The organism is Lactobacillus gasseri ATCC 33323 = JCM 1131 (assembly GCF_000014425.1).
Lineage (GTDB): Bacteria > Bacillota > Bacilli > Lactobacillales > Lactobacillaceae > Lactobacillus > Lactobacillus gasseri.
Genome location: NC_008530.1, coordinates 1,607,709 through 1,665,379 on the forward strand (window position 1 = coordinate 1,607,709; position 57,671 = coordinate 1,665,379).

The window sequence follows — 57,671 nt, forward strand, 5'->3', positions numbered from 1 at the left end:
TTAAAAACAGTCATGTAAGCCGCGATAAGATTTTCGTAACTTCTAAATTACCTGGTCGTCATCACAAGTACCAAGAAGCTTTAGAACAAATCCAAGAGTCACTTTATTCTGCTAACCTTGACTACTACGATTTATATTTAATCCACTGGCCAAATCCAAAGGAAAATCATTATCTTGAAGCTTGGCAAGCTATGATTGACGCTCAACGATTTGGCTTAATTCGCTCAGTAGGAGTTTCTAATTTTGAGCCAGAACATATTGAATACTTATATCGTGAAACCGGCGTTATGCCTGCTGTTAACCAAGTCGAACTCCATCCTTACTGGTCAAGCAAAAAAGTTCGTGAGTATGATAATCAACACCATATTATTACTGAAGCCTGGAGTCCGCTTCAGCGTGGTGGTGAAGCCTTTCAAGAAAAAGAAATTATTGAATTAGCACAAAAATACCACAAGTCTCCTGCTCAAATAATCTTACGCTGGGAAACTCAAATCAATGTTGTGCCAATTCCAAAAGCTAGTTCCTACGAACACCAACTAAGCAATTTAGATATTTTTGACTTCAAGCTAGCTCCTGAAGAAGTTCAAAGCTTAATTAATTTAGACAAGGAATCTGCACGTCGTTTTGATCCAAATGAACATGAAGAATTCTAAAGAAAGTAGGTACAATCTTCATGCAAGCAATTTTAAATAAGCGAGTTTCAAAAATTGCCTTATTTTATGATCTCGTTTTTGTCTACATGATCTCTAAAACAACTGAGATACTTCACCATCTTGAGCATGGCCTTGTTTCTCCTACATCTTTTGCACTATTTGCATTGATTGTTATTATCTTTATTAATTCATGGATGGTTCAAACTGTCTTTACTAATCGCTATGGTATAGGTAGCTGGGCAGATATTGCTTTTTATTTCATTGACATGATGATTCTGCTTTACATGTCTAATTCATTTGACACAAACAATCTAACTGAAATGAAAATCTTATTTATTTCTGCTGGCTTACTTTCTCTTACTTTAGCAAGTCACTACTTAATTAATTATTTTCAAACCAAAAGTGAAATTGATCAAAATATTTCCCGGGCATTTTTTCTAATTTTGATTTTTAGATCAATTGCTTTAATCATTGGCGGACTATTAGATAATATTCCCGGCTTTGTTTTAGCAGTTATTGGAATTATTTTTAGTTGGTTAATGCCTATTTTAACCACAAAATATACTATTAAACATCCTATTATTTTTCCTCACTTACTTGAAAGATTAAATCTTTTAGTAATTATTATCTTTGGTGAAACAATTATTGGAATTGCCGATTATTTTCGGCCTAATACTTTTTCGCTTTATTCAATTCTAATCTTTTTAACGGTTGCTATCTTGTTTTTCACCTATGCATTGCAATTTGATAAATTTACTGATGAAGATCAAGATGACGTTACGGGAAATGCTTTAATTTATTTGCATTATTTAATAATCTTTGGAATCAGTCTAATTACTGTCAGCATTAAATTTATTCACGAAACAGATGCTAATTCTTGGTTTGCTGTCTTATGTTTATATTGCGGGATTAGTTTATTTTATTTAGGACTACTATTTGCAACACGCTATAATAAACCTCAATTCAAATTAAGAAAGTCTACTATTTTGGTTTTTCTAATTACGACTTTGATCGGAGCAATTTCTTGCCTTATTTGGTCTAGCTTTGAAGTAATTACAATTCTAACTTTTATAATCGTAGCAATTAATATCTGCTGGTTAGTCCATCTCAATCTTCCCCACATTAAAAAAGGAATCCTACTATAGGATTCCCTTTTTGGTATCTAAATTTTTAACTACGCGCCCAATTATCAAGTACATTTAGGAAAAAGCTTTCTGACCAAGTTCTAATATTTTGTCCTTGTTTTTTCAAGGCTCTTGCCTTATTTAATTCGGTGACATCTGTTCTGAAGAAATCGTGATCGCCAACTAAGACATAATCAGTATCTAGCCCCACTTCTTCTTGAATAAAGCCGCCTAGATTTTTTACCACGTTAGTTAATTCATACTCATCTAGATCTAAATCACCAGCAATTACCACTTTTTTATGAATAAAAGGACTGTGAAAGGCTTGTGTTTGCTTAACAATATCGGGCCACTCACTGGTTAAATCTAAGGTTTTAACTGCTTCTTGCGCTCTAAGCATATGTTCCTGCTTAAATAGTTTATGAAATTCATCAAAAACCTTTTTAGTATCTAAACAATCATCTAAGCCACGGTGCTCTTGATTCTCTGCAATATTCATTCGATGCATGCAATCCAGTAAGCGATTATGTCGCTCTTGTGGATAAAAGCTACGCGCCAAACGGTAAACATCTACATAGTCATTGTTTAAAACTGTTAAATGATACTTTTCAGCTAAATCATAAACAAAATTCAAATCAAAATTTACGTTATAGCCAACAATTGGATCACTGCCAATAAATTCACGATACTTTTTAATTGCTTCTTGAACTGGTAATCCTTTTTCTTCAATAGCTGCTTCATCAATTCCATTTAATTTAGTAATAAAAGTAGGTACCTTATTACTATCAGGAAACTTCACTAATTCTGAAAAAGTTGCTACTACTTCCCCATGACGCACTTTTAAACCGCCCATTTCGGTAATTCGATCACGATATGGACTAAGACCAGTAGTTTCAACATCAATTAAGGTGTAATTTTCTGGAAAACCAGGCTTTTCAATTCCCTTTTGGCGGATTTTATCTTGAGCAGCTGGAATTCGTAGCACACCTTGAATAACTGAAATGCTCATTTTTTAACCTTCATTTTTAGAAATTTTTTCAACCACTTCAGGAAGTGCCATCCCTAAACCGGCACTTCTTTTTTGAATATCATCAGGTAAATCATCCTGACTTAAATCAGCTGCAATATAATGCCAATCTTTAAACTGTTCTACTAATTTTATCATTGGATCAAGCAATTGTGGACTGGTTGGATCAACCCCTAATTCTAAAACCACAACTTTCTTAGTTTGATTTCTAGTTAAAAACCAGCGAAATCTAGTATTAGCATCTTCATCTGGAAAGAAATGCGCATTAAGTGGCATATGAATTTCCATTGGCGAATCACAATCTTCACAGCGCGGAATCTCACCTTGTCCATTAAGATATCTTTTTACAACAGACAAATCAGAGTAAGTACCATGGTTTAGTCCACTAGAACATTGCATTCTAGTCCAATCGCCAAAAACATCAAAAATTTTATCTTGTTCAAAACCCGCTTTTTCAAAAAAGTGACCAAAAGCACTAGTCGCAATAAAATAGTTCTTTCCATTTAAGAGTTCTTTTAATTGCTTCATTGCCTTACTTGGTTCATATTCAACCGAATATTAATTAATTAGTTGACTCCAAAACTGCCATTTTTCATCCCAGGAATCAAAATCTTTATCTAACGCATCAGCAATAGTTTTAACATGATATTTTTTACTTATTGCTTGATATTCAATTGGAAAAGCTACATCCTCAAACATATCAAGCCCTTCCATTTGTGCAAAACCATTACCAGCTGTAACAATTACTGCATCTGCTTCAGCTAGCCACTCTTGTATTTGTTTAAAATCTTTCATGTTATTTCTTCCTTTTTATTTTTCAGAATATCCAACCAACCGTAGTTGTCCCTTAATATATTCTCCTAAAAAGACATCATCAATACTATTATAACCAGCTTTGGCTACTTCTTGTTCAAGCCAAGCACTAGATTTATGAATTAAATCTAAAACGTCGTCATTAATTTGACCATCACTAATAATTGGAAAACGAATATTATCTTCATCGTTTTCGATTACCGTTAATTGCCCATTTTGTTCAAAAATGCAATTTTTAACCTTTTCAACTGAATAAATTCCTCGACTTCTCAGCCTAAACATCAATTCATTAGCTGAAATTCCTGCCTTCATACAGTTTCCAACTAAAACCTGACCATTCTTTATTACTTGAACAGGTTTTCCATCAATTAAATTGCGTACCCAATTACTACGTTCGCGTCCAAACTTCAAAATAAAAACTACCAGAGTCCAAACCACTAATACGAGTAAAAACTGGATAATTGTAATGCTGGAATTATAAATCAAACCACCAATAATTCCACCAAGAACATAGTTTTGTAACTGATCCAATGCTGTAGTTGGTGCCAAATTACTCTTACCAAAAACATTAATCTGAATAATAAGAGTTAAGATTCCTAAAGCAAACTTAATAAATAATTGTGTATAATCCATCTTTTACTACCTACTTTTGCACATATACATGGTGATCAATTACGTGAGCATGAGTCAAAGTATAGCTATTATTATCTTCATTTAAATTCAATTGATAATCTTCATTTTTTGAATCAATTCGGATAATCATTCCATCTTGCAAACTCGTCGAACTTACCATTACATCGCTTTCCTTAACATTCGCATCGTCTGCAACTGATTTAATAAAAGGAACAATTTGAGCAGCCTTTGACTTTTGCACATTATTTTGAATATATTTTTCATACTGAGTGCCAGCAAATAATATCAAAAATAAAAGTGCGATAATTCCTAAATCGCGATACCTCGTATTAAATCGATCTCGTAAATATAGCATAGTAAAAATAATCATCGCACTAGCTGCTACAATCATTAAGATATATAAGGCCGTCCGATCAGTGTTTTGGTGGCTTTGAATATAATTTATTGTGTAAAAATTCATTTAACTTAGTACTTTCTTTTTAATGGACGTTCATCACGCTTATTATTTAGCAAAACATGTTGTTGAGCAATTTCAATCAAAGTTCTAGAAAGTAATGCCATACTCTCAGTCGTTACATATTCATATGGACCGTGGAAGTTCGCACCACCATTAAATAAGTTAGGTGTAGGAATGCCTTTTTCTGAAATAAAATCTCCATCTGTTCCGCCACGAAATGGAATAATTTTGGGCTTTAATCCTAGAGCGTCATAGGCATGTAAAACTAAATTTACAACATAAGGATGTTTCTTAATTAAATCACCAGGGCTACGGTATTGATCATGTAGTTCTATAGTTACGCGATCTTTTCCATATTTTTTATTTAACTTATCCACTAGGTCTGTGACTAACTTTTTCTTTTGCTCAAAACCGTCAGTATCAAAGTCTCGGATGATTAACTTAATTTGTGCATGATCAACATTACCGTTATTGGATAAAACCATAAAGTAGCCATCAAAATCCTTACTGTTTTCTGGGACCTCATCAGCTGGTAAACCTTGGATAAATTCACTAGACATCAAAGCAGCATTAATCATTAAGCCATATGCTTCACCGGGATGAACAACTGTACCATGAAAATTAATTGTAGCAGCTGCCGCATTAAAAGTTTCAAAAGCAATGTCACCTGGATCTCCATTATCTAAGGTATAGGCAAACTCAACTGGAAAACGTTGAACATCAAAACGAGCTGCTCCTTTGCCGATTTCCTCATCAGGGCCAAAAGCAACCCAAATATCGCCATGTTTGACGCTAGCATTTTCTTTTAAATATTTGAGCATCCCTAATAAACCCGCAATTCCAGCCTTATCATCTGCTCCAAGCAAGGTTGTTCCATCAGCAGTAATTAAAGTTTCGCCTAAGTGTTTTTTCAAACTAGGAAATTCACTGGTGGATAAAACTCGCCCCTCTTTTAATAAAATATCTTTTCCATCATAGTCATGATGTACTTGTGGCTGAATATTTTCTGCATTGAAGTCAGCAGTATCTACATGAGCTACAAAACCAATCGGAGTAACTTTTTCATCTCTCACTGTGCCAGGTAGTTTTCCCACAAGATATGAATCTTTTTTAGAAAAAGAGATATTTTCTAAGCCCAAATTTCCTAATTCTTGTTCAATCATTTTTAACAATTCAATTTGTCCAGGCGTTGTTGGTACTTCTTTACTTTGGTCATCTGAGCGCGTATTTACCTTACAATATTCAATAAACTTATCTTGAATATACGCTTGATCAATTACAACCATTTTAACTACATTCCCTTCTCCTAAATATTTTAATTATATTTTAAGGAAAAATATGCTTATGTCAATTTTCTATAATTCAGAAGCTCCACTTTCGGCATCAATTTTTTGATTTTTACGATAAACTTCACCATTCGGATTATCTGGATCATCAATTAATTTCTGCCCAGTTTCTTTTAAATAATATTCCACAAGTGGATAAATATCTTGAATACTCTCATTAATTCCTGCAAATTGATGATTTTTATCAAAAATAGCACGATACCTATCCACCATGAATCGCGTTTGTGTATTAGTTTGATCAGAAAATTGCAATTCTTTTTCCTCACCTGTGCTTAACTTGTGGAATATTTCTTCTAATTGTTTCTTCTCTTGTTCTGTTTTACCCAAAGATGTGATATTTTTTCCAAGCTCCGGTGGATTATAGTTCATTTCTGGCAATTGTTTATAATATAAAAATTCTCCTAATTTATTAAAAGCAAGTAAGTTACTAGAAAAAGATGACAAATAATTGTTTAAGTCTGATACTCTCATTAAGCCTGCATTTAACTTTACATAGTCGTCATTATTTGCTGCCTTTGCCAATTTCTCTTTCCAATTTTCATTCATTTATTTATACCTCACAAACAAAAAAGCATGCCGAAACTCGACATGCTCATTTTAACTTATTTTGATTTCTATTAGTCTTTAATAGCTTTTAATCCTTCGCGCTTTCTTCCCATATTGAACCAAGGTGAAACAGTAAAGGCCAAAACGTCATTAACAACATAAATTAAGGAGTTAACAGCCATAGCTAAAGTCGCATCTCCTTGTGCATAAGTTACGCCCCATAGAATTAATTGAAAAATTCCGCTAGCAGTCCACCAGAAATATTGATTGTTATAACGTAAGAAACACATAATACCAGCAGTCAATGAAATAGCGAAACTAATGGCATCAATCCAGGGACGTGGATCGTTAGTAAATTTACCAATTAAGTAGCCTGACACGGCATAAACAATTAAGGTACCAATAATTGCAATGATCCATTCTTTAGCACCAAATTTACGTAAGTGGTTTTTAGTATCATCATTCCAAGATCTAACTGAAATAATAACTGGCAAGTCTAAAGTTAAAATATAAGCAATTTGTTCAAAAATTGATAAGTAATTTTTAGCAGCTAAACCTGCATAAATAAAACAAGCTGCAGAAATTAAACCAAGCCAACCATTGATTGCTTTAGTAGCGTTGATTGCTAGCACACATAAAGTTCCAAGTAGAGTACCAATGAAAGTAATTACTGTTAAAGTAGTAATTTTATTTTGAATCAAAATAGCTAATTGAAATCCAAAAGCAAAGAACCAAAGCATATAGTTTTGAACTGGCCAGCCATGTAATTGTTTAAATAGCCAAACAAAGTAGTTATCCTTTCTTTCCTTATGATCTTCTTGTAATGATGTTGAATTGTCCATCCATTAACTCCTCTTTCTCTATATTAGGTCACACAATATATTGTGCCTTATCCGCCTTTTTCTTAAAAAAGCATCTTTATCTAGTATAGTAGTTAAAAAAATCAAAACAAGAGTTTACATCTTTAGGAAAATATGCGGTATGTATTTATCGCGTACAAATAAAGCGCTTTCTTTGCTCAATTGTTAGGATTTTCGAATAATTTAATATCTTTTTAGTCTTTCAATTTGTATCATTGCCAGAATTTTACGTCCTAATTTATTTTTTTAGATCTTTTTTAATAACGTTTTTTAATTATCTGCTTATTTTATTATGGTATAAAAATTATAGCCTTTGTTTTTCGAGGCTATTAATAGCAACTTTTTATCAAAAATAAGATGAATATTTAGATTAATCAATCTTTTTTGATTTCATTATTTTAAGTTGAGTTATAATAACTTGTTGGAAAACAAAATCGTTATTTTATATATAAAATGATTGTAATCGAGGAAAAAGAAATGTCACATAAAAATGATTTATCTTTTATTGCTAAGCTTAATGGGAAAGAAAAGTTTAGCCTTAGAAAACTTTCAGTTGGATTAGTTACTGTTGCATTAGGTACAACTTTCTTTTTAGAAAGTTCTAATACCACGCATGCAGCCGAAGTAAACACTACAAACCAAAATGTTACTAGCCAAGAAAATACTTCCGAATCTACTAAATCAAGTACTTTAAATATTCAAAAAAATAATACTAGCGAAGACAATAAAAATGACGTAAAAGCTTTACCCACTCAAGAACAAACATCTGCGAGTCAGACTAATAAAAATAGCGAAACTAATAATCAAGAACTTAACGTATTAGCTGCAAAATCAGAAACTCAAAATAATAAAGCTACTCAAGCAAATATTCTTGAAGAAAAAGTTCAAGCTACTAATGAAACGCAAGCTACAGCCGTAACTATTACAGGAGCTGAACCTAATAAGTCAATGATGGCTAATGTTACTCAAGGATCAATAAAAGTTCATGTTAATACGGATGAAAACAAGCCAATTACCATTAATAACGGACAAAAAGTTACAGTTTCAATTAGCGATACTAATAATTTACTACGTTTTGGCAGCACTCCTTCTAAGATTAACTACTTTGCGATAACCACATCTCAAACAAATACCGATAAAACATTTACTTTCACTTATACAGGCAACGATGACGGAGTCTTATCAGGATTTGATTCAGCGTTTACTTTTACTGCTGATAATAAAGCAACTAAGCAATACTATACTGACCACGACACCTATCCTGCTTTCAATTTACCTGTTACTGTAACCTTACCTAATAATCAAGTATTTACTCAAAATCTACCAATTAAAATTACTCCGTATAAAGACCAAGTTATTACCCAAGAAATTCTTCACGGTTTTGTTATGGGACCAAAATTAATTTGGACTCCTGGGCAAGACGGTTATCCTGGCACAAATGGTTCTTATACCGAAAATGGTGCAACATATCGTGGACCAGAACCAAGTGCTGCAGCAGATGTTCCCGCTGATAAGCAAAAAAATGCTCGATTAATGCAATACGCACTTGAGTGGAATTATGGCTCTGCTAAAGATCCAAGTTTAAATCCATTGATGGATGTTTTAGTTAACATCAAATTTAATAAGGGACAACAAATTCTTCCATCTACTATTAAGGTTTTCAAGATTCCAGCAGATATGGAAGTCGTTGATTCTGATAGTCAAAGAGTTCCGATCAATGATTACTACAATAAACTTGCAACTCTTCCAGAAGACACCAACTTTGAAAAACTATTAAGAGACTCAATTTCTGACGATAAAAAACAAATTAAGATTGACCAAAAAGGTAACTTTACAGCAAACGGTGTGGATTATTCCAAAATGGGTCCTTACTTTATTCAATTAGACACCTTATTGAACCCTAACGATATTGCAGATTGGGCTAGTCAGCCAGATTCAGGTGTAGGTCCTTCAATCACCACTCCAATTGTCAACGAAAATGATTGGAAGCACTCCGGTTCAGGAACTACAACTAATACTTCTACTCAAACTTATACTGATTTCAAATTTGATCCTGTAGTTGATAGAATTGTTAAAATTCACTTTATTGATGAAAATACTAATGAAGAAATTCCAGATGTATTAAGTGCTACTATCACAAAGACTGATTCTTCTATTGATAACCCAACTAATACTATTCTCAATGATCTTAAGCAAAAGGGTTATGTGTTAGATGAACAAGCAACTAAAGGAGAAGAAAGTGATCATAGCACAAATCTAAAGAACTACGATATAACTAAGCAAAACTTTAAGACTGATGCTTTAAACAATAGTTACAATAGTGCTAAACTTCAAATTAAAGACAGTTCGCCTCAATATTATGTCTACCTTTATCACGACACTGAATCAGTTAGCGCCAAAGCGACAATAAAAGAAACAATTAATTATATTTATGCTAATGGTACTCAAAAAGGAAAAACGGCCGTAAATCCTTATAGCAAGACTGTAACTTATACTGGAACTAAAGATTTAGTTACCGACCACGTGAGCTGGCAACCGGATTCTAGCCTCGATGCTGTAGAATCACCTAAAGCAAAAGACAAGAATTATACTTTAGTTGACAAAGCTGAAGTCCCAGTTATTAAGTTAAACATCAATAATGATGGAAAGATCACTGCTGAAAATAATGATCCATTAACTTACACAGTTCATTATTATGCTCCAGAGCATGCACAGGTTACTTTCTACGATGACACTACTGGTCAAAGCTTAGCTAATTATTTAGTTCAACATAATCAGAAAGCATCATTAACTGATACTTATTCTGAATTAGACAATAATTCAAGCAAGCAACCTATCTCATTTGCTGATGCAAACATTATCGTTAACTTCTTGAAGAACAATCACTACATCTTTACTGGTGTTTCTGGCGATGGTTCTATTACAAATCCTGACTATTCAAAGATTTCTTATGGCAACTTTGATAACGACGAAACTAAGAACCAAAACTTTGTCCTTCATTTTAAGCATGCATTAGATAATCAAACTGAAACTGCTACAGTTGTAGAAAAAGTTAACTATGTCTATGAAAACGGTCCGCAGGCCGGTAAGACTGTGGTTGATGCTGCAACTTCTCCAATTGATCAAAGAATCACTTACACCAGAACTAGAACTGTAGACCTTGTTAATGATCCTAAAGGTAAAAATACTAAATGGTCTAACTGGGTGTCTAACAAAGCTTTCATTGAGAACTTTAACTTACCAGAAAAAGTTAGCGGCCCTGATACTCAAGAAAAAGTTTATTCATTAGATTTAGCTCAAATTAAAGCTACAAAAAATGACAAAGAATTCGACTATTCTGCCCTTAAGTTACCATTTGAAACATCAGAATTGAGTAATGATAAGACGATTAATCTTAACGTCACTATTCCATATACTTTAACTGAAAATATTACAGTTAACTATATTGACGACACGACTGGTAAGACCTTAGAGAGCAAGTCATTATCGGGCAAACCTAATACAAAAGCTAACTATTCAACTAAAGCTACTGTTGATAAATATGTCGCTCAAAACTATGTTCTAGTTAGCGACCCAACCAATCAAAAGTCTCTTTCATTCGACAACGACGAACTTCCTAATAACCAAAATTATGAAGTTCATTTCAAACATGGAATTGCGCCTCTTTCTAACCAGAAGACGATCACTGAAACTATCCATTATATCTATGAAGATGGTTCCCCAGCTGCTAACGATGCTACTAACCAACTCACTTTCACTGAAACTGGTACAAAAGACTTAGTTACTGGCGTGGCTGACACAAAATGGTCTGATCCACAAACTTTTGCTTCAGTCACTTCTCCAACAATTTCTGGCTATATTCCAGATCAACTTAAAATTGATGCTATTCAAGTAGACCATGATTCTAAAGATATAGAAAAGACAGTCATCTACAAGGCTGAGAAGCAAAGCGCTGTCCTTCGTTTCTATGATGATACTGAAGGAAAATTTATTGATTTTGCTAAAGACCTTAAGACAGATGGAACAAGCAAAGCTACTATTTCATTTACTATTCCATCCAATTACGATTTTTCAAATTATAACTTTGTTGCAGTAAATGTAGGTAATGATCCTAAGGATACAGCTACTAAGTTGCCAGGTAATACTTTGTCTACTGTAGCTTACGGCAAGTTTGATACTAATGATCAAGCCGACCAATACTTCATTGCTCACTTTACTCATAAGACAACGAGCACTAAAGGAAATAAGTCTGTTTCTGAAAAAGTTGTCCTTTATGCTGAAAATGGTCCTAAGAAAGGTCAAGCCTTCAAAGCTATTGAATTAGGTAATACTACTTTCACTAGAAATGGTCAAAAAGATTTAGTTACAGATCAGGTTTCTTGGGAAAACTGGGCAATAGTAGATAATAGTCATACTGTTTCCCTACCAGTGACACTTTCAACTGTTTATAAGATTAATCCTACTAATATTACTCAAACTACACCTGTTTCCAAGAAGTTTGAAATTAATAGTCAAATAGTTTCTCCATTAGCCTTCAATGCTGCTACGGATCAAGATTTGATTAAATCTTTAGCAGACAGTACAGAATTCATGGTCAAAGTTCCTTATGCATTAACTGAAAATGTTAATGTAACTTATATTGATGATACTACTGGTAAGACATTAGAAACTAAGAGCTTATCTGGTGAGCCTAATACAAATTCACAATATTCTAAATTGATAAATACTTAGCTAAGAATTACGTTCTAATCAGTGACCCAACTGATCAAAAGAACATTTTCTTTGATAATGATGAAAAGCCTAACAATCAAAATTACGATGTTCACTTTAAACATGCCTTTAAAGAGATCAATAATTCTAAGACTGTTAACGAAACTATCACATATGTTTATAATAACGGCAAAGAAGCTGCACCAACTTATAATACTTCTGTAGAATTTACTCAAACTGGAAAGCTCGATTTGGTAACCAATAAGGAAGAATTGAATGTTTGGTCTCCAGTTGCCAATACCTTTATCGCCGTTACTTCACCAGTCATTAAGAACTACACTGCCAATCAAAAACAAATTGATGCACAAACAGTTCAACCAAGCAGTAGTGATCTAGCATTTCAAGTTACCTACACACCTGCTCCAGTTGAACCTACTAAACCTACTGAGCCTACTAAGCCGGTTCAACCTACCAAGCCAACTGAACCTGTTAAGCCGGTTCAACCTACCAAATCAACTGAACCTGTTAAGCCGGTTCAACCTACTAAACCAACCGAGCCTACTGAGCCGGTTGAATCCACTAAAACAACCAAGCCTACTCAGCCGGTTGAACCAACACATACTCAATTAGTACAAAAGAACAGCGAAATAAAATCTTCTAATTTAGTTCTACCAGCAAAAGCTACTAATAAAGCTACCAAGAAGACTGAAGAAAACATCTTACCTCAAACCGGTGCCAAGCAAAACGATACTAGCTTAATCGGATTAGCATTTGGTGCTACTTCATTCTTAATCGGCCTACTTGGTAATGAACTTAAACGAAAGAAAAAGAATTAATTTCTCTGCACCAAAAACGTTAGATTAAAACTCTAACGTTTTTTTGTATTCTAAAAGCATTTTTCTAGTGAGAAGTTAATTACTTTCGGTATAATTTTTAATTAATAGCTACTTTTTTTAGAAAGGAAAAGCAAATGATTAAAGAGTTCAAAGAATTTATTTCTCGTGGCAACATGATGGACTTAGCTGTCGGAGTTATTATTGGTGCAGCATTTACCGCAATTGTAAATTCATTAGTTAAAGACTTAATTAATCCCCTCATTGGATTATTTATTGGCAAGATTGATTTATCAAACTTAAAATTCACTGTTGGTGAAGCTACGTTCAAATATGGCAGTTTCTTAAATGCGGTTATTAACTTTCTAATCATCGCATTGGTTGTCTTCTTCTTAATTAAATTAGTCAATAAAATGATGCCTAAAAAAGAAGTCGAAGAAGATGATCCTACACCAACCAATGAAGAATTATATCTTCGTCAAATTCGTGATTTATTACAAGAAAAAACTAAATAGATCATTGCATCCCTTAAACGTTTGAGGGATGCTTTTTCTTTTCAAAAAAATAAAACTCCCTTTTGCGTAATTAAGATTAGAGATCTTTCTCTAATACACTTAAAGGAGTTTTCTATGAACAGAAAAGAATTAGAAAAACGGGTTGATGAAGCTGATATCACCGCTGATCCAATCTTTAGCTGGGTTATGGAACAAGGAAATAATTGTCGCGACCTTTTACGAGCAATTGCTCCTGAATTGCATATTCAAACTGCTAGTTTTGAAACGCAGAAAAGATTGAAGTTTCATCCTGCTATGCACGGCATTATTCCAGACATCTATGCTACAGACAACAAAGGGCGAGTCTTTGATATTGAATTACAAATGACTCTCCCAGATTTCTTAGGAAAGCGGATGCGGTATTATTTTTCAATGATGGATCAAAGTCTGTTTATGCAAGGTGAAAATTATCGCAATTTACCTACCACGTATTTAATTTTAATTCTACCAACCGATCCGCTTGGACTTAACCAATATCGCTATGATACTACTTGGAGCACCAAAGGATTTAAACATGATCCATTAAATATTGGTCAAAAATTAATTTTACTTAATGCAAGTGGAACAAAAGGAAAAATCACGCCGCGTCTGCAAGGATTTTTTGATTTGATGCGTGGTAAAATTAATACAAATGATAGCTTTGTTCAAAAGCTACAAAGCGATGTTGAGAAATACAAAACTAATCCAGAAAGAAGGAAAGAACTCATGGATTACCAAATGAAGCTTGATGACATGCGATATGTTGGGGAAAAGGCTGGCATCAAAACTGGAAAAGAAGAAGAGCGGATTAATGCTATTAAGAAGATGATTCGACGTTATCGCCAATTCAACGCTGATGATAAAAAAATTTTAAGTCTTTTAACACAAGATTATGGTAATGATTTTTCTCAAAAAGAATTAAGGCAGTTTATTAAAAATAATTAGATAGTATAAAAAAGCACCAATGACTTCACATTATTAAAGTCATTGGTGCTTTCGTTTGTAAATTTTAAAGCAGATTTTTTAACATCTTAAACTAATATTCTGAAGCACCAGAGTTAGTATCAGGCTTAGCTTCTTTCTTTTCTTCTACGTGTTCTTCGTGCTTAGATGCACCAGTTCCAGTATCAACTTCATCTTTCTTATAAGTTGCACCAGTAGTTGCATCGGGTCATCTACCAACTTCTGACCAGTAGTTTCACAGAAATATTTTACAAATGGATAAATATCTTGTACCCATTCATAAGTTCCCATGTAATTACCATCCTCGTCTTCAATTCGCTTATAATCATGCAAAATTAACTTATGACGATTACCGTTTGGCACTGGCATCTTAACTTCATCGTGTCCATCTACCTTATTTCTTAAAGCATAAATAACTTTCTTAGCTTCAGGAATAACATTACGAATATGAGGGTGAACTGCTCCCATAGTATCACCAACTTGATCTGGCGTACGACCAGCAAGCATCTTCTTACTTGGATCAGTTGGCTTGTTATACCATAAAAATTGGTTATTATCATCAACATAAGTTAATTCACCAAATGCACGACGAAGCATCCAGTTAATTTGGTTAACTGTAAGAAGTCCAGCATCAAGCTTTACGTAGTCGTCACCTTCAGCTGCATTTACTTTCTTAGCCGCCTTATCTAACCAATCTGGATCATTTTTGTCTATACCTTCAACAGTGTAGCGTGATTTACCAGTTGCATCAAAATCCTCTTTAATATAATCTTCTTCTTTTAAATCTTTTAGCCATTTTGGTTCTGCCATTTTACCTCACCTCATAAAACTTATTTACTCTCAAGTTGATTATACCTACTAAAGAAAGAGCTTTCAATGTCTATATACAATATTTTATATACTGTTTTAGCATAATATATATTTATGGAATATTGTTTTTCAACAAATTAACTATTGACTAAAAGTAAGTTATAAGATATCATAACTTGTGAAAAGTAAGAAAGGAGCTAATGAATATGTTTAATGTACGTCAAGCAAATTCTTGTTGTTGTAATTGTCAAAAAATTTGGCAGTTATTTGGCGTACAGTCATTAGTTCACTTCAGGAATTTCTCTAGTTAGAAACTGGCTTTTCAAAGTTATAACTATGATTTTTCTCAAGAGCTGTTGGCACTAGGCCAATGGCTCTTTTTTGTTTGCTTAGAATCGGGGTTGAATAAAGTGCAAACTACTCTCATTGTTTTATTAGCCGTTGCTATCCTAGCTGGCATGGCTTATTTACATAGAAAGAATTGGGGATTTACTAAACTAGTATTTCTCTCGCTAGTCGTTGGAATCGTCTTTGGAGTTTCTATCCAATTAATGTTTGGTGCCAAAAGCGATATTGTAAAAAATAGTATTGATTGGATTTCAATCGTTGGAGATGGGTATGTCTCCTTATTACAAATGTTGGTTATCCCACTAATCTTTGTTTCATTAGTTGGTGCCTTCACTCAATTAAAAATGACTACTAAAATTCGAAAAATTGCTACGAGTGTCTTGGTCATCTTACTAGGAACTACTGCAGTTGCTTCATTTTTAGGATTTAGTAGTGTTGCAATTTTTAATTTGGGCGGAGCTGGCTTCGCTAAAGGAATGACTGCTTCTTCAACTGCTCTTAGTGCAATTAAGGACCATCAAGAACAATTGAAAGGCTTAACTTTACCGCAACAAATTACTTCGTTTTTCCCGCAAAATATTTTCGCAGACTTCGCGGGAATGCGTTCAACTAGCACAATTGCAGTTGTAATTTTCTCTATCTTCGTTGGAATTGCCTTCTTGCAAATTAAGAAAGAAAAGTCTGAAGTCGCTGTTACTTTCGCACGTGGCATACAAGCATTACGTGCGATCATCATGCGGATAGTAAAAATTGTACTTGAACTCACTCCATATGGCATTTTTGCTTTAATTGCTAGAACAACTGCAACTAACAGTTTTGCCACGATGAGTAAATTACTAATTTTCATTGTTGCTGCTTATGTTGCAATTATAGTTATGTTTATTGTTCACGCTGTTTTACTTTTAATTAACGGAATTAATCCCATTACTTACTTCAAGAAGGCATGGCCAGTTTTAGTTTTTGCCTTCACTTCTAGAACTAGTGGTGGTAGCTTGCCACTTAATGTTCGTACTCAACGTGAATCAATGGGCGTTAGCGATACAATTGCTGATTTTTCTGCTAGCTTTGGTCTAACTATTGGTCAAAACGGATGTGCAGGTATTTATCCATCAATGGTTGCAGCAATCACTGCCCCACTTGTTGGAGTTAACATCTTCTCATGGCAATTTGTCCTAACTTTGGTTGTAATTGATGTTATTTCAAGTTTCGGTGTTGCCGGAGTTGGTGGTGGTGCAACATTTACCACTTTGATGGTACTGGGTGCCCTTAACTTGCCGGTTACAGTACTTGGAGTTTTAATTGCTATTGATCCAATCGTTGATATGGCAAGAACTGCTCTTAATGTTAATGATTCAATGGTTGCTGGTGTAATTACTGCTAAGCGTACTGGTGAACTGGATTGGAACATTTTCAATAATCAAAAAGATGATGTAAATACTGAAATCGAATAATTTCTACAAATATTCTTGACATTATTATTTAGTCATTGTAATATTATGACAACAAAATTAATTAAAGCTTAGAAAAGATGAGTAAGCACTTAATGCATCTCACAGAGAGTCGGAACAGGTGTAAGCCGATGTTGCTAGAGTGAAGAAGATGGTCTTGGAGCTAAATTAAAATGCGAGCTAATTAAGTAAGCAATTTACGATTGACGTACGTTATCACGTCTGAGTCTTCCATATTTTGGAGTACTTAATAAGAAACTGATTGTGAGATCAGTTTGAATACAGGGTGGTAACACGTATTAAGCGTCCCTAGTGTAGTGTAATAGCTATACTACGGACGCTTTTTCTTTTGCTTATTTTTTTATTAAAGGAGGGATCATTATGAAAAATATTATTTTTAACGAACGAGTATTTAATCGAATGTGCTACTTAAACATGGTCCCTCTTGTCAGTGGATCCTCAAAGAACAGTTAAATGAAATTTTTAGTTAAAATTAAGAGGTAGAATACTATGACAGAATTAGCACATTTCGACATTGTTGGTAGTTTTTTAAGACCAGAAGAATTAAAACAAGCTAGAGATAAATTTAATCACGGAGATATTTCGCAAGCTGAACTAACTCAAGTAGAAAATCGAGAAATTGAAAAATTAATCCACACGGAAGAAAATTTAGGCTTAAAAGTTGTAACTGATGGCGAATTTCGTCGCAGCTGGTGGCATCTTGATTTTTTATGGGGCTTAACTGGCGTTAAAAAATATGATTATCACGAAAGCTACAAGTTCCATGGTGCTAAGACCAGAACAGATAATGCTGAATTAGCTGGTAAAGTTGCCTATAATCCTGACCACCCATTTTTTAAAGCATTTGAGTTTGTCAAGGATCATACTAATGCGATTCCTAAACAGACTATCCCATCCCCTACACTACTTTTTAGAGATAATCGATCATATAATTGGCCGAATTTTTATGATAATAAGCAAGCTTATCTTGATGACTTGGCTAAAGCGTACCATGAAACAATCAAGCACTTTTATTATCTAGGTTGTCGCTATCTTCAAATTGATGACACAACATGGGCTTTTTTAATCAGTAAATTGAACGAATCAGAAAATGATCCGAAGGAACATGAAAAATATCTTCAATTAGCGGAAGATTCAGTGTACGTAATCAATAAAACGTTAGAAAATTTACCAGATGATTTGACTGTTACTACACATATCTGTCGTGGTAATTTTAAATCTACATTTCTTTTTTCAGGTGGATATGAACCGATTGCTAAGTATTTGGCGCAACTAAATTACGATCGCTTTTTCTTAGAATACGATAATGATCGTGCTGGAGACTTTGCTCCAATTAAAACGATCTGGAATAACCGGGATAATGTCACAATTGTTTTAGGATTAATTACATCAAAAGATGGGCAGTTGGAAAATCCTGATGCAATTATTCAAAGAGTTAATGAAGCAGCAAAATTAGTGCCATTATCTAACCTCGCGCTTAGTACACAATGTGGCTTTGCCTCAACAGAAGAAGGCAATATTCTCAGCGAAGCTGATCAATGGAAAAAGATCAAATTAGTCGTTGATACTGCTAATAAGATTTGGAAATAAAATATATTTTTATAAGGAGGAAATCTATTATGGGTAAAGTTGAAAGTTTTGAATTAGATCATACTAAAGTTAAAGCACCTTACGTTCGCTTAATCACGGTTGAAGAAGGTAAAAAAGGTGACAAGATTAGTAATTTTGACCTTCGTTTAGTTCAACCAAATGAAAATGCCATCCCTACTGGAGGCTTACATACTATCGAGCACTTGCTAGCTGGATTATTGCGCGACCGTATTGACGGCTACATTGATTGTTCACCATTTGGTTGCCGAACGGGCTTTCATCTCTTAGTTTGGGGTACGCCATCAACTACAGATGTAGCTAAGGCACTAAAGGAAGCGCTTGAAGAAATTCGCGATAAAATTCAATGGGAAGATGTTCCCGGCACTACTATTAAATCTTGTGGGAATTACCGTGATCATTCTCTATTTTCTGCCAAACAATGGTCAAGAGATATTTTAGAAAAGGGTATTTCTGACGATCCATTTGAAAGAAACGTTGTCGAATAATTATTTTTGAAAGACAGGACAAAAAAGATGCATATTACTGCTTCAAACAGTAAAAATGCATCTTTTTTCGTGTTTATTTAATTTTTATCTTTTTCTTCTCTTCCTTTCTTTACCGCCAATTAATCCAATCAAGGCTCCGGCAGAAGCTAATGCTAATCCTGCTAATGATACGTCCGTCTTCCGACTACCAGTTTGCGGAAGTGTTGTTCTAGCACGATTAATATGCTTCGTTGTTGTAGCATTTCTTGAAGTTTTAGCAGCAGAAGTTGTACGAGTTAAGCTTGTAGAAATGTTTGTAGCTTCAACATTCTTGGACTTGTTTGACTTATTAATTTGCATAGCAGTCTTAGATGATTCTGTTTCACTCGATTGATTTGACTTGTTAGATATTGTTTGTTCTTCCGGCTTCGTTGGCTCACTCGGTTGTGTTGGCTTGTCCGGTGTTGTCGGTTCTTTCGGCTCCGTTGGCTCACTCGGTTGCGCTGGCTTGTCCGGTGTTGTTGGTTCTTCCGGCTTAATCGGTTCACTCGGTTGCGCTGGCTTGTCCGGTGTTGTCGGTTCTTCCGGCTTCGTTGGTTCAGTTGGTCGTGCTGGTTTATCTGGTGTTGTCGGTTCTTCTGGCTTCGTTGGCTCACTCGGTTGTGCTGGCTTGTCCGGTGTTATCGGTTCTTCCGGCTTCGTTGGCTCACTCGGTTGTGCTGGCTTGTCCGGTGTTGTCGGTTCTTCCGGCTTCGTTGGTTCAGTTGGTCGTGCTGGTTTATCTGGTGTTGTCGGTTCTTCCGGCTTCGTTGGCTCACTCGGTTGTGCTGGCTTGTCCGGTGTTGTCGGTTCTACAGGTTTAGCCTTATAAATTACTGTCCGTTCAATGTCATTTGAATCTTGGGAAACAACCTCAGAATTAATCTTTCCTTGATCTGGTGTGTAACCTTGAATTTCTGGAGAAATCACTTCGCTAAATTCTTGCGGGCCGCTCCAACTACTCTTTTCTTTGCCAGTTACTAAGTCCTTGTTTCCAGTCTTAGTGAATGTTACTTGCTTTTGAACATCTTCATGAGCTTTTGTGCCATCTTCATATACATAATGAACTGTTTCAGTTACTACCTTAGTATCTTTAATCGGTTCGGTCTTGTGAATAAAGTGAGCAATAAAGACTTGATCTACATTCTTATCTTTATCAAATCTGCCATAGATTACTTTATCTAAAGTATCGCCATTCAACTTATCAGATTTATCCGCTGGATCATTGCTGCTATCAACCTCAATAAAACTATAGTTTGATAAATTATATGGAACATTGAAACTGATATTTTCATTGCTCTTACCTAGAGTATTAATATCTGGCGCTAATTCAATAAATTTATGATCAGTATCATCGTAGAATCTCAATTTAGCTTTTTGTTCATCAGCTTTGTACGTTACTGTTCTATCAATATCAGAGTCAGTTGGTTTTACCTTTATTTCAGGAACAGCATCAACATTAGGTATATATCCCGCTATTTCTGGAGATTGAACCTTATCAAAACTATCCTTTTTAGTCTTCCAATCGTTCCACATATCTTCATTAGTTACTTCATCACGTTCTCCATCACGAGTGAAGACTACAGGAGTACCAACTACATCAGGACTTGCAGTCTTGCCATCTTCATAAACGTAATGAATCGTTTCATTAATCGTCTTTGTATCACTAATCGAAGACAGATGATGGATCAAGTGTACATTGTAAACTTGGTCTACCTTATCATCGTGATCAAAGATCAATTCACTTCCATTTGTTTCATCAGAAACTAAATCATAATGTTGCTTTTCATAATTAGCAATTGAATCACTAGTTGTATAGCCTGACTTTTCATCAGATTTACCATTAAGCTCCTTGGTAGCTAAAGTCTTACCTGTTGTATCATCGACATAGTTGACTGTGATCTTTTGTGGATTTGCCTTATAAGTCACTGTCCTAACAATATCTTTTGAATCATGTGAAACTGTGACAGAATCGATCTTTTCTTGATCTGGTGTATAGCCTGCAATTTCTGGAGAAACTACTTCTTCAAATTCTTTTGATTTACTCCAATTGCTCTTTTCTTCACCTGTTACTAAATCCTTAGTTCCTGTCTTAGTGAATGTTGCTTCTTTTTGAACATCGTCATGAGCTTTTGTACCATTTTCATAAACATAATAAACTGTTTCAGTTACTGTCTTTGTATCCTTAACTGGTGCGATCTTGTGAGTAAAGTGAGCTATAAAAATTTGATCTGTGTATTTATCCTTATCAAAGTTACCATAGTTTACTTTATCTAAAGTATCGCCATTCATTTTATTAGATTTATCTGCTGGATCCTTGGCACTATCAACTTCAATAAAATTGTAATTTGAGAAATCGTAAGGAATATCAAAATCAATACTTTCAGCACTCTTACCCGTTGTATTAATGTCTGGTGCTAATTCGATAAATTTATGATCAGTATCATCATAAAATCTCAATTTAGCTTTTTGAGCATCTGCCTTATACGTTACTGTTCTAACAATATCAGAGTCAGTTGGTTTTACCTTTATTTCAGGAATAGCATCAGCATTAGGTGTATATCCAGCTACTTCTGGTGATTTTACTGCATCAAAACTATCTTTTTCAGATTTCCAATCGTTCCAGTGTTCCTTATTAGTTACTTCATCACGTTCTCCATCATGAGTGAAAATTACTGGCTGACCATTAATATCATCATGAGCTTTTGTACCATCTTCATAAACGTAATGAATCGTTTCATTAATTTTCTTCGTATCATTAATCGAAGTCATATGGTGGGTGAAGTGGACATTGTAAACTTGGTCTACTTTGTCATCATGATCGAAGACCAATTCACTTCCATTTGTTTCATCAGAAACTAAATCATAATGTTGCTTTTCATACTCTGCAATTGAATCTTTAGTCGTATAGTCTGATTTTTCATCGGATTTACCATTAAGCTCTTTAGTAGATAAAGTCTTACCTGTCGTATCGTCGATATAGTTTACTGTGATCTTTTGCGGATTTGCTTTGTAAATTACTGTTTTAACGACATCTGAATCTTCTGGTTTTACCGTAATCTTTTCTATAGTGGCAAAATCTGGTGTGTAACCTGCAATTTTTGGAGAGTTAACTTCATCAAAACTATCTTTTTCAGATTTCCAATCATTCCAGTGTTCCTTATTAGTTACTTCATCACGTTCTCCATCATGAGTGAAAATTACTGGCTGACCATTAATATCATCATGAGCTTTTGTACCATCTTCATAAACATAATGAATAGTTTCATTAATCTTCTTCGTATCATTAATCGAAGTCATATGATGGGTGAAGTGTACATTGTAAACTTGGTCTACTTTGTCATCATGATCGAAGACCAATTCACTTCCATTTGTTTCATCAGAAACTAAATCATAATGTTGCTTTTCATACTCTGCAATTGAATCTTTAGTCGCATAGTCTGATTTTTCATCGGATTTACCATTAAGATCTTTAGTAGATAAAGTCTTGCCTGTCGTATCATCGATATAGTTGACTGTGATCTTTTGCGGATTTGCTTTATAAGTTACTGTTCTAACAACATCTTTTGAATCATGTGAAACTGTGACAGAATTAATCTTTTCTTGATCTGGTGTATAGCCTGCAATTTCTGAAGAAACTACTTCTTCAAATTCCTGCGGCTTGCTCCAACTGCTCATCTCTTTACCAGTTACTAAGTCCTCAGTTCCTGTCTTAGTGAATGTTACTTCTTTTTGAACATCGTCATGAGCTTTTGTACCATCTTCGTAAACATAATGAATTGTTTCAGTTACTGTCTTTGTATCCTTAACTGATGCTGTCTTGTGAATAAAGTGAGCTATAAAAATTTGATCTTCATTAATATCATTGTCAAATTTTCCATAATTTATTTCAGATAACTGATTTCCAGCAAGTTTATCATCACTTTGTGTTGGATCGTTCCCCCTTGCTACCATAACAAACTTATACTTAGAGAAGTCATACTTAGCAGGAATTTCAAAGCTAATATCAGCGTCACTCTTACCAGTTATATTAACATCAGGCGCTAACTCGATAAATTTATGATCAGTGTCATCATAGAAACGTAATGTAGCACTTTGTGTATTTTTAACTAATTCATATACTAAAGTATCACCATCAAAGTACACTTTTGCTTGTTGATTAAGTTGTGCCTTCTCGTTTTTAATTCCTGATGGGTAATCACCATGATCAGCATTAATTATTTCTTGAGGTTGTGTAGCATCTTTTACTACGTAATCTTCTGGAATTTTCTTTGCATCTTGAAGTTTCTTTAAAGCAGCCAATACCTTTTCTGGTCCGTAGCTTAGTAGATCTTGGTTATTTTTTAGTTCTATTGAATCAGCTGCTACAACTTGATCTGTATCTGCTGAATCCTTATATTTGAAGGCAATATTAACTACTGAATTACCAGAAATAGTAATTCTAGATGCATTATTACTTGTTGACTCAATAAATAGGGAATCCAAAGATTGCGTATTATCGGACCAAACTACTGAAGATAAAATACCAGTTTTTCCTGCATCATAGCCCAAAGTGGGATCGGTACCATTTAGAACAATTCGATACGAATGATTGGAAGGAACATTATCTATATCAACTAAAATGCTCTTGGCATTTTTAGCACTATTTACAGCTCCACCTACAATATGATCCTTTAAATCTGATAAATTGCTATAATAAGAAATCTTACCTGCGATTTCTTGTTGTGTATTTAAATCTATTATTTTAACTGAATTATTCTCGTTTAAAACGAAGCTAAATGATGAACTAGATTCTGTTGGTAGATTTATTAAAACATGTGTATTCTTTATATCATATTTTTGACCATTTATAACTGAAACAGTATAAGTCATTGTGTCAGATTTTTTATCATCAGACTTACCATTTAGGTCTAAATTACCATCTTCATTTCCTTGCGCTAATTCTACTGAAGTCAAGCCTTGACCTAATTGCGTAATCCAATTAAATGAACCTAAATCAAGTGCCGATGTCTTTCCTTCAACATAGTTCACATCCGAATCCTTCACGGTAGGATATTCATTAAGTGAATAGTCTTTTACAATATTTGATTGAGCATATAAATAAACATGTCCATTGTTCGTAGTTACACTACTGGAATCTGGTAAGTTTTTAAGATAAATAGTGATATCTCCACCAGTTATCTTTATTCCTGTATAATCTACTTTAACAACTTGATAACCATTTACCGAAAAACTAGAAACTTTTGGTTTAGTTTCACCAAATTTAAAACTTGATGTTGATAAATCTGCTAGAGCATTAGATGGCATTACCAAATAGAAAATAGGATCAACCGCTTTTTTAGCGTACCATCCACCTATAGTAAGGGTACCGCCATAGTTTCCAGGTGCATAATTATAATTACTAGCTGTAAAGTTAATAGTAATACTATCTTTTTCTTCAGCTACAACTGACTGCGAAGCAGTATAATATCCCTCATCACTTGGCGTATCAAAATACGGATATAAATCTGATGTTAACGTATCGCCTAAATTTACTTTCTGACCATTGCGATAATTTTCATTGACAAAACCATATAGAGAAAATCCAACGTCTATTCCCTGCCCCCAAATCAATCCTTGAGGGTTTAAGCTGTCAATGCCTAATTGAGGAATTGTCAAAACTATATTACTGATATTCGTCCCATTCTCTATTGCTACAGCTTCTCCATTTGAAATCATTCCTGATTTCACTGAATTATCAACATAATTAATTTGATAATTAAAATCTTTAACATTTGTTCCTACTAGTTTAGTAATCGTAACTCCATCTGGAACCGTAATCTTTAGATGTACATCATTAACTGGACGACCTTGTAAATTTCCAACGGAATAATTATACAGTACGATTTCTTTATGAGAAGCAGTATATGGTACTTGGCCCTTCTGATACGGACCATCATATCCGTTATGTGCTCCACCAATATAACCGCGAAGAGCCTCACCAACTGGAACATGTTCATTTGATCCTTGAATTACTTCTTTAAAAATACCTGCATTTCCAGTTAATGGTTGTTTTGCCCCTACATCCTCACTAACTTCTATTTCTTTTGAGCCAGATACGGTTGTATCTTCTGCTGGTTGAACCATATCAAAATGTCCCCATATATTAAGAACAGATGAAGAAAGCGTTGTGTTAGCTAATTTAACAATAATATCTTTTCCCTTTCCAGCCTGTGTAACAGTAGCTGAAGAAGAATTTTCTGCTATTGTCTTTTCAGTATTTAGGACAAAGCTTTCTGGGACAGGTATTGTAATCGTTGTTTCATGATTAATCAACGGACTAGGACCACTAGTACCGCCAGAGGAAATATCACCATTTATCCCTGTTTTTTGTCCCAAAGTCAATTGCCATTTATAATCATAGTTAGGAAACAGCTTCTTTACTGCACTTGAGCTTGGACTTATTCTACGCCACCTTGGATTAAGTTGAGGAACAACTACCTGATTAAAAGTTAAAGTTTTAATCGGTTGTGAATTTTCATTATAAAAGATTTGAATATTTTTTAATTCAGTTCCCGCATTATAAGGCATTGCCTTGGCTTGAGCCTCATTAAGAAAACCTATTGATAACGTTTGATTAATAGTTGCACTTTTATTTAAAGAATATGTTACATCATAACTACCATCTGAATTTTGAACCTTATTCATGCTTCCAAAAGCAGAAGGAAGAGCGGTAGGAGTAACCATATATGCACCTGAATCAAAGTGAAGCCTAAACTGATCCCCTGCTTTGTTATTAGAAACCTGGAAAGTCATTTGAATAGTTTGATTTTGACTTGGATTATATTCAGTACCACTAAGTGAAGCTGATACTTTTAGATTTTTATCACTGCTATCAGATTGAAGAGAAACAAAAGAATTATTTAATATCTTTGAAGAATTTTTTGAAACTTCACTATTAATTTGAACCTTACTCTCATTAAGTTCAGCAGTGTTAGTTGGAACTGCTTTTAAGGTATCTAAAGTCTGAGTATTTTGCTGCTTTTTTTCAGCAGAATTTATATCTTTAGTCGCTACCTTTTCATCATCTTTTTTATCTACATTAACTTCTGTAGCTTGAACAGCAGATTTATCTGCTTTATTTTCTACATCTGTCTTTGATGATTCGACAGTTTTCGTTTGAACTACTGGAGTTTTAGCATCAGTAGTTTCTGAACTTTTAACTGTTGTAGCCTTATTTTTCAAAATTGGGGAAGTAGCTACAGTCTGCACTTCGTTCTCTGCACTATCAGCGCTTGCAGCTTGAACGGTTGTTTCATTTACTCCTAAATAGAAAACTGTTCCCAATAAAACAGAAGCCGTACCGATGGTAAGTTTACGGATACTAAAGCGTTGTCTAGCGTTAGCACTATTTTTTATATATTTTCTATTGTTCATCGATTACTATCTCCTAATAAATACTAGCTGTAATAAATAACACACTTATATTTTAACACCTAAGTTTGTTTAGTATTAGTCTTGACTTATTTTTAATTACTATAAAAAAACGTTTGCTACTTAAAAATTATTTCACCTTCAACTTATTCAAAAATAAAAAACATAATTATCAACTAGACAATTATGTTTTCTATACTAATTATTCTTTATTATTCTTTTTATAGCTCTTCCACAAAATTGCATTCCAAATTATCAGCAGTAACACCCAAAAGATAGCCAAGAAAACGGTATTCCGATATTCTTTCCCGCTTTGAATTTTATTCCAAATTACACTAAAGTATGTTCCACTTAAAAATGCACTTAAAGTTATTATCGATAAAGTCAAAGGCAGCTTTTTAATTTTATCCTTAACCTTCATCAACTGAATCCAGTTATAGACCACTTCGCAAATTACGATGAGTAAAACTAGTAAGTCATACCACCATTCATGTTGTTTAACGAACTCATCAATAGTAGTAATAAAATAATATCCAATAAGAATTGAAAACAGATCTAAGATAAGCAGCTGTCCTACAACTGTATTTTGCTCTTTCTCTTTCATGTTTTTTCCGCTCTTTCTACTTTTTCTCTTCAATATAAATTATAGAACACTTACTTCTCGTCTTGCTTAATCTAAGGTTTTACTTTTTAAACTGCCGACAATAATTAGCAAGGTACTCTGTCGTTAAACTCACCGGATGGTCAATTAAATCTTGCGTCTGTCCCGCAGCCACAACCTTTCCACCATTCTTACCACCACGTGGCCCTAAATCAAGAATATTATCTGCATTAACTATCATATTTAGATCGTGCGTAATCGTAATAATAGTTGCACCTTGATCCAGTAATTTTTGTATCACTTGAACTAAAACCTTCACATCCAACGGATGTAATCCAATTGTAGGCTCATCAAAGACAAATAAAGTATCGTTCTGCTTATGACTTAAATGCGTTACTAACTTCAAACGTTGTGCCTCACCACCAGATAAGGTCGGCGTACTTTCACCTAAATGAAGATAATCTAGTCCCACTTCTTTTAGTAAAAGTAAGTCACGTTCAATTTTAGGTTCTTTCTTAAAAACAGGAAGAGCTTCGTTGATATCCAAATTCAAAATATCAACAATTGAATAGCTATTCCATTTTACCTTTTGTACTTCATGGTTATAACGATTACCTTCACAAGTTGGACAAGTCTGCTGCATATCAGGCAAGAACTGAATATCTAAAGTTACAATGCCGGTTCCTCCACAAGTTGGGCAAGCACCTTGTTTATTATTATAAGAAAAATAAGTCGGAGTATAATGCTTCTCTTTAGCCAGTGACTGTCTAGCAAACAATTTACGCAAATTATCCATAATCGAAGTATAAGTTGCGACCGTCGACCTAGTACTTTTACCAATAGGTGAAGCGTCAACGCTAACTACTTGATTAATTGGCGATTCAAAATTTTTCACTTGTTTAGGTAAAGTCTCACCTTTAGCTTGCGCCTGAATTGCTGGCACCAAACTATCTAAAATCAAGCTTGTTTTACCTGCTCCCGAAAATCCAGTCACAGCTGTTAACTGATTAACAGGAATAGCTGCATGAACATCTTGTAGATTAAAATAATGATCCACATCAAAAGAAATTTTTACAGAATTAATTTTTTCTGCTCGCTTTCTCGCCATTAATGCAGCAGTCCCATCAAGATATGGTCTAATTAAAGATTGCTTGTCTTTTTTTATTTGATCGACGCTGCCTTGATCGAGAATTTCACCGCCTTGTTCACCTGATCCTGGTCCAATTTCAATTATTTCATCAGCTGCTTTAATAATATCCACATTGTGATCCACAACTACTAGTGAATTTCCTTGTGCTACTAATTTATGCAAGACCTTAATTAATCCGTCAACATTAGCGGGATGGAGTCCAATTGATGGTTCATCTAAGATATATAAGACGCCAGTTGTCTCCGTTCTCAAGGTGCGCGCTAGCTGAATTCGCTGTAATTCACCTGTGGATAAGGTATTACCATTTCGAGCCATTGTTAAATAATCTAAGCCCAAATCAAGCAATGGCTGCAAATTATCCACAAACTCTGTGAATAAAGCATTTGCCATTTTTTGCATATCAACTGGTAAACTTTTGAATACTTGATCTTTCCAAGCAATCAAATCACCCAGCGGCATTTCAGCTACTTCATTAATATTTAAACTACCTACTAATTGCTTCAATAATTCTGGCTTTAATCTTGAACCATGACACACTGGACAAATCTGATATGAGAAAAATTCTGAAATCCGTTTTTGTGCCCGTTCACTCTTACTAGTTTTGGCAGAACGCAGAACAGCTTGGTGAGCATTTTCATACAGAGCATTAAAATTATGAAAAACTCTCCCGGTTCCTGATAAAAAGTCCATTTTATACTTCTTTTCAGGACCATTAAGAACAAAATCTTTTTCTTTATCAGTTAAATCCTTATAAGGAATATCAATTCTAACCCCAGCATGCTCTGCTACATTCGGCATAAAGTTTCTACCAGGTAGCGACCACGAAGCAACTGCCCCATCTTTAATAGAAAGACGAGGGTCGGCGATCAACTTACTATCATCCAATTGACGTACTTTCCCTGTTCCACCGCATTCTTCACAAGCCCCATCAGAATTAAAAGCAAACTGCTCAGCACTTGGCGCATAAAACTTAACGCCGCAAACTAGACAGGTAAGCTGACCCATTTCCTCACCTGACTTTGCCATTGCTTCTGCAATTTCTAGGCTTGGCTTTAGACGATGGCCATTAGGACAAACAGGCGAGCCTAATCTAGAAAAAATCAAGCGCAAAATATTAAAAGTTTCGCTCATTGTTCCAACCGTTGCTCGTTCAGATGGAATAGTTGGCCGCTGTCTTAAAGCTAAAGCTGAAGGAATATGCTTGACGCTAATAACGTTTGCTTGATTTCCTTGTTTGATTCGTCTGCGCATATAAGTAGATAAGGCATCTAAATATCTTCTTGAACCTTCTTCATATAAGATACCCATGGCTAAAGAAGATTTTCCCGAGCCTGATAGACCAGAGATTGCAACAAATTTATGAAGCGGAATATTAACATCAATATTTTTCAGATTATGGACACGTCCCCCGCGCACCTCAATCTGAGTTGGTAACTTCGCAGTCAAAGTCAATTCCTCCTTACTTTTTATCAACTACTATCTTACAACAATCAGTATAAAAAATAGCCATTCTATCATTGTCTATGCGAAAAGAAGACCCTACTTATTGAAAGTAGAGTCTTCTGAAGGAATATAACTATGAAAATTTAATTTAAGGAAATATTATTTAAGAATTTGTGTAATTTGTGTTGATATATGAGGATTATGGAAAATTAAAAATTTCAGTTATTTTGTAAAGCCAACATCGTACCATGAGTTTGCGGATGGCTTAAGTGACCAGCCAGTTACCTTGTCGTTAACTGCAGTTACTGACCAACTGTTTGTAGTAGGTACAACGTAAGCATTGTCGTACATCCATTGTTGCCACTTATCAAAGGCTTGTACACGGTACTTGTGGTTGAAGGCCTTAGTTGAGTCAATGTTAGTAAGAAGTTTAGTTTGAGTTGGAGAAACAAAACGAGCCATGTTGTATGGAGCACCTTCACTGTAAAGGTCCATTGGTGATGGTTCAGATGATAAGCTCCAGCCACCTTCAAAGACATCAATCTTAGGACTATCTGCTTGAACATCTTGTACCCAAGAGTTGAATTCCATTGGACGACCACCAACAAATTTAGCATCTAAGCCAATCTTTTGCCATTGTTGGATGTAGTTAGTCCAGATCTTTTCAGCATTTGGTTGTGTACCCCGAACAGCAACGTTAATAGTTAACTTCTTGCCATTTGGTTGACGACGGTATTTTTCACCCTTACGCTTCTTGTATCCAGCTTTGTCTAATAATTCGTTAGCTTTCTTCAAGTTGTATGGGTAACCCTTAATGCTCTTGTCAGAGAAGTCTCCAAATTGTGCTGGAATTAAAGTGTTAACTCTGAATGACAAGCCATTACTGTAACGCTTGGTAACAGCATCGATGTTCATTGCATAAGCCATAGCCTTACGTAATGAAACATTGTTCATCTTAGCATTCTTATCTTCAACGTTCTTACCAGCCTTCTTGTCAAACTTACCTACCTTAAAGCCTAAGTAGTTGTAAGATAGAGGAATCTTACCAATGAAGTTAACGTTCTTAGTATCCTTAACGTTGTTCCATTGAGCGTTAAGCACACCAGTAATATCAAACTTGTGACTCTTAATAGCTTGAGAAACAGAGTTAGTTCCGATTACTTCCATAGTAATCTTGTCTAAGTTTGGCTTGCCACGCCAGTAGTGTTCATTTGGTACATAAGTAACTGATTGACCACGAACAACCTTTTGAACCTTGTAAGGACCAAAGAATAGTGGTTGCTTACGAACCTTATCATCAGATAAAAGCTTATCAAATGGCACATCTTTCAAGTAGTGGTATGGTTCTGCACTTTCAAGGAAGTAACCGTTACCTGATTGAAGCATACCTGGTTTCATTTCCTTAAAGTGAAGTACAACTTTTCTACCATCTTCGCCATTTGGCATTTCAATACCAGAAATCTTATCAGTCTTACCTTTGTGATATTCTTCTAAACCAACAAGGTTAGCTAAAGAATCTGTATATCTTGAAGTCTTAGTCTTAGGATTACCAACGATTTCATAGGCATATTCAAGGTCCTTAGCAGTTACTTGCTTACCATCAGACCACTTAACACCTTTTTTCACTTCAATAGTGATTGTCTTGGCATTCTTATCTAACTTAAAGGTAGCTGCACCTTTATTGTTAATCTTATAGCTATCATCAACACTAAATAGTCCTTCTACTCCTGGTGCTTGAATCTCACTATCAGTACTAGTATCAGATAATTCTGGTAAGAAAATACCTGTAAAAGGTGAGTCACTTTCAATTGCATACTTTAATGTTCCACCTTTTTTAACTTGTTTCTTAGGAACAGCTTCCTTAAAGCTAACTTTCTTATCGCTAGCGTTATTATTGTTGTTATTCCCACAAGCAGTTAAAGTTAATGCCGCACCGGACAATACTGTAATTGCTCCTAACCACTTAACTTTTTTCATTTTTTCTCCCCCTTTGTGAGATGACTTAAATTTCTTGATTCTGATTATATGATATTAAAATGAAAAAAAAACAATACAAAATTAAAATATTTTTTGGCTAAATTTGTGTTTTATTAAAAATCTAGTATTAATACACTTGTTTTCTTTAAGATGTAATCTGATAAGTTATAAAAATTGCCAGAAGTTATACAGAGTTATAAAAAAGAAATGATCTTAAATGAATTCTAAAATTTCAAGCAAAAAAAAGCTGGTAATATCAACGCCATTTCAAGCGAAGATATTGCCAGCTTTTCTTTATATTCTCTTTTCAGGAATTTTTTTAATTTTTCTCTTAGGTGTAAAATTCAAAGCCAAAACCGCCACAATTACTAAAAATGTTCCTAGCCAATCCATCCCTGACATCACCAAACCAAAGATTAAAACTGAACCAACTGTAGCGGATAAGGGCTCAAACGCATCAAGCAGACTAACCGTTGATGGCTTAACATAGCGCAAGGCATTCGCCATGATCTGAAAAGGTACTATTGTTCCCAAGATAATAATTGCTCCTACCCAGAGCCAAACTTTAGAAGTATTTGGAATAGCAGGAAAACTTGGATGAACAATTACCAATCCCAGTCCAGCAAAAATCATCCCCCATCCCGTCAAAACTAAACTAGATATTCTTTTAACAATTTTAACTGGAATCAACGTATAGCTTGCCTCACCTAGAGCAGACAATAAGCCGAAAAATAATGCTACGGGAGTGATTGCTAAATGATTCAAATTGCCATGAGTTGACAGTAAAAATACGCCAATAAAAGCCATAATTGCTGCTAAAACGTCTAACTTTCTTAAAACTTGCTGATGAGTTACAGCAAGATAAGCAAGAACAAAAAACGGTCCAATAAATTGTAAGATAGTCGCAATCGAAGCATTCGCCATTTCAATGACAATAAAGTAAAAAATCTGTACTGGTAATAAGCCAAATACACCATAAGCGATAATATGCAGAGTATTTTTCTTATTTTTTAAAATAGAAAATGGCTTTTGATGTAAAATTGCCGCAATGATTAATAAGACAACTCCAGAGATAATTAACCGAATCTGCGTCAGCCAAATTGGTGTAATTTTTGAACTGATTTTAAATAAAGACTCCGCAAATAAACCGGAAATTCCCCACATCACAGCTGCTAAGGCTGCTAAAATTGTCCACAATCTGCTTCTAGTAACCTGCTTATTCATCCAGCTTCTTCCTCACAAATAAAAATCAATCTAAATTATCATAGCATAGTTACTCTAAGCAATCATTGTAATTTCGACAAAAAAATACTGTTCAGTTTGCTTATCTGAACAGTATTTTTTAATTCAAATTAGTCTAAATCTTTACCATCAGATTCAATAACTTTCTTGTACCAATAGAATGAATCTTTCGGCATTCTCTTCAAAGTACCCTTACCTTCATCGTCTCTGTCAACATAGATAAAGCCGTAACGTTTACTCATTTGACCAGTACCTGCAGAAACTAAGTCAATACAGCCCCAAGTAGTGTAACCAATTAAATCTACACCATCATCAATTGCACGCTCCATTGCCTTAATGTGCATTCTCAAGTAATCAATGCGGTAATCATCATGAATCTTACCATCATCACTGATCTTATCAACTGCACCAAGACCATTTTCAACAACCATCATTGGAATATCGTAGCGATCATACATTACTTCAAGATAATATTGAAGACCATCTGGATCAGTTGCCCAGCCCCATTCAGAATACTTCAAGTATGGGTTCTTAACACCAGCAGCAAAATTGCCGCCAACTTTATCCTTTACTTCATGAGTAGTAATAATGTTAGACATATAGTAAGAGAAGGTATAAATATCAACTTTCCCTTCAAGCAAATCTTTTCGATCTTGCTCAGTAATATCTAAATGAACATTATGTTCATTCCATAAACGCTTAGCATAAGTTGGGTACTTACCTTTTGCTTGCACATCGCCGCAGTAGAAGATATTTTGTTCCCACATATGACGGTTAGCCAAAATATCTTTAGGATCTGGTGTTAATGGGTAGTCCACAATACCACAAATCATATTACCAACTACGTAGTTAGGATCTAATGCATGAGCAATCTTAACTGCGCGAGCACTAGCGACAAATTGGTAGTGCAGTTTTTGGTAGGCATGTTGATATACCTTATCATCAGTTACATTATTACCAAATGAACTAAGCATTAAAAGCGTTGAATTAATTTCATTAAATGTAAGCCAGTACTTAACTAGTCCTCTGTATTCTTCAAACAAAGTAGTTGCGTATTTAACATACATATCGATCATTTTTCGATCGCCCCAGTCATGGTATTTTTCACTGAGGTATAGTGGATCTTCGTAGTGAGAAATAGTAACTAAAGGTTCAATCCCGTACTTTTTACATTCCTCAAATACATGGCGATAAAAATCCAATCCAGCTTGATTTGGCTTTTCTTCATCGCCTTTAGGGAAAATTCTAGTCCAGGCAATTGAAAGGCGGAAGGTCTTAAAGCCCATTTCAGCAAACATCTTAATGTCTTCTTTATAGTGGTGGTAAAAATCAATTGCCACGTGGTTTGGATAATATTCATTTGGATCAATTGCACCAACTGCACCTTCTGGCAAGCCCGCACCGGGAATGGCTGGCGTTTTTTCTAATTTGCCATTCAACTTGTAAGTCAACATTCTTGGCGCATCTAAACTACCAGCAGTTGTAATATCAGTGACTGATAATCCCTTACCATCTTCATCATACGCACCTTCAATTTGATTTGCGGCAGTAGCTCCGCCCCATAAAAAGTTCTTTGGAAATGACATTTATATTTCTCCTCTTTTTCAATATTAATTATCTTCATTATATATGAAATCGATTACATCAGCTAAGCCATTTGCGGATTTGAACTAGCTGTTTCTGTTTCACTAGCTCCTTCTAAGTCTAGAATTTCTTGTCCCACTTTTACCTTACCTTGGCTAACAACAGTGATCTTTTCATAATCTTTTGAGTTAGTGACTACAATTGGAGTCGTCACAACATAACCCTTAGCATGAATTGCATCGATATCAAACTTAACTAACTCATCACCTGCTTTAACTTCGTCACCTTTTGCAACTAAGGTTTCAAAACCATGTCCTTGTAAGTTAACAGTATCCATTCCGATGTGCATTAAGATTTCTGCACCATCACTTGTCTTCATTCCGATAGCATGTCCAGTTGGGAAAGTCATCACAACCTTACCATCTGCTGGTGCATGTAAAACTCCTTCGCTAGGCTCAACAGCAACTCCTTCACCCATAGCACCGCTTGAGAACACTTCGTCTTTTACTTCTGAAAGTGGTAATAATTCACCAGCAAGTGGACTAACTAATTCAGTTGAAACATTTAAGTCGCTAGTGCTTGCTAAACTTGGAGCAGCTTTTGCAATAGCATCAGCTTGGTTTGCAACTTCTTGAACAGTCTTTGCTTGTTTTTCATCATAAGCTTGATCAACACTCTTCTTGCCAAGAGCTATTTGTAAAATAAATCCAAGAACAAATGACACAGCCATCGCAATCATCAAACCGTAAACACTCATATCAACGCCAGTCTTTGGACCAATAGCAGCAGGAATTACGAAGACTCCCATACCGCCCATCATGTACATCTTAGTACCAAAGAATCCAATCAAGCCACCACCAATACCAGCTGCAATACAACTTAAGACAAATGGCTTTTTACGTGGAAGAGTTACACCATAAATAGCTGGTTCAGTAACACCGAAAATTCCTGATAAGAATGCTGGAAGTGCAATACCTTTTAATTTTTGATCTTTAGTTTGTAATAAGATTGCTAAAACAACACCAATTTGTGCAAATGAAGCACCTAATGATAAGCCTAAGATTGGGTCATAACCTAAAGCAGCAATGTTTGACATCATCACTGCGACAAATCCCCAGTGGACACCGAAAATAACGAATACTTGCCAGAAGCTACCAAGTAAAACACCAGCCAATACTGGACTAAAGTTGTAAACAGCTGAAGTAATGGCAGCAAGTGCATTACCAATCCAAGTAGCAAGTGGCCCGATAATTAAGAAAGTCAAAGGAACAACAATCAGTAAAGTAACAAATGGAACTAAGAAAGTTTTTACCACAGTTGGAATCCATTTTTTGCACCATCTTTCAACAACAGAAGCAAACCAAACTGCTAAAATAATTGGAATAACTGTTGAAGTATAGTTCATTGAAATAATTGGAATGCCTAAGAATGTAGCATGAACTTGTGAATGTAAAAATGTTCCGTTAAATAAATCAAATAAAACTTTTTTGCTGCTATTCATTGCTACCATTGCTGGATAACACATTGCAGCACCAATTGTAATGGCTGTAAAGCGGTCTACCTTAAATTTCTTAGCACTAGTAATTGCTAGAATAAGTGGTAAGAAGTAAAAGAAACCATCCCCAATTGCATACAAAACTTCATAAGTACCAGAAGTTTTAGCAAGCCAGCCAAATGAAGCACACATTGCAGTTAATCCTTTAATCATACCTGCTGCAGCCATTGGCCCTAAAATTGGAGTAAAGATACCTGAAATAAGATCGATAGCTTTATCCATTAAACTCATATTGCTATCATCTAAATCGTCATCAGCAACTTGACCGCCACCAGAAAAGCCACCTTCTTTTAAGACTGCTTCATATACGTCAGCAACTTCATTACCAATAACTACCTGATATTGTCCACCAGCTTTAACAACTGTAACAACACCATCAGTATCTTTTAAGGCATCATCATTAGCCTTCTTTTCATCTTTTAACTTAAAACGCAAGCGTGTTGTACAGTGAACCACGCTAATTACGTTGTCTTTTCCGCCAACGTCCTTAATAATTGTTTTTGCTAGAGCATCATAATTCTTAGCCATAGCTTTTTCCTCCCAATAATAAAACCCAAGCTACTCAAAAACTAGAGAACATAAGTGTTCAATGTCTTTCAGTAACTTGGGTTCTTGCCTAATCGAATTAGTAACATACCTAAGTATGAAAATATTTAGTTTTCTTGGCGGTTTGTCACACGCCAAATGTGTAAAACTAGATAGAACTTATCATCTGAATTTAAGGTCCATCCCTTTTTACTATGTAAATAAGTTGCGATCCTCTCAGCCGTATCATAAGCATGATTGTACTTAATCTTCATAAAAGCCAGCAGCGAGTCATCAAGTTCGCCACTTTTTTGATGCTTATTTCTTAAAAGTCTTACCAATAATACTCTTAAGTGAGTAATGAAGCGACTATAATTAAATGACTCTGTATCTAAAGTCATTTGGTATTGATACTGAATAATATCAATAATTCCGCTAATCAACTCAGTAATCTCAACCGTTTCTTGAACTTGATCATTATCAGAAGCTGCATTAACGAAGTGATAAGTCATAAAAATACTTTCACTTGGTGGCAAGTTAACCTTCATTTCTTTATTAATTAAAGCAATGACCCTTTCACTAATCTTATACTCCTTAGGAAAAAGATTCTTAACTTCCCAACGTGTATTAGCAGCACTCATATCAATATGATCTTCAGTTCTGGAAAGAGCAAAGTCAATATGGTCAGCTAAGGCTAAGTATTGAAAATCATTAAACTTCACATTTAAAAGTGGCTCCACCATCTGGATCACCTTATTGGTTAAATCGATGGTTGAAGCATTGATCTCTTTAACTTGATTGACTTCATCTTGATGAGAAGTAGCAGTAAACCGCCTTTCAATTTTGCTCTCATCAATCTTATCGCCTTTCTTTAAGCCAAAGCCCACGCCTTTGCCCAGGACTACTTGTTCTTGGCCTTGATCGTCCTGCACCAAGGCTGCACTATTGTTAAATGTTTTAAGAAATATCATCCGACGAATCACCTTTATATAGAAAAAAGCTACCACAAACTACAATATACACTTTAAGTATATCATCATTATTTGTAGTAGCTCAGACCTGATCGCATCAGTAATCCGCTTATTTACAATAATTATAATAGCGCTTTCATATATTTGTGTCAATAAGTATTTGCATAAAAATACTTATTTTTATGTGAGCAAAAAAAGAGGCCAGACCTTAATGTCTGACCTCTTTTTCTAGTTTTAAACTATTTCTTTATTTTTGACGCTTTTTTCTATCTACGCCTAATCCGAATAAACTACCTACTGTAGCAATTGCTAAACCTAAGATACCAGCTGTATTTTCTGATTTAGCACCAGTTTGTGGCAATGTATTCTTTTCAGCATGGTGATTTTCATTTACAGTAGCTGCCTTTGCAGTGTTGGCTTCAGAATTAGTTTCTGTAGTCTTACCACTATTGTTATCACTTGTTCCAGTAGCGTCTACATAGACCTTAACTGTTACATCTACACTAGAGCCATCTGGATAAGTTACTGTAACAACGCCTGTATGTTCACCAATTGTAGAAATATCTGGTACTTCTTTCCAAGTGTACTTAGTACCTTCTGGCATGTCATCCTTGTTCTTAATTCCTTCTGATGGGTTTGGAACAACACCTGGAGTAGTGTGAATTGGTTGCGGTTCTGGAGTTACATGGTTCGTACCGATAATTACTGTTACGTTAACCTTATCCTTTGAACCATCTGGGTAAGTTACGATTACTGTGCCTGTGGTCTTGCCTGGCTTAGTTACATCTGGAGTCTTTTCCCATGTGTACTTAGTGCCTTTTGGCATGTCATCCTTGTTCTTAATACCCTTTTCTGCTGGTGGTACTACGCCTGGGGTAGTGTGAACATCTTGACCCTCTGGAGTGTACTTATCGGCATCAGTTGGTGTAGTTGGATTGTCAATAATTACTGGAACATCAACTTTATCCTTTGAACCATCTGGGTAAGTTACGATTACTGTGCCTGTAGTCTTACCTGGCTCAGTTACATCTGGGGTCTTCTCCCATGTGTACTTAGTGCCTTTTGGCAGATCATCCTTGTTCTTTATACCCTTTTCTGCTGGTGGCACTACGCCTGGGGTAGTGTGAACATCTTGACCCTCTGGAGTGTACTTATCGGCATCAGTTGGTGTTGTAGTCTTAGTGTAAGCAACTACAACGTTGGTATTTGGTGTGTTAGCATTCACGTTCTTATCAGCTAAAACAACTTTTGCATCTCTACCATCAACGGTTGAAGTATAGTCAGTTACTTGTGGAACATTGTATTCTGGCCAAGTACCTTCAGTTGCTCCAGTTGACTTCCAAGTATTGCCATCTCTTACGCCAACAGCCCATGGAGTATCAGCTTCTACATTTTCACCTTCACCGCCACGAACGAAGTGAACTGTTTGAACAATCGTTTCAGTTGTTCCATCAATCTTGTTAACAGTAATTGTACGAACAACGTCTTTGTTCATGTCCTTATTATTTGGATCATATGGAGTTACTGTACTACTCTTTTGGTAAGTAATATGAACTGCTTCACCATTTACTGGTGTGCCGTCTTTGATTGCGGAAGCTGATTGAACTTCAGTTGCTTTAGTTCCATTTACGTATGAATCGTAACCAGAAATTTGTTCTACTGCTGCAGTTGGATATTCTGCTTCGCCGCCTAAAATGAACTTGTTGTTTTCGATCTTACCAACTTCCCAAGCGCCAGTTCCAGTAACCTCTCCAGTTACCAAGTCTTCAACACCGTTTCTACCAAAGTTAACAGTTTGAGTTGAAATTAATTGTTCTTCCTCACCTGGTTTAGTTTGGTAAATATCACGGCTAACGCTTGTAAACATATCCTTGTACTTAGGCTCAGTTGGATTTACACCTGGGGTTGTTGGAGTAACGTCCTTTGTTGCGTGAACTAAGTTAATAACTACTGCTTCATCCTTAGTAGGAATAATTACATTTTCTGGCAATGTTTGATCTGCAGCTAACTTGTAACCTACTGGAATGGTTAAGTTAGTCTTGGCATTAGTACCTGGCTTACCACTTACAACAATTGGATTACCAACATTCTTCTTGTCAATAGTGTCATAGAATTGATAACTTACAGTTACATCTGCAACTGGAGTTTCACTTTGTTGGTAAGTAATATGAATTGCTTCACCATTTACTGGTGTGCCGTCTTTGATTGCGGAAGCTGATTGAACTTTAGTTGCTTTAGTTCCATTTACGTATGAATCGTAACCAGAAATTTGTTCTACTGCTGCAGTTGGATATTCTGCTTCGCCGCCTAAAACGAACTTGTTGTTTTCGATCTTACCAACTTCCCAAGCGCCAGTTCCAGTAACCTCTCCAGTTACTAAATCTTCAACACCGTTTCTACCAAAGTTAACAGTTTGAGTTGAAATTAATTGTTCTTCCTCACCTGGTTTAGTTTGGTAAATATCACGGCTAACGCTTGTAAACATATCCTTGTACTTAGGCTCAGTTGGAGTTACGCCTGGAGTTGTTGGAGTTACAGATTTAGTACCATGCTTAAGAGTTACAGTTAAAGCTGCTGGATTCTTCTCAGTAATAGTTTCAGCTACAGGGTAATTTCCTGCAACAACCCAGCCTTTAAGAGCACTATTATTCTTCAAATCGTTATTAATTTGATTCTTAATTTCTTCAGCAGATACTGTAGCTGGATTATCAGAAGGGAATGTACCAGTAAATGCATCTGCAGTAGTTGCTAGCTCTTGACCCTTTTCATCAACATATTTAATAGCTTGCGTGAAGCTTTCTTCAGTTGGCGATACCGCCTTGTATGTTACAGTTACGGTCTTACCATTTTGTGGTGTTGCATAACCATCAATTTCTTTGGTAGTAATAGTTGCTACAGGGGCTTGAGTACCTTTTTCACCGTTAACATATGAATCAAATCCTGAAATTTGTTCAACATTCTTAGCGGAGAATTCAGCAGAACCAGCTTCTGGAGTCCATGCTACCCAAGTAGTTTTACCAGTTACAGGATTGTAATAGCCAGCATTGCCATTAGCATCTTTACGTACATAATGAACCGTTTGTGTTTGATCAGCAATTGCTGCATGACCAGTTCCAGAAACATCGTACTTAATTGTACGAGTTACATCCATATTCATATCTTTGTTAGAAGGATCATATGGAACTGGAGTAGAGTCTTGAGCAACATACTTAACATCAATCATCTTGACGGTATTTGGACCAACAGAACTTTCAGCAGCAACTTTAGCTTCTGTAGTCTTTACGCCATCAATCATGTAGTCATAGCCTTGCGGAGCAGTAGCAATGTCAGTGTATTCTGCCCAAGTACCAGTCTTATCAGAAGTTAATTTGTTAGTAGTTGTGTTGTAAACGTACCAAGTACCTTCTGAGCCTTCCATGATCTTGCCAGTATATTGATCAAGCACACCAGTCCGACCAAATGTAATAGTTTGCTTTTCAGTATGATCAATTGCTGAATTGTCAGTCTTATAAACATTAATTGTACGAGTTGAAGTAGTGAACAAGTCTTTGTATTCAGGATTATCTGGAGTAACGCCTGGTTCACCTGGAGTTACTGTGTTCTTAACTAATTTAACCGTAATTGTATTATTGTCAGTTTGATCACCTGGATAAGTAAAGCCTTCAGCAATCTTCCAACCAGCTGGAATATTATTGTCAATATTAGCCTTCAAAGTTGAAGCCTTTAAGCCTTCCTTCTTGTTGAAGTCAAAGGTCAACTCATCTTTACCATTCTTAGTCTTTAATGGTGCGTTATTAGTACTATCAACATACTTAACAATTACTTGAGCGTTGTAATCAGAATCATCATGTTGTTTTTGACTTTGCTTTAATGGAACTATAATTTCAGCTGGTTGAGAATTAATGTTATTCTCGGCAGCTGGGTAAGTATAACCATCAGCAATGCTGTAGTTATTTGGCAAGTTACCATCAATTGCGCTCTTTAATTGATCAGCAGTTAAGCTTGATCCCTTAGCAATATCAGCAATAGTATGACTTGCTACTTCTTGACCATTAAATTGGTAAGAAATTCTCTGACTAAAGCTAGTCTTCTGATCATCTGGCTTATCAGTATTTGAATCAGCAACCACATTAATATTAGCCTTGACGTCTAAGTAAGTACCATCGTTAAAGCTAATCCGAACTGTTCCTGTAACATTATTCTGAATATCTCTAGTAGATGGCATACCGTTTGGAGCCCAAGTCATTGCAAATTGACGACTATTATCAGTACCTTCAATGTAAGCTAATACTTGAGGTGCATTTGGATTGATATTTTGACCATTCCAACCTGCTTGTCCAAGATCAGTAACGTTAATTAACTTACGGAATGCATCTTGGGAAATACCACTAATATCTTGACCTTGTTTGTAAGTTTCAGTAGCACCAGTTGTTGCACCATAAATATTACCAAAGACATTAATCCAGTTAGGATCAGAACCAAAGATTTCCTTGGCTGTACCTGTTAAATGAATAGTTGCACGAGTCTTAGAGTTACCTGGAAGATTGTCGCCTTCACCAGTACGTTGATCAGTAGATGAATTAGTTTGTTGTGATGCTAATGATGAACCAGTTTTATCGCCATAGTTAGCTACATTAGTATTAGGCTCCCTGTTTTCCATCCACTTAGTAGTTACATCATTAGCAGAGAATGATTCTGGAGCTGAAGCGCCATTGTTTAATGTAGGGTTACCATGCTTCTCCGTGATCTTGTAAGTATTACCTTCTAGCTTGTAGGTTACCCAATCAGTAGCATTCCATTCACTATCTTCATTCTTAAATGTAATTTCAGTAATTGCTGGAACTGGAATATTTTCAACACTGCCATCAGTGGTCTTGTGAGCAGTATAAGTACCAATTGTGTAGCTTGTAGTTGTGTTGGTACCATAAATAATCTCAGTATCACCTGGTATACCAACAGTTACTGGAACGTATACCGTAGTACCAGGTTGATTATTCTTGCCAGGAACTGTAACTTTAATTACTTGAGTTTCAGGTTTATCTGGGAATGGCTTTGGATCAGTACCATTGTCTCTCCAAGTAATAGTAGTACCTTCTGGTAAATTATTTGGATTATGAATACCATCACTTGGCTTATAAGTGTTATTAGTTGGATCGCTTGGTTTAGTTACATTTTGTGGCTTTACAACAACAACTGTTGCAGTTGCATGATCAACAGATGGTCTTTCAGCAGTATTATCTGGATAAGTTATAGTAACTGGAATAGTTACAACACCAGTATCTGAACCACTTGGAATAGTGTAAGAAACTTTACCAATGTTTGGATCAACTTCTGCACCTGCTGGAGCATTATCACCAAGTTTATAAGTTGGTTTTACTGAATCTGGAAGGGTTGGGGTGTAATGAACATCAGTAGTTACCGTTTGACCAGGTCTACCACCAATTGGATTGTAGCTTGGTTCATATTTATCAGCATCATTTGCTGTTGGAACCACCTTAATAGAATTATCTTTAGTTACAACGTTTAAGTAAGTCTTTTTACCTGAAGCGTACTCATCATCAAAAGTCAACTTAATAGTTGCATTAGTGTCACCAAGACTAGGAGCAGGTGCCCAAGTAGCTGTGTAATGAATATTAGCGTGAGCTAAAGAACTAGTGTCAATTAATTCTCTTGCTTGTTCGTCAGTTAATTCTTGACCAACAACTACTTCAACTGGAGTAGAAACATCTTTAGCAGTAGCACCAGCTGCTGGAATTGTTAATTTGTTGCTATTAACTTCTGTACCATTAACTGTAACTTGAACAGTACCATTCAAGTTTTCACTTGCTGAAGGAGTAGTTACAACAGTTGAAGGAGCACTTCCTTGCCATTCAATAGTTGCATTACTCTTCTCCACAGCAGTTGGTTCACTAACAGTTTCTTTACCTTCTGCATCAGTATTAATTGTGTAGTGGTTAATCTTTGAAACAGCATCCCCAGCATTAAGAACTTGTGAATGATCGGAAGTTTCATGAGCCTTAATTGATGAAATATCAGTAACAACTTCGTAAGCACCTGTTACCTTACCATTTTCGTCTTTAGTAATTGTACCAGTATGTGTACCGTCACCAATGTAAACTGGAACATTCACAACATCCTTAGTACTGTCTGGATAAGTTACTTCAACTGGAACTAAAACTAGACCAGTTTTACTATTTTCACTTGTTGGTGCAATCGTTAATTTACCACTATCAGGATCAACAGTTACAAATCCTTGACTAGCATCACCCTTGGTATATTTTGTACCTTCTGGAGCTTTACCATCTGGATTAATAGTAATGTTACCCTCTTGGCTAGTGACATATTTTGGATCTTCGCTCTTAGACTCACCTTGCTTAACATTCATTGGATCATAAGCAGGTTGATATTGATTGTTATCTATTAAGTCACTACCAAATTTAACACCATTAGTATTCCACCAGCTAAAGTGATTAATAAACTGTTGCAATGCATCAGAATCATGCTGAACAGCACCATTTGCAAATTCTCCGCCATCAGCTAAGGTGACAGTATTAGTACCACCAGCAGTATTTGCAGCATTGCCAGAACCGTTCATGTATTCAGAACCATATGTATATGGTGGAAGAACCGTATTGCTTGCATCAAATCCTTTACCCTTAGCACGGAAAGCATACGAGTTAGTACCACCTTGAGATAGGTTACTTAAAGATTTAATTTGCCAAGTTACAGGATTACTTTCCCCTGCAGGAATCATCGTCAATGGAGTAAAGCCATTTGCAGTTGAATTAGTAATAGTTATCTGGTTAGTATTACTTGGGTTAGCAGCTGCTTCAAGGTGAACTAAGTAGCCAGCTTTATGACCCTCAGAATTTCTTTCTAAATCAATATATTTAGCATCCGTGAAGTTCACATAATTATAACTGCTAGTTCCCCACATAGTAAGTAAACCTGGCCAACTTTCACCGTACTTACCAGCCTTAGCCAAAGTATATTGGTCTGGTAAAAGTGAAGAATAAGCTGAATCATGCAAGATCAAACTACCACCATTAACTTCAAAGTGATAAGTTTGACCGTTACCACTAGTCGGACCCATGGCAACTAATGGCGAGTCAGAATCGTTAACACCAGCACGAATCACCTTAAGAATAGCATCTTTACCAACCCGTAAGGTACTATCCGTAATATTACCAGTTGAGTCTAGGTTAATCGGTGCATAAGCACGGAAGCCCTTTGTATTAATCTTGGTGTTGATGTTTAATTGTGAACCATCTTGTAAATCAAGGTGACTACCATTCATAATTGCCATTGAACGGCCAGCACCAAGATCCATGTTGACAACTGCGCCGCTTTCTAAGCGAGTTACACCAACTGTAGCAGCATCAATATCTTGAGTTCCAGCACCTTTATCAAAGTAAATACCGCCAAAGTTAGCAGATTCACTACTAATATTTAATGTAGCGCCACTCTTAACAACTGCATTACCATTAGTAATTTCAAAAGCAGTTGTATCACCTTTTTGGTTATTAACATTAATAGTAGTTGTTCCATCTAATACACTTAAACTATTAACTTTGAATAAAGCGCCAGAAAGAGAAAGAGTGCCACTTAATGAAGTAGAACTAGCACTATCTCCTACTAGTTTACTATTAAAATTGTTAACCCCACTAAAGTTAGCATTTACCGCACTTGAAAGAACACGATTAGTATCAGTAGTTGAAGTAACATTCTTAAATGTCACAGCATTTTTAGCAGCATTAACGGCTGAAAGGCTGCTAAAATCAAAGATACCCTTTGCACCAGTTGAGCCAATTGTTACGTTATCTAAGGTAATATTCCAGTTATTGTTTTCAATTGGAGTGGTATTAGTTTGATTATTTCTATGTAAAGGTAACTGCATTTTGACCAAAGTCTAATTGATGACCTTTACCTTCAATAGTAACTGCACGAGCACTACCAGTATTGTTAACATTTAAATCAGATGCACTATGTTGACTAAAGTCAATATTATTGCTCAAAACAATATGACCTATATTTGCATCTTTTAATGCGTTAATAAAGCTACTAGTATCAGTAACATTTTGAGTTTGATCATTAGATCTAGTAGTTGCTGAAGTGGTAGTCACATTTTTTTGTGTTCTTAAGGCATTAGCAGCTACTCGTTCTTGGTTATTATTAGTAGTTGCTTTTGCCAATTGTAATTCAGTAGTTTCTACTTTTTTATTATCACTAACTTTTGCAGTTTCAGTTTTTGTCGTTTCAGCTTTTGTAGCTGCAGCTGCAGTTTCTGACTTTACTTCATTATTGGCTACAGTCTTTGCCTTAGTTGACTGATCAACTTGATTATTATTGAGAGCAGCTTGCTTTTCAGCTTCAGTATTAGCTTGCTCCTTATTAGCTTCAGAAGCCTCATTATTTGATGTTAATTCAACTTTAGGTTTTGAATTAGCATTGACATCAGCCGCCTGAACTTTCTCACTATTAGACATTCCCATAAAACTGAAACCAATTAAAACAGAAGCTGCTCCAACAGTGAATTTTCTCATTGAAAATCTTTCCTTCTTTGGTTCCATTTTACGAAGACGCTCTTGATAATTTTTTCTTGATAGCATATTATTGCCCTTCCCTTCAATAATATCAGCGTTAAATCGTATATTAATAAATAGCACTTTTGCTATTTGCTCAAAGAACAAATGTTACTGAATGACCAATATTTAAAAGTTATTGCTTAAAAATCTGTATTTCTCACACTCAAATTTAACATCCGTTGTCTTTATTATAACACCTGAGATGATATATGAACTGCTTTTTTCTTAATATAATAGTGTCTTTCGCTATTTTACTAATTAAATAAATCACAAGTTAAGACTTTTTAGTTACCGTTATTAAACAAAAGCCATTATGAATTTAATTAGCCAGGGCTTTTAAAGATTATTATGTTTTGCTTATCAATTCACTATATTAATTTAGAGTAAAACATCAGTTATATATAATCTGTGTCAAAATATCATATATGTATATACTTTATTATTCAGTTTCTAGTCATTTGCTATGAAATTAATTTTTATTTTCCTTATAAAAATCAAGGCCAATATAAAAAGCTGCTCAAAACGAGCAGCTTAATCTTTTTATCTACTAATGCTATCAGCACGGCCTTTATAATCACCGTTTTCAGTTCCGATAATTAATTCTTCGCCTTCTTTAATAAAATCTGGTACAGTTACGACTAAACCAGTATCCATTGTTGCAGGTTTACCACCGCCAGCAGCAGTGGCACCCTTGATTTCTGGTTGAGTTTCTTTAACGGTCATCTTGACAGTAGATGGTAAGTTAATTCCGATTAGTTTCCCCTCATCAGTAAATTTAAGATCTACATCAATATTAGGCATCAAAAACTTAGCTTCTGCTGCCAGATGTTCCTTAGGAATTAGATATTGTTCATAAGTATCAGTATCCATAAAAATAAAGTTCGCGTCATCATCATAAAGGTATTGTGCTTTCTTTAAAGCAACGTTAACTAACTCCACCTTTTCACTTGGACGCATTGTTTTGTGAACAACAGCTCCACTCATTACGTCCCGCAGGTCCATTTGCATAACCGTGTTACCCTTACCAGGCTTGTGGTGGTTACTCTTTAATACTTCAATTAACTTGCCATCTTGGTTAAAAATCATACCCTTTTTTAATTCAATTGCTTGCATATTTTCTCCCTAAAATTTTCTAATATACATATCGCTGATCTCATGATTACCATATTTTTTAATAATCATGTCAGCTCTCTTCTTAGTTGGTTCGATATAGTCATGTAAATTCTTCAAATTAACATCACGCCAGACTCTTTTGGCAAAATTATCCGCTTGTTCAAGTGGTACGTTAGCCCACTTATAAAAGAAATTATCTGGATTATTGCGATTAATCTCAAGCATTAAATGGTAGCGATCAAGATACCATGTTTCTAAATCGTCTTCGCTTGCATCCAGATAAATTACATAATCAAAAAAGTCACTTGGCGGAGCTTGCCCGTCTGGAGGCACCTCCAGCAGGTTGATTCCCTCAACTACTAAGATATCAGGAACGCTGACATATCCCAATTCATTAGGCACCAGATCAGAAATTTCCTGTGAGTATAGTCTATATGGTACTCTTTCTTTACCAGCCTTAACACTTGCTAAAAAAGTATAAAAGGCATCCCAGTTAAATGACGATGGGAAGCCCTTTTGATCCATTAAGTTTTTAGCTTTAAGTTCTGCATTCGACATTAAAAAACCATCAGCAGAAACCTGGGCGATTGTTTTCTCTGGTTCAAGGCGTTCAAACAAGCGAGTTATTTTCTTTGCAAAAGTAGATTTCCCTACAGCAACAGACCCAGTTACTCCAATGATAAATGGTATTTTTTGCCATTTTTCATTATAAAAGGTCTGTTTGGTGCGATAAACTGCATTTTTTTGGCTCATATTGTACTGAAGATTCTTCATCATGAAAATCTCCGCACTGAATTCATCGCTTGGAGGGATTAGTGTCTGCCACTTCTCAGGTGTCAGATGTGTAAATTGCTCTTGCATAAAAAAGCCGCCTTCCTTCTGCCTTGTTCCTAGTATTTTTACATTGTTCAGCCTATCATATATATTGAGAGAAAGAAAAGAAGATATCTATGAAAAAATTAATTCTTTTTGGTGATTCCCTACTTGCAGGGTATACTGATGGACGCGCAACTAATATTGTAACTCAAGGACTGCAAGAAAAATTACCTAAATTTACAATTATTAATAATTCTGTGCCTGGGACAACTACTGAAGAGGCAATTGATTTCTATGAATTGCGGATTAAACCTTTTAAATACGATCTAGTCATTCTAGCCTTAGGCACCAACGATGCCAACATGCAGTTTGGTTTAAGTGCGGGAAGATATGCGCATAACCTACAAGTATTGGTTGATTTAATTGGGGCTGACAAAACATTATTAATGGGACCTTCCTATACTAATTGGAAAATTGCTCAAGATCAAGCCTGGCCTAAAACTTTACAATTTGAATTAGTTGCTCAAGAATGCCATGTTGAAAATAAAATTCCATTTTTAAATTTTGCCAAAGTAATGCGGAAGACCGGTCACCCCAATAAACTGTTGCAAAAAGACGGAATTCACCTAAATAAAGCAGGAAACAAATTACTGATTGAAAAATTAGCAGATCTAGTTGAAGAAAAAGAAATGGTTACTGCATCATAAAACAAGCATCCCGGTGTTGGGATGCTTGTTTGTATTTTGATATTTTTATTCAGTTACTTCTTGTTTTCTTAATTCATTTTGTTCAGCAACTCTAAAGAATGGCAAATAGATAAAAATACCAATAATGATTAAAATCACTTCAAAAATAATATTTCTCCAATCCATTGAACTCATATATGCCTGGAAGAAGAACGGTGTAAATGAAGGATCTACAATATAGCCCATTCCAATCCAGTGTAAACTCTCAGCAATATAAGTAAGAATAATATTAATAATTGGAGCAATCAAAAATGGAATACCTAAAATAGGATTAAAACAAATTGGTGTACCAAAAATTACTGGTTCATTAATACTACAGATTCCAGGAATAATTGATAATTTGCCTAATGCACGATATTTTTCTACCTTACTTCTCATCATTAAAATTACTAAAGCAAGTGAATTACCAGATCCACCTAAGACGGCAATTCTAAACATCTGTAAATTCATTAAATGAGTAGGTGCTAATCCCTTTGCTACTAAAGCAGCATTAGCACCAGTAGCTGCGATACCAGTCGCAAAGACAATTGGGAAGATTACGTTACTTCCGTTAACACCAATTAACCATAATAAATTCCCTAAAGTTACAATTAAAATATAACCCCATAAACTGTTAGCTAAAAATGTAGCTGGAGTCAAACACTTCATAATGAAGGTAGTGAAATCAGTATGCGTTATGCTAACCAAAATTAAGTTAGCACCATAGAAAATAAAGATATTTGCTAATAACGGTATTAAGGAATTAATAAAGTTGGCAACCATTGGGGGAATTGATGCTGGCAACTTTATCTTCAACTTGCTCTTTTCAATCCTGCGGTCAATTTCAACAGCTAATAATCCAATGATAATTGCAACAAATAGTCCATTTGTTCCTAAGTTATTAAGACTAATCTTATTATTCTTATCAACAGTAGTTGCAACCATTAAAAAGGTAACTAATGAGATCATCCCATCAGTAGCAGGATGAAGCCGACGATATGACTTACTCAATTCATATGCAATACCAAAAGCACAAATCATACCAAAGATTCCCATGGTCATATTATATGGGATAGTTATTTGAGCATAATGTGCGACAGCCCAATATTTCCAACCAGCAAGCCATTGCATAAAAATATTAGCAGTTCGTGGATTATATCTATCAAGTACAATTGGTGGATTAGCAACAATTAAGAAGAATGAACCAATTACCAAAAATGGCAATCCGAAAAGCATACCATTTGATATAGCTTGTAAATGCTTTTCATTTCCAAGTTTTTGTCCAATAGGCGTTAAAACTTTATCCAATTTAGTAATCAGTGAATCTTTTTTAGCAGTAGTTTCAGCCATTAGAGATCACCTATTTTCCTTACTAAAGATAAATACAACTTAAATTTGATATGGATTGAACTTGAAAGCATTAGGTATGACTTTACTGTCATCCCAATTTTCTCTAATTTTGTGGTATTCATCCCAATAGTCATTGTCCACTTTTAATTGTGGAGTAACTTTAGAATCCACTTCTAGAAAATGCATGCTTCCTCTTCCCATCTTTTTACCACGAGTAGTGTGCTTGTCTAATGCATAATCTGGAATTTCAGGAACATAACCTAGAGCAAAATTCTTAATAATGATATTCTTAAGTAAATCAGAAGAACGATCCTTAGTTGATTCACATAAGTAACGAATTGCATGAACAAACATCATGGCACGATCCGGCTCATTGTAACTAAAGTTTTGTCTCATTTGATTTAGACTATTAATCAGAATTGGAGCTTGTGGATTTCCCATTCCTATATCTTCAACTGAAATAGCTTGAAGTCTACGCCATAGTTTTTCTTCCATTTGCGGAGAAGAAATATACATTTCGTAAGCAAATTCACATGCTGCTCGCTCCTTGCCTTTTCTGATTGATTTTTGCAATGCAGAGATAACTTCATCAGCTGCTAATCCGTTTCTGGTTCTAGTTCTAGCCCAAGGATCAGCTAAAAATTCTTTATCTCTATTTTGTGGTACTTCATTTTTCTTAACATCTTTTTCTGACATCGTGAGTCCTTCTTTCAAACTATAGGAGAAAACAATGAATATTCAAACTATTAGCGAAAAGTTTCAACTAAATACTGATGAACAAAAAATATTAATTTATATGAATCAACACCGTAATGAAATTAAAAATATCAATATTCGTGAACTCGCCAAACGAACATTTACCTCTCCTAGCTTTATCGTTAAGACCTGTAAAAAGATGAAGCTTTCAGGATATTCAGAATTGGTCTTTCTAATCGCAGATGCACCAAATTTTCCTAATAATACTGAAAACGACTTAAAAGTAGAGTCATACGTAAAGCCTTTTTCCAACTTGATGGATAAGCATAAAGACTCAATGATCATGATATTGGGTAGTGGATACTCTCAAAATATTGCTAATTATATGAGTGAATATCTTAATTTGAATGGCTTTCGCTGTACATCCAATTCGCATCTTGAGATGCTTAGAAAGCATAAGAACACTTTAATAATTATCATCAGCAATTCTGGAGAAACAAAGCGACTGGCTGAACTTTGCATACAAGCTCAGAAAAATAATCGTGATGTTATTTCCTTTACAGGAGATAAGAATTCAACAATTGCAAAACACTCAACGCTTGCAATAAGTTCAGATACTTTTAATCCCACATCTTTTGACAGCCATTACCCTCAGCTGTTTTTTGGTCTAACACTCATCTATTTTGAATTATTAATGAGTAACTTTTTGTCTAATTAGGTACCTTCTTAAGACAATTCTTATACTACTGTGGTTTTTAACAATTTTGAATACTTTTCTCTGTTTTGAAAACATGTTTCTATTTTGAAAAACATTTTTATTCAGACATGTAAAAAAGCATCCCAACAACGGGATGCTTTTTTACACACTACTCTACATACAAAGCCTGCTTGCCTTGTTGATTATAGCTAGCTTCTATTTTCTTTAAACTTACCTTTTTATCTTTAACGCCGTAAGGGTCATTTACGTAAACAATTCCCTTCTTTTTATTATATCCAGTAACTACGCATGCATGAGAAGAAGGCGTCACATTAACTTTTCCCTGCTTAGTCTGCCATGTCCGCATATCGTTTACCCGGTCATATTTTAAAGTCGTAATAATCATTACTGGATGTCCATTAGAAACCAACTTCAACACCCTAACAAAATCATTGCCAGTATAATTACGAATTCTCTTAGTATACTTCTTAGCAACATCATAGAGCGGTTCATTATAAACGCACCACCCTGCGTTTTCAATACTCATATAACCAACAAAACCAACATGAGGATTACCACGATAATCATTGCCAATAAAAGAGGAAACATGCTTAATGTTAGAAGACAATTCTAGTTTACTTACATTAATACCATAATATTTTAGAAGCATTGACAGTGACGTAACTTCGCAGCCATTCGGCAAATCCGGTAATTGCTTTTCTAAAGGAACATTTATTTTTTGCTCAGGTCTTAAAGTCAACCAGTCATACTCATTTTGGATTTTTTCAAAATTAAGGGCAATCCCAATTACCCCACCTGTAATTAGTATTAAAATCCCATATAAGATCTTTCGTCGACGTCGATATTTTTTTGCTTTGCTTATTCTTTTCATGCTGAATATTCTAATGGTTGATTATCAGAAATGTCAAAACGCAAATTAATTTAACAAAGGAAGAATTAAATAGATTTCATTTATGTTGTGTTTTTAGCATAAGAATTAAATGAACTTCATTTATGTTCAAAATGCGTGGTAAGAATTAAATTAATTTGCATACAACTGGCTACTAAAAGAGCAATAAATTTAAATAACCCACAAAAAATGGAATGCCAAATTGGCACTCCATTTTTATTTATTCACATAAGTTTTCTCGTCTAAATCATCAAACAGTGGACTCTTCTCGCCTGTATAGATCAAGTCAAGTTTATACATTGCACGTGAAGTAATCGTGTAAAGTAATTGCGTTTCATCAAGTTGGTGATAATTATCCCTTGAAACATTCCAAGCAATTACTGCATCAAATTCAAGTCCTTTAGCTAAATATGATGGCATAACTAAAGTTCCAGGTACTAAACGCTGGTTAGCTGATCCAATCAAAGTTGCCTTAATTTTTCTTTCTTTCAAAACCTTAGCTACTTCTTGCGCTTCAGCCAAAGTCTTAGTAATGATCGCAGTCGTTAACTTTTGCTCATCATTTTCTACTAAGATATCTTCTAAAGCATTAAATTCTTTTTCAAGACTATCACGTTTATAAAAAGCAGGTTTAGGACCACGTCTGTCAAAGGCTTCAATCTTTTCACCTTGCCGCAAAATTTGCTTAGTAAAGTTTGTCAATTCCTTAGTTGACCGATAAGACTTGGTTAATTGAACAACATCAGTCTTTTCTGGATCAAACAACTTAGAAATCTGACTTAAAAGTGTCTTGCTTTCATCTTTAGTAAAGATAGCCTGGTTTAAATCTCCCAGCATCGTAAACTTAGCTCTTGGGAAGTTGTACTTAAGGTAAGCTAACTGGAATGGCGTATAATCCTGAATTTCATCAATAAAGGCATAACGCATTTCATAATCAGTTCTACGGCCTGTTACTAAATCATACAAGTACAAGTATGGTGAAATGTCAGCCATCTTAATCTTGCCATTTCTGAATCTATCCTTAACATTTTCAATATGTGCTTCCCACTCTTCCTGGCTGATATCCCACTTACTTAAGTCAATCAACTTCGGAACAGCACGCAAGAAGCGCAAGTATTGTGCCCGAATATTTAAGAAACGGTTCTGGTGAATCTTACGGCTAACTTGCTTTAATTGCTTAATTACAATTTTACGAGCTAAGAAATGTTCTTCTTTAGCACTTGATTCAAATTCTTGGTCTGGACGATCATATAACTTATTCAATTGTTCTTGATCTAACGATTCAATCGTCTTATCAACCCAGGCCTTCTTCGTTTCTGGCTCAATTCTTCTATTTAAGCTATTAATTAAACTTTCTTTTGTAGCTTCAATTCTATTTCTTAAATGGTAATTTTCGTTGAAGCCATAGTAAATTTCCTTGATCTTTTCCTTATCGAAAAATGGTCTCTTCTTATTCTTGAAATAAATATTTTTAAAGATTAAACCATTCTTTTCAAGGTGCTTAGCATAGCGAGTTACCGCATTAAAGAATTGCAATGAATCTTTTAAGTTAACGATCTTGTCATTTTGTTCATTATCTTCGAATTGTTCGAATAAATTTTCAACATTCATCCCTGGAACACGGCGCGAAACAAATTGCCAGTAAGTCATTTGCACCATATTTTGCTCACCCATTTCAGGTAGAACATTTTTAACATAATCGTTGAACAATTGATTAGGGCTAAACATAATAACATCGCTAGAAGTTAGATTGCCGCGATAACGGTAAAGCAGGTACGCAACACGTTGCATAATAGCTGAAGTCTTACCCGATCCAGCTGCCCCTTGAACAAATAAAAGGTCTGCACTAGTATTTCTAATAATCTTATTTTGCTCGCGCTGAATCGTTGTTACGATCGACTTCATCTGTGTAGAAGATTTTTCATTTAAGACGTTTAAAAGCATTTGATCCCCAATTGATTCATTGGTATCAAACATATTAGTAATCTTACCATCTTCAATTAAGAATTGTCGCTTCTTAGTCATATCAACGGTTTGTACACCATCAGGGGCATTATAAGAAACTTTACCTAATTTGCCATCATAATAAATAGAAGATATCGGTGCACGCCAATCATAAATCAAAAAGTGATCTTCTTTATCTGCAAAAGACCCTAAGCCAATATAAATTGTTTCAGGATCTTCATTAGGTTCTTGGAAATCAACTCTAGCAAAGTACGGTCTCTTCTCTAGCCGCTGCAAAGTTGATAATTGCTTAGCAGAATGTTGCCAGGCATTTTGACGTTCTGCTAGCATTTGTTGTTGCTGGTGAATGGACAAGGCAGTATCCATTGAAGTTGAATAGCCATCATAATCTAGTTTTACATCATCAAAAAAGTGCGAATTAATATTTTGCGCTTCATTTTGCGCATGTTCAATTGAATGATCTAACTCGCTTTCTTTCTTTTTAATTAAGCCTAGAACTTCATCTAAATGTTTTTGTTCTTTTCGTTGTTCAGTTTCTTTTACCAAAATTAAGTCACCTATTTCTAGTATTAGTAAAAACTTTGCATACTATTTTATCATATGTATACGCTTTCTAAAAGGATTTACAACTTTGAGAAAGTCTCAATTATTATTTAGTCTTTTCTTAACTAATTAGTTTTATAATTAAATAAAATTAGCTAGCGAGATGAAAAAGTGAAACGATTTTTTAAAAGCATTCTAGTTCTAGCTCTTCTATTTATTGGGCTCAATTTTGCTTATCAAAAGACTGCGCCAGAAATTGAAAAAACTTTTGGAACTAGAAACCCACTCCCATATTTAACAGCCAAAGTACAACAATTTATTTCACCTGAAAAAATTCAAAATGATGATACAAATGCCGACAGTTCCAAAGGCCATACTTTTGAAACTAACTCTGCATCTGTTTATCTTGACCTCTCTGATCCCACCCTCAGGCAAGCTACAATTGATGGAATCAATATTTGGAACAATACAGGGGCCTTTAATTTCAAAATTACGAATGACAAAAATAATGCCAAAATCATCATTAAAGCAATGAATGATGGACAGACTAACGCGGCTGGTTTAACTGATACGCAATATAATTCCCTAACAGGGCACTTAATTAAAGCAACTGTCCGTTTAAATTCATATTACCTTTTAAATCCAAGTTACGGCTACAACCACGGCCGAATCGTCAACACAGTTGAACACGAATTAGGACATGCAATTGGGTTAGGCCATAAGAATGGTATTTCCGTCATGTATCCACAAGGATCTTTTTACACAATTCAGCCAAGCGATGTCGAAGATGTTAAAAAATTATACCAAGAACAATAAGAGCGATTCTACTTTTGAGAACCGCTCTTATTTTGTGTTTTTCTTTTTTAATTGGTGTTGCTTTTTAAAATAAGGAATCCAGAAAGTTATGACATAACCTACTGCAATGCCTACAAAAGTCCAAACCATAATATTTTTAACAAATAAACCAATAAACAAACCAATTAAGCCAAAAATTCCAATAATAAATGATTGATCTAGCTGCTTCATACTTATTTCCTCATTTCTATCTTAACTATAACAAAATTATCTTATTATAAGCATATTTTTAGACTTACTTTGTCTTGCATTTTATACTATATATTATAAATATTTTTAGCTATTAATTCTTACGTATACTAATAGTTAAAAACTATACAATTAAGAAAAATATATTTTGATAAAAGAAAGGAATGGTATATCCTTTATGGATAATCAGAAACAACCTCCCTCGTATTCTCAAACAACAAACGAGTTATTTTCAGATTTAGAAACAAGTTCTACTGGCTTAAGTGAGCCAGAAGCCCAGCGACGGTTAAAAAAATATGGACCTAATGCTCTAGCTGAAAAGCCACCAAAATCAACTTTAATGATGCTCAAAGAGCAAATCATTGATCCGATGATTTTGATCTTATTAGGAGCAGCTGCTTTTTCTGCAATTTTAAATGAATGGGTAGAAGCCAGCGTAATTTTCTTTATTGTTGTCGTTAACTCAATCATTGGAATTATCCAGGAGAAAAAAGCGCAGTCTTCTCTAGCCGCCCTCAAAACAATGAGCGCACCAACTGCTACAGTTATGCGTGGCGGTATTGAAAAGATCATCCCTGCTAGCGAGTTAGTTATTGGGGACCTGGTTTTTCTAGCTAGTGGCGATATGGTTCCAGCTGATCTACGCTTAATTCAGTCTGCTAACTTAAAAATTGCAGAAGCCGCTTTAACTGGTGAATCCATTGCTAGTGAAAAGAATGCGGAAGCTGTGCTTTCAGCAGATTGCCCTCTAGGTGACAGAAAGAACATGGCTTATACTTCTTCAATTGTTACCTACGGACGAGGAAGCGGAATTGTAACTAAAACTGGAATGGACACCGAAATTGGTCAAATCGCTGGCATGCTTGAAAATGATGATGCTGGTGATACTCCATTAAAGAGAAAACTTAATGCAGTAGGCAAAGTCTTGACCATTATTGGCTTAATTATCTGCGTTTTAATCTTTGCAATTGGGGCCCTTTATGGTCGTCCACTTTTACCACAATTTTTAGTAGCAATTTCTTTAGCAATTTCAATTATCCCAGAAGGTTTACCAGCAACTGCAACCATTATTATGGCGCTAGGCGTGCAGCGGATGGCTAAGCAACATGCTCTAATTAAAAAGTTACCCGCTGTTGAAACTCTAGGCAATGCGACAGTTATTTGTTCTGATAAAACAGGAACATTAACGTTAAACAAAATGACTGTAACTCATTTAGCTAATGGGGATGATTTTCTTAATAAAAAAATTCTAGCTCTTACCAACAATTAATGTATGCAGCTAGTCTGTGTAATGACGCCAGCTTTAATTTGGATAAACCTCAAGAAGTAATTGGTGATCCTACTGAAGGTGCACTTCTTCCTTTAGTGCAAGATTTTGGTTATTCAGCTCTTAGCCTAAAAAAAGAATATCCAAGACTCAGCGAATATCCTTTTGATTCCATTCGCAAGCGAATGTCAACAATTCATGAAATAAACAATGAATATGTTGCTTACACAAAAGGTGCGCTTGATGAATTATTGCCGCTT

Annotated in this window: 32 protein-coding genes and 6 pseudogenes (2 of these 38 cut by a window edge); 13 read left to right on the plus strand and 25 right to left on the minus strand. The window is 35.1% G+C overall.

Annotated elements, in window-relative coordinates; all coding sequences use genetic code 11:
* Together LGAS_RS08095 and LGAS_RS08100 are read left to right on the plus strand one after the other, a co-directional pair.
* A pseudogene (locus tag LGAS_RS08095) lies at positions 1-653 on the plus strand (aldo/keto reductase); it begins 171 nt to the left of the window's first position.
* Positions 654-673: 20 nt separating this feature from the next.
* The gene (locus tag LGAS_RS08100) at positions 674-1,798 is read left to right on the plus strand and encodes a low temperature requirement protein A (protein ID WP_003646785.1); all 1,125 of its coding nucleotides are present in this window, start codon (positions 674-676) and stop codon (positions 1,796-1,798) included.
* 25 nt (positions 1,799-1,823) lie between these two features.
* Here the strand turns inward: LGAS_RS08100 and LGAS_RS08105 are convergent, their stop codons facing one another.
* From LGAS_RS08105 to pnuC, 7 genes and pseudogenes are all read right to left on the minus strand, one after another.
* Positions 1,824-2,786, minus strand: coding sequence for an exonuclease domain-containing protein (locus LGAS_RS08105; RefSeq protein ID WP_003656051.1), 963 nt, complete (start codon positions 2,784-2,786; stop codon positions 1,824-1,826).
* Between the two features lie 3 nt (positions 2,787-2,789).
* Positions 2,790-3,599: pseudogene (locus LGAS_RS08110) on the minus strand (SIR2 family NAD-dependent protein deacylase).
* 15 nt (positions 3,600-3,614) lie between these two features.
* The gene (locus LGAS_RS08115; protein ID WP_003656054.1) at positions 3,615-4,250 is read right to left on the minus strand and encodes a DUF421 domain-containing protein; all 636 of its coding nucleotides are present in this window, start codon (positions 4,248-4,250) and stop codon (positions 3,615-3,617) included.
* A gap of 10 nt (positions 4,251-4,260) precedes the next feature.
* On the minus strand, positions 4,261-4,710 hold the full coding sequence (locus tag LGAS_RS08120) for a DUF3290 domain-containing protein (protein ID WP_003646782.1): 450 nt from the start codon (positions 4,708-4,710) through the stop codon (positions 4,261-4,263).
* A gap of 5 nt (positions 4,711-4,715) precedes the next feature.
* Positions 4,716-5,993, minus strand: a complete 1,278-nt coding sequence (pepT, locus tag LGAS_RS08125) for a peptidase T (protein ID WP_003646781.1) — start codon at positions 5,991-5,993, stop codon at positions 4,716-4,718.
* A 69-nt stretch (positions 5,994-6,062) separates the two neighbouring features.
* Positions 6,063-6,599, minus strand: a complete 537-nt coding sequence (locus LGAS_RS08130) for a PAS domain-containing protein (protein WP_003646780.1) — start codon at positions 6,597-6,599, stop codon at positions 6,063-6,065.
* Positions 6,600-6,670: 71 nt separating this feature from the next.
* Complete coding sequence (gene pnuC / locus LGAS_RS08135; protein ID WP_003646779.1) at positions 6,671-7,441, minus strand: nicotinamide riboside transporter PnuC; 771 nt, start codon at positions 7,439-7,441, stop codon at positions 6,671-6,673.
* Between the two features lie 495 nt (positions 7,442-7,936).
* Here pnuC and LGAS_RS09840 point away from each other — a divergent pair.
* The 4 genes and pseudogenes from LGAS_RS09840 to LGAS_RS08155 form a co-directional block, all read left to right on the plus strand.
* Positions 7,937-8,038, plus strand: a pseudogene (locus tag LGAS_RS09840) (YSIRK-type signal peptide-containing protein); the annotation flags it as partial.
* 971 nt (positions 8,039-9,009) lie between these two features.
* Positions 9,010-13,005 (plus strand): annotated as a pseudogene (locus tag LGAS_RS08140) (mucin-binding protein).
* Positions 13,006-13,139: 134 nt separating this feature from the next.
* On the plus strand, positions 13,140-13,517 hold the full coding sequence (gene mscL / locus LGAS_RS08150) for a large-conductance mechanosensitive channel protein MscL (RefSeq protein ID WP_003656060.1): 378 nt from the start codon (positions 13,140-13,142) through the stop codon (positions 13,515-13,517).
* 114 nt (positions 13,518-13,631) lie between these two features.
* Positions 13,632-14,480, plus strand: coding sequence for an Rpn family recombination-promoting nuclease/putative transposase (locus tag LGAS_RS08155; RefSeq protein WP_021314971.1), 849 nt, complete (start codon positions 13,632-13,634; stop codon positions 14,478-14,480).
* A 91-nt stretch (positions 14,481-14,571) separates the two neighbouring features.
* On the opposite strand, the pseudogene LGAS_RS08160 reads toward LGAS_RS08155, so the two are convergent.
* Positions 14,572-15,308: pseudogene (locus tag LGAS_RS08160) on the minus strand (PAS domain-containing protein).
* Between the two features lie 410 nt (positions 15,309-15,718).
* On the opposite strand from LGAS_RS08160, the gene LGAS_RS08165 reads away from it, so the two are divergent.
* The 3 genes from LGAS_RS08165 to LGAS_RS08175 all read left to right on the plus strand — a co-directional run bounded on the left by LGAS_RS08165 (position 15,719) and on the right by LGAS_RS08175 (position 19,221).
* The gene (locus LGAS_RS08165; RefSeq protein WP_003656062.1) at positions 15,719-17,107 is read left to right on the plus strand and encodes an L-cystine transporter; all 1,389 of its coding nucleotides are present in this window, start codon (positions 15,719-15,721) and stop codon (positions 17,105-17,107) included.
* A gap of 507 nt (positions 17,108-17,614) precedes the next feature.
* Positions 17,615-18,715 (plus strand): vitamin B12 independent methionine synthase, encoded by a 1,101-nt coding sequence (locus LGAS_RS08170; RefSeq protein WP_011678969.1) that lies wholly within the window; start codon positions 17,615-17,617, stop codon positions 18,713-18,715.
* Between the two features lie 29 nt (positions 18,716-18,744).
* On the plus strand, positions 18,745-19,221 hold the full coding sequence (locus tag LGAS_RS08175) for an S-ribosylhomocysteine lyase (RefSeq protein WP_003646771.1): 477 nt from the start codon (positions 18,745-18,747) through the stop codon (positions 19,219-19,221).
* 84 nt (positions 19,222-19,305) lie between these two features.
* On the opposite strand, the gene LGAS_RS09520 is transcribed toward LGAS_RS08175, so the two are convergent.
* The 12 genes from LGAS_RS09520 to coaA all read right to left on the minus strand — a co-directional run bounded on the left by LGAS_RS09520 (position 19,306) and on the right by coaA (position 48,259).
* Positions 19,306-26,655 (minus strand): mucin-binding protein, encoded by a 7,350-nt coding sequence (locus tag LGAS_RS09520; protein ID WP_011678970.1) that lies wholly within the window; start codon positions 26,653-26,655, stop codon positions 19,306-19,308.
* Between the two features lie 199 nt (positions 26,656-26,854).
* Positions 26,855-27,256, minus strand: a complete 402-nt coding sequence (locus tag LGAS_RS08185; protein ID WP_003646768.1) for a hypothetical protein — start codon at positions 27,254-27,256, stop codon at positions 26,855-26,857.
* Between the two features lie 79 nt (positions 27,257-27,335).
* On the minus strand, positions 27,336-29,849 hold the full coding sequence (locus LGAS_RS08190; RefSeq protein WP_021314914.1) for an ATP-binding cassette domain-containing protein: 2,514 nt from the start codon (positions 29,847-29,849) through the stop codon (positions 27,336-27,338).
* 219 nt (positions 29,850-30,068) lie between these two features.
* On the minus strand, positions 30,069-31,823 hold the full coding sequence (locus LGAS_RS08195) for an oligopeptide ABC transporter substrate-binding protein (protein WP_003657456.1): 1,755 nt from the start codon (positions 31,821-31,823) through the stop codon (positions 30,069-30,071).
* A gap of 294 nt (positions 31,824-32,117) precedes the next feature.
* Entirely contained in the window at positions 32,118-33,047 is a 930-nt protein-coding gene (locus tag LGAS_RS08200) for an EamA family transporter (RefSeq protein ID WP_003657476.1), read from the minus strand.
* A 128-nt stretch (positions 33,048-33,175) separates the two neighbouring features.
* Positions 33,176-34,651 (minus strand): glycoside hydrolase family 1 protein, encoded by a 1,476-nt coding sequence (locus LGAS_RS08205; RefSeq protein ID WP_003646765.1) that lies wholly within the window; start codon positions 34,649-34,651, stop codon positions 33,176-33,178.
* Positions 34,652-34,713: 62 nt separating this feature from the next.
* Entirely contained in the window at positions 34,714-36,732 is a 2,019-nt protein-coding gene (locus tag LGAS_RS08210; RefSeq protein WP_003646764.1) for a beta-glucoside-specific PTS transporter subunit IIABC, read from the minus strand.
* Positions 36,733-36,857: 125 nt separating this feature from the next.
* Entirely contained in the window at positions 36,858-37,700 is an 843-nt protein-coding gene (locus LGAS_RS08215; protein WP_025012265.1) for a PRD domain-containing protein, read from the minus strand.
* A 247-nt stretch (positions 37,701-37,947) separates the two neighbouring features.
* A complete protein-coding gene (locus LGAS_RS08220; RefSeq protein WP_041807433.1) occupies positions 37,948-45,597 on the minus strand; it encodes a Rib/alpha-like domain-containing protein in 7,650 nt (2,549 codons plus the stop codon).
* On the minus strand, positions 45,578-46,309 hold the full coding sequence (locus LGAS_RS09725) for a pectate lyase-like adhesive domain-containing protein (protein WP_041807435.1): 732 nt from the start codon (positions 46,307-46,309) through the stop codon (positions 45,578-45,580). Before LGAS_RS09725 ends, LGAS_RS08220 begins: the two co-directional genes overlap by 20 nt.
* Before the next feature lie 516 nt (positions 46,310-46,825).
* A complete protein-coding gene (efp, locus tag LGAS_RS08230; RefSeq protein WP_003646761.1) occupies positions 46,826-47,398 on the minus strand; it encodes an elongation factor P in 573 nt (190 codons plus the stop codon).
* Positions 47,399-47,407: 9 nt separating this feature from the next.
* Positions 47,408-48,259: a type I pantothenate kinase gene (gene coaA, locus LGAS_RS08235; RefSeq protein WP_003646760.1), complete on the minus strand. Its 852-nt coding sequence runs from the start codon at positions 48,257-48,259 to the stop codon at positions 47,408-47,410.
* 89 nt (positions 48,260-48,348) lie between these two features.
* Here coaA and LGAS_RS08240 point away from each other — a divergent pair, with 89 nt between their 5' ends.
* The gene (locus LGAS_RS08240) at positions 48,349-48,921 is read left to right on the plus strand and encodes an SGNH/GDSL hydrolase family protein (RefSeq protein ID WP_003646759.1); all 573 of its coding nucleotides are present in this window, start codon (positions 48,349-48,351) and stop codon (positions 48,919-48,921) included.
* A 45-nt stretch (positions 48,922-48,966) separates the two neighbouring features.
* Here the strand turns inward: LGAS_RS08240 and LGAS_RS08245 are convergent, their stop codons facing one another.
* Both LGAS_RS08245 and LGAS_RS08250 read right to left on the minus strand, forming a co-directional pair.
* On the minus strand, positions 48,967-50,289 hold the full coding sequence (locus tag LGAS_RS08245) for a PTS sugar transporter subunit IIC (protein WP_003656090.1): 1,323 nt from the start codon (positions 50,287-50,289) through the stop codon (positions 48,967-48,969).
* Positions 50,290-50,328: 39 nt separating this feature from the next.
* On the minus strand, positions 50,329-50,985 hold the full coding sequence (locus LGAS_RS08250; protein ID WP_003646758.1) for an AAA family ATPase: 657 nt from the start codon (positions 50,983-50,985) through the stop codon (positions 50,329-50,331).
* 34 nt (positions 50,986-51,019) lie between these two features.
* On the opposite strand from LGAS_RS08250, the gene LGAS_RS08255 reads away from it, so the two are divergent.
* Positions 51,020-51,703 carry a MurR/RpiR family transcriptional regulator gene (locus tag LGAS_RS08255; protein ID WP_003651499.1) on the plus strand — a complete coding sequence of 228 codons (684 nt, stop codon included), beginning with the start codon at positions 51,020-51,022 and terminating at the stop codon, positions 51,701-51,703.
* Between the two features lie 148 nt (positions 51,704-51,851).
* Here LGAS_RS08255 and LGAS_RS08260 read toward each other — a convergent pair whose 3' ends face one another.
* Together LGAS_RS08260 and helD are read right to left on the minus strand one after the other, a co-directional pair.
* Entirely contained in the window at positions 51,852-52,574 is a 723-nt protein-coding gene (locus LGAS_RS08260; RefSeq protein WP_003656093.1) for a C39 family peptidase, read from the minus strand.
* A 234-nt stretch (positions 52,575-52,808) separates the two neighbouring features.
* Positions 52,809-55,103 carry an RNA polymerase recycling motor HelD gene (gene helD, locus LGAS_RS08265; protein WP_003656094.1) on the minus strand — a complete coding sequence of 765 codons (2,295 nt, stop codon included), beginning with the start codon at positions 55,101-55,103 and terminating at the stop codon, positions 52,809-52,811.
* Positions 55,104-55,271: 168 nt separating this feature from the next.
* On the opposite strand from helD, the gene LGAS_RS08270 reads away from it, so the two are divergent.
* On the plus strand, positions 55,272-55,916 hold the full coding sequence (locus LGAS_RS08270; protein ID WP_003656096.1) for a matrixin family metalloprotease: 645 nt from the start codon (positions 55,272-55,274) through the stop codon (positions 55,914-55,916).
* A 27-nt stretch (positions 55,917-55,943) separates the two neighbouring features.
* Here LGAS_RS08270 and LGAS_RS08275 read toward each other — a convergent pair whose 3' ends face one another.
* Positions 55,944-56,126, minus strand: a complete 183-nt coding sequence (locus LGAS_RS08275) for a hypothetical protein (protein WP_003646756.1) — start codon at positions 56,124-56,126, stop codon at positions 55,944-55,946.
* 196 nt (positions 56,127-56,322) lie between these two features.
* Here LGAS_RS08275 and LGAS_RS09775 point away from each other — a divergent pair.
* A pseudogene (locus LGAS_RS09775) lies at positions 56,323-57,671 on the plus strand (cation-translocating P-type ATPase) (it continues 1,308 nt past the right edge of the window).

Bases quoted from the DNA above. Each gene is read 5' to 3' on its own strand.
- LGAS_RS08185 (WP_003646768.1), bottom strand. From the start codon at position 27,256: ATGAAAGAGAAAGAGCAAAATACAGTTGTAGGACAGCTGCTTATCTTA.
- mscL (WP_003656060.1), top strand. From the start codon at position 13,140: ATGATTAAAGAGTTCAAAGAATTTATTTCTCGTGGCAACATGATGGAC.
- LGAS_RS08155 (WP_021314971.1), top strand. From the start codon at position 13,632: ATGAACAGAAAAGAATTAGAAAAACGGGTTGATGAAGCTGATATCACC.
- LGAS_RS08175 (WP_003646771.1), top strand. From the start codon at position 18,745: ATGGGTAAAGTTGAAAGTTTTGAATTAGATCATACTAAAGTTAAAGCA.
- LGAS_RS08260 (WP_003656093.1), bottom strand. From the start codon at position 52,574: ATGAAAAGAATAAGCAAAGCAAAAAAATATCGACGTCGACGAAAGATC.
- LGAS_RS08115 (WP_003656054.1), bottom strand. From the start codon at position 4,250: ATGGATTATACACAATTATTTATTAAGTTTGCTTTAGGAATCTTAACT.
- LGAS_RS08240 (WP_003646759.1), top strand. From the start codon at position 48,349: ATGAAAAAATTAATTCTTTTTGGTGATTCCCTACTTGCAGGGTATACT.
- LGAS_RS08105 (WP_003656051.1), bottom strand. From the start codon at position 2,786: ATGAGCATTTCAGTTATTCAAGGTGTGCTACGAATTCCAGCTGCTCAA.
- LGAS_RS08210 (WP_003646764.1), bottom strand. From the start codon at position 36,732: ATGGCTAAGAATTATGATGCTCTAGCAAAAACAATTATTAAGGACGTT.
- coaA (WP_003646760.1), bottom strand. From the start codon at position 48,259: ATGCAAGAGCAATTTACACATCTGACACCTGAGAAGTGGCAGACACTA.
- pepT (WP_003646781.1), bottom strand. From the start codon at position 5,993: ATGGTTGTAATTGATCAAGCGTATATTCAAGATAAGTTTATTGAATAT.
- LGAS_RS08130 (WP_003646780.1), bottom strand. From the start codon at position 6,599: ATGAATGAAAATTGGAAAGAGAAATTGGCAAAGGCAGCAAATAATGAC.
- LGAS_RS08200 (WP_003657476.1), bottom strand. From the start codon at position 33,047: ATGAATAAGCAGGTTACTAGAAGCAGATTGTGGACAATTTTAGCAGCC.
- LGAS_RS08220 (WP_041807433.1), bottom strand. From the start codon at position 45,597: ATGCAGTTACCTTTACATAGAAATAATCAAACTAATACCACTCCAATT.
- LGAS_RS08170 (WP_011678969.1), top strand. From the start codon at position 17,615: ATGACAGAATTAGCACATTTCGACATTGTTGGTAGTTTTTTAAGACCA.
- LGAS_RS08100 (WP_003646785.1), top strand. From the start codon at position 674: ATGCAAGCAATTTTAAATAAGCGAGTTTCAAAAATTGCCTTATTTTAT.
- LGAS_RS08255 (WP_003651499.1), top strand. From the start codon at position 51,020: ATGAATATTCAAACTATTAGCGAAAAGTTTCAACTAAATACTGATGAA.
- LGAS_RS08215 (WP_025012265.1), bottom strand. From the start codon at position 37,700: ATGATATTTCTTAAAACATTTAACAATAGTGCAGCCTTGGTGCAGGAC.
- LGAS_RS08120 (WP_003646782.1), bottom strand. From the start codon at position 4,710: ATGAATTTTTACACAATAAATTATATTCAAAGCCACCAAAACACTGAT.
- pnuC (WP_003646779.1), bottom strand. From the start codon at position 7,441: ATGGACAATTCAACATCATTACAAGAAGATCATAAGGAAAGAAAGGAT.
- LGAS_RS08195 (WP_003657456.1), bottom strand. From the start codon at position 31,823: ATGAAAAAAGTTAAGTGGTTAGGAGCAATTACAGTATTGTCCGGTGCG.
- efp (WP_003646761.1), bottom strand. From the start codon at position 47,398: ATGCAAGCAATTGAATTAAAAAAGGGTATGATTTTTAACCAAGATGGC.
- LGAS_RS09520 (WP_011678970.1), bottom strand. From the start codon at position 26,655: ATGAACAATAGAAAATATATAAAAAATAGTGCTAACGCTAGACAACGC.
- LGAS_RS08245 (WP_003656090.1), bottom strand. From the start codon at position 50,289: ATGGCTGAAACTACTGCTAAAAAAGATTCACTGATTACTAAATTGGAT.
- LGAS_RS08250 (WP_003646758.1), bottom strand. From the start codon at position 50,985: ATGTCAGAAAAAGATGTTAAGAAAAATGAAGTACCACAAAATAGAGAT.
- LGAS_RS09725 (WP_041807435.1), bottom strand. From the start codon at position 46,309: ATGCTATCAAGAAAAAATTATCAAGAGCGTCTTCGTAAAATGGAACCA.
- LGAS_RS08205 (WP_003646765.1), bottom strand. From the start codon at position 34,651: ATGTCATTTCCAAAGAACTTTTTATGGGGCGGAGCTACTGCCGCAAAT.
- LGAS_RS08275 (WP_003646756.1), bottom strand. From the start codon at position 56,126: ATGAAGCAGCTAGATCAATCATTTATTATTGGAATTTTTGGCTTAATT.